Genomic DNA, 57,671 nt, shown 5'->3' on the forward strand with positions numbered 1-57,671 from the left:
GGGTGGCAGAATAATTCAAAATTATATTATATTGAATAGTGATGTATATGATATTAATGTACTACTGTATAAATTTCAGGGATTATATATGAATGGGTTTAAATTAGGAATATATATTTGTGGCATTGCAACTATCATATTTCCCTGTTGAAAGATGTTTGGATTATGATTTGATTTTACTGGATGTGATGATGCCTCATATATATATTATGCTTTTGTCTTGCAACAATTTTACTTTTAGTAGTATATTCATTTTTAGTTGTTGTGATGATTGAAAAGCATTTTATATTACCTGCCAATTATTCAGAGAAGAAGATTGAAGAAAACAGCAGTGCCATTTTGAATGCAGATAAGGTGACTAAAAATTTAATACCTCAGGGCTGTAATTATGGTGTTTATGATGAAAAAGATAGTATGCTTTATGGAAGTTTTACAGTTGAACAAGCTGAGCAAGCATGGAGGGCAATGAAAAATAATCAAAATATTATTTTTGGAGATCGCTATTATAAGGTATTTCATAGAAAAAAAGACATTTGTATTATTCAATATTCTATTAAGGCACAATTTGAATCACCTTTAATTAGAAAATATTTGGCAAATGTAGAGTTGTTAGGAGTAGTTTTATTTTTGATATTATTTATAGGAGAAGTTGTTCTGCTGGCGGTGATATTTGGAAAATACCTATCTAGAGAGATTAAAGTTCTAATTGAAGTTTCAGATAACATAAAGAGAAAGCATCTTGACTTTGAGCCTAAACATTCTGATATTCATGAAATTGAAGAAGTTATTAATTCTTTAGATGATATGAAAAATGCGTTGAAGGAATCTTTGGAAAAACAGTGGAATATGGAAAAATTAAGGAAAGAACAAATTTCTGCATTGGCACATGATATAAATACACCTCTTACCATAATAAAAGGAAATGCAGAATTAATGAAAGAAAATAGTATTGAAGCAGATAATATAAAATATAATGATTATATATTAAAAAGTGCAGATGAAATTGAAAAATACTTAAGAATTCTTATAGATATTACAAAGTCAGGGGATAGGCTGATTTTAAAGCAGGGCAAAATAAGAACTAAAGCATTTTTTGAAAGGATTGTAGATAAGGAAAGTGCATTAGCTTCTGAAAAAAATCTTGAACTTATAAATGAAATGGAAAGTGTACCTGAATTTTTTTATGGGGATGAAGAACTTTTATATAGGGCTATTATGAATGTGGTTTCAAATGCAATTGAGTACTCCCCGGAGTTTGGAAAGCTGATTTTTAAAATTTATGGATGTAAAAATGAACTTGAGTTCTTAATTGAAGACAATGGACATGGATTTTCAAAGGAAGAACTGCAATTTGCAGCAGAGCAGTTTTATAGGGGAGATAAGAGCAGAAGTTCTAAAAATCACTATGGTATGGGATTATTTATTACAAGTTCATTTATAAAGTTAAGTGGTGGAATTATGAAACTGTCAAATTCTGAACAAATTGGCGGCGCAAAAGTAGTTTTGAAGGTACCATTATTACCTAAATCCATCACAACAAATTAAGTAAATAAGTGTCCGCTAGAACTTGACACAAATAAATTATTGTAATTTGTTGTTTATTTTAAATACCTATGGTTTAATTGAATTAGTGGAAAATAATATATTATGCTGGGGGAGATGTGTAGATGACAAAACCCATAATTATGACAGATGCCAGTTGTGATTTGCCAGGCAGTTTTATTATGGAAAACAAAATTCCCTTTTTAGGTCTAATTTGTAACTTTAAAGGCAAAGATTATGAAGATAGTTTTGGAGAGTCTTTAAGCTACAAGGAATTTTATGAAGGATTAAGAAAAGGCGAATTACCCTATACCTGTCAAATAAACGAATATAGATTTACTGAAAAATTCAAGGAACTGCTAAAGGAGAAAAGACCTATAATATACATAGGTCTGTCCTCAGGAATAAGCGGTACTTTCAACAGTGCAAAGCTGGCAAAGGAAGAGGTGTTAAGCCAATTTGAAGATGCTGATATAACTTTAATAGATAGTAAATCCGCATCAATGGGGCTGGGTATTTTAGTATATAATGCTTATTATATGGCAGAGAATGGGTGCACTGGAGATGAAATTGTAAGCTGGATAGAAAGTAATAAACTTAAAATGAACCATTGGTTTATGGTGGAAGATTTAAAATATTTAAAAAGAGGAGGAAGGATACCTCCATTTAAAGCAAATGTAGGCTCTCTCCTAAATGTAAAACCAATTATGTGTATTCAAGAAGACGGTACTTTAAAAAGTGTAGTTAACCTTAGGGGAAGAAAAAAGGCAATTAAATGTATTGCAGAGAAATTTAAAGAAAAGAGTATGTATACGGAAAATCAGATTATAGGTATTTCACATGGAGATTGTTTAGAAGATGCAATGTTCCTTGAAAAAATTATAAAAGAAGATTTTCCAAATAATAAATTTATTATAAATATACTGGGATTTGGCATGGCCGCTCACTGTGGGTGCGGTACCCTTTCTTTGTTTTTTCTGGGAAATGAAAGATAGATTGTTTTAAATTATGGTTTACCAGAGGCACTGGAGACTTAGCTTCCTTAGCATAATAAGGATTTGCTTAGTCTCTTTTTATTTTTATGTGAGTATTTTAAAAGAAATATAAAGTTTACATTGTTTTAATGTACTTTACATTCTTAAATTATATACTATTTTTAATTATTTGATATAAATTGATCTAACTAAAAATATAAGGGAAGAAATCTATGAAAACTATTAAACATAAGATAATATTGGTAATTTCAGTTACATGTGTATTAAGTCTATTGGTGTCTTCGGCAGTCAGTTACTTTATATTTTACAATTCCATAATTGGAGAATCTAAAAATAAGATTTCAGCACAGTCGGATAAATATGCGGAAATTATCAATGGTTGGATTGAAGGGCAGGGAAAGATAGTAAGTGAGATTGGTGATAGTATACAACATATGGGAACTTCAGATGATAAAAAACTTCTGGAGTATTTAAAGAAAAAAACAGATTCAAATTTTTATTCTCTAGCAGTATATGTAGGTTTTAATAATAAAAAATATTTAGATGGTTCCGGATGGGTGCCTGACAATACATTTGTATGTACTAAAAGAATATGGTATAAGAATGCTGTTGAAAAAAGAGCTCTGGCTTATTCCGAGCCATATGTGGATGCAGAAACAAAGAAAATGATAATATCCATATCTAAACCCATAATAGAAAATAATGAAGTGGTTGCAGTTGTAAGTTCTGATATTAGATTGGATACAATCACGAATATTATAGATAAGGCAAAGCCTATAAGTAATAGCTATGCTTTTTTAATTGATAATAAAAATAATTTTATGGTTCATCCTAATAAGGATTTTAAGCCTACAGCAGAGGGAGCTAAAAATATTACAAAAGTAATGGGTGGACATTTTTCAAGCATATTGAATAAAAATATAATTTTGAATCGGGATTATGATGGCAAAGAAAAATATTTTACTACTTCAAAAATTAATTCTTGTGGCTGGACAGTTGGCTTGGCAGTGCCTAAAGCTCAATTGGAAAAACCATTGAGAGAATTAATCTGGTGGTTGACATTGGTAATTGGTGCTTCATTAATATTAGCAGTGTTGATTTCCATGTATTTTGGCAAAAAGATAGGGGATCCTATATTATCCCTGGTGAAAGTAGTAAATAAAGCTTCGAATTTTGATTTGACTTCAGATCATAGTTCTGATTATCTATTAAAAAGAAAAGATGAAATAGGACAACTTGCAAATGCATTCAATATTATGAGGGAAGAATTAACCGGATTAATCAAGGATATATCACATAATTCCCAAAAGATGAGCATAGAAAGTAAAGAGTTTTCTAAAATCGTCAAAGAAATATCCTCAAAAATTCAAGAAACAGGCAGCGCTGTAAAAAGTATAACAGATGTTGTACAGGAGTCAGGTGCAGTATCGGAAGAAATCAGTGCATCTATAGAAGAAGTGGATTCCAGCATAAATGAGCTTTCAAGTAAGGCTGAGGAAGGAAGCAATAATGCAAATGAATTTAGACAAAGATCTGAGCATATAAAGGCTAAATTCAAATCCATTATAGAAAATATTCAAAATTTATATAATGAGAAAGAAGAAAATGTAATAAAGGCAATTGAAGATGGGAAAGTAGTGGAAAATATAGTAATGATGGCAGATACTATTTCCAGTATAGCAGAACAGATAAATTTACTTGCCCTTAATGCATCAATAGAAGCTGCCAGGGCAGGAGAACAGGGAAAAGGATTTGCAGTAGTGGCTGAAGAAGTTGGAAAACTTGCAGAACAGTCTTCACAGGCAGTATCAGGTATCAAGGAGACTATTATAAAAGTCAAAGAAGCATTTGAAAAACTTTCTTATACCACAAATGAGATATTACATTTTATAAATGATGATATATACTCTCAATTTGTTAGTTTTCAGGATATTGGAAATCAATATTACAATGATTCAGATTATACAAGTAAAATGTCTAATGAGATAGCGGCATTTTCCCAGCAGATTACCGCTACAATAAACCAATTAAGTGAGGCAGTTCAATTCATGGCATTAAATATACAAAATTCATTAGGCGATGCAGAAACAATAAGAACAAATATTGATAAAAATACTAAATCAATAGGACAAGTTGCTGTAACAGCCCAGGGACAAACAGAAATGGCAGAGAAACTTAATAAAACAGTGAAGAAATTTAAAATTTAGATTCTGTAAATTAAAGTTACTTATAAATTTTTTATATATTATATTGCTATTTTCAAGATTAACTGATAGAATAGCATTAATAATTTAATTTAGCACTACATTGAATTAAAGCGATAAAACAAGGAAGTGATTTCTATGGCTAATTGGAGAAAATATATACCAGAGGGAACAAAGGATATTTTATTTCAAGAATGTAAAAAGAAAGTACAGGTAGAAAATATATTGAGAGAAATTTATATAAATAGTGGATTTTTAGAGGTTAAATCCCCCACTTTAGAGTTTTATGATGTATTTAATATAGAGAATTCAACTTTGCCTCAGGAAAAAATATATAAATTAATTGATGGCCAAGGAAGAATATTAGCTTTAAGAGCAGACATGACCACCCCCATTGCAAGAATTGTGGGGACTAAGTTAAGGGATGCAGTCTATCCTTTAAGGCTTTGCTATACTTCAAATGTATATAGAGTCAATGAGAGTTTAAATGGCAAAAATAGTGAAATAACTCAATCAGGAGTGGAAGTTATAGGAATAAAGGATATTAATGCAGATGCAGAAGTGATTATAATGGGAATAAAATCTCTTTTAAATTGTGGACTTGAAAATTTTAAAATAGAGATTGGCCATGCAGAGATGTTTAAGGCGTTGGTAGAAGATGCAAATCTTGATTATGAAGAGAAAGAAAAGTTGAGAGAAAGCATAGACACTAAGAATTTTACTGCGTTGAATGAAATTCTTCATGAAAATAAGGGTAAATTTGAAAAAAGTTCCTTAAATGTTTTAAAAGAACTTCCAAAGTTATTTGGAGGTATAGAGATAATCGAAAAGGCATCTTGTCTCACTTGTAATAAAAGGGCCATAAAAGCTTTAGAAGATGTTAGAAAGGTGTATGAAATTGTAGAGAGTATAGGACTTGGGGAATATCTGTCCGTAGATTTAGGAATGGTGTACCATATAGATTATTATACTGGAATAATATTTAGAGGGTATACTCAGGGTTTTGGAGGAAACATACTAAGTGGGGGAAGATATGATAATTTGATAGCACAATTTGGAGAAAATAAACCGGCTACAGGATTTGCCATAGATGTGGATGGAATAATTAAATCCCTTGAGACAAATGGGAATTTTTCTGATAAAAATGATGAAAAGGTGCTTGTCTATTATAACAAACAAAATTTCAAAGAGGCATATGAAAGAGCGCAGAGCCTTAGAGAGAAAGGAATAGTTGCAGAAATTACCCATTTTGATGAAGAAAAAGAGGCCAGAGAATATGCACATAGTAAAAATATGAAGTTCTTAAAAATATAAAGTGTTTAAAAGTAGATAATTAATATGTGGGTTATTGTTTGTTTTTAGATACTTAAAGAAATGGAGAAATTGGTATGGATGGTGAAAGAAAAATCAAAATAGCTCTAACTAAGGGAAGAATAGAAAAAGAAGCTGTAAAGATATTTGAAAGAGCTGGTGTAGATTGCAGTGAAGTTATAAATAAGGGGAGAAAACTTATTTTTCATAATATGGAAAGCAATATAGATTTTGTATTGGTGAAAGCTCCTGATGTACTCACTTATGTAGAGCATGGTGTAGTGGACATAGGAATAGTTGGAAAAGATACTTTGCTTGAGCAGGATAAAAACTTTTATGAAGTATTGGATTTGGGATTTGGGAAATGTAAATTTTCACTGGCTGGTCTTAAAGATTCCAATTTTTATTCAGGATATAACAGAAAAAAAATTGCCACTAAATATCCAAATGTAGCAAGGAGTTATTTTAGAAAGCTAGGGCAGGATGTGGAAATTATAAAAATAGAAGGTTCTGTGGAACTTGCACCTATACTGGGGCTTGCAGATGCCATAGTAGATATAGTGGAAACAGGCAGTACATTAAAAGAAAATGGTCTTGTTATCTACAAGGATATATGCAGTATAAGTGCCAGGATGGTAGTTAATATGGCCAGCATGAAAATGAAAAAAGAAGAGATAGAAAAAATAATAAATAAGGTGCAAGTGCAGATAAATGAAATAGAAAAAGCTGTAAGGTAGGAGGGAGTCCATGAAAGAGGAAATTATAAGTATTATAAAAGCAAATACACAAAAGGGAAAAGAATATTTCAATGACCTTAGAAATAAAGAGGAAGAAGCACATAACAATGTGATTTTAGAAGTAAATGAAATACTTGAGCAAGTTAAGAAAAAAGGAGACACCTCACTTATAAAATATACTAATAGGTTTGACAGCTGTAATGTGACAAAAGAGAATATGCTGGTAACCCAAAGCGAAACAGAAGATGCTTATAGATTAGTAGAAGATGAGTTTATAGAAGCGTTAAAGACAGCTTCTGAAAATATAATGTTTTTTCACCAAAAACAGAAAAGAAATTCATGGATAACTACAAGGGAAGATGGAATAATGCTTGGACAGCAAATAAGACCCTTGGAAAGGGTGGGTATATATGTACCTGGAGGTAGGGCGGCATATCCATCTTCCGTACTTATGAATACTATTCCGGCCAAGGTAGCCGGAGTAGAAGAAATTATTATGGTGACACCTCCTATGAAAGATGGAACTATAAATCCTAATATTTTGGTGGCTGCAGATATAGCAGGAGTAGACAAGATATATAAAGTGGGAGGAGCTCAGGCTGTGGGCGCACTGGCTTTTGGCACTGAGAGTATTAATAAGGTGGATAAAATAGTGGGTCCTGGAAATGTATTTGTAGCCATGGCTAAAAAAAGTGTGTATGGTTATGTGGATATAGATATGATAGCAGGACCTAGTGAAATATTGATAATTGCAGATGAGGGGGCAAAGGCATCCTATCTGGCAGCAGACTTAATGTCACAGGCGGAACACGATTTAATGGCTTCCTCCATACTTATTACCACTTCTAAAGATTTAGCCAAAGAGGTGAAAAAAGAGCTTGAAAAACAGATAGAACACTTAGAAAGAAAAGATATAATAAGAAAATCCTTAAAAGATCATGGAGTTATAATGTTGGTAGAAAGTATAGAACAGGCTTTGGATATATCAAATAAAATAGCTCCGGAACATCTGGAGGTTTGCATAAGGGATCCTTTTATGGTACTTGGGGATATAAAAAATGCAGGTTCCATATTTTTAGGGGATTTTTCACCAGAACCTTTAGGGGATTATATGGCAGGACCTAACCACGTGCTGCCTACCAGCGGTACTGCCAGATTTTTTTCTCCTTTATCTGTAGATGATTTTATAAAAAAATCTAGTTTTACACATTATTCAGAGAGGGCACTTTCAAAAATAGGAGATAAAATTGTAAAATTGGCACAAGGGGAAGGGCTTACTGCACATGCCAACTCCATAATGGTAAGAAATAAAGCTTAAGGAGAGAGAAAATTATGATAGAGAAATTATTCAAACAAAATCTTCAAAAATTTGTACCCTATACTGTACCTAAATTGGATTATGAAATAAAATTGGATGCCAATGAGAGTTTTTTAAAACTAGATGATTATATGATGGGAAAGATATTAAATAAAATAAAAGATGTGGAGTTTAATAGGTATCCTGATGCCGGGGCAGAAAAAGTATGCAGGGCATATTCTAAATATGTGGGCATAAACAGAGAAAATATAATGGCAGGAAATGGGTCAGATGAACTTATACAGATTATTATAGCTGCGCTTGTAGATAAAAATGAAAATATAATGACTGTAGAACCTGATTTTTCTATGTATGGAAATTATTCGGAAATAGGTGGAGGGAAGGCTTTAATTTTTCAGCTGGATGAAGAATTTAATCTAGATGTGGATAAACTTATAGAAAGTGCAAATGTGGAGAAAGTGAAAGTATTATTCCTGTCAAATCCCAATAATCCTACAGGAAAAGTTTTAAAAAGAGAGCAGATATTTAAAATATTAAATGGATGTGATTGTGCAGTAGTTATAGATGAGGCCTATGTTGAATTTCATGAAGAAAGCATAGTAGACAGCATATATGAATATGAAAATCTCATAGTACTTAGAACCTGTTCAAAGGCCATGGCTTCTGCTGCCATAAGATTGGGATTTTTAATTACCAATTCTTTTATGTTAAATGAAATAAAAAAAGCAAAGCCTCCTTTTAATGTAAGTTCTGTAACTCAAGCTATAGGTGAAGCTGTACTTGAGGAAACAGAATATATAAAAAAATCTTTAGAGAATATAAAGAATGAAAGAAGTTTTTTAATAGATAAATTAAGTGCTTTTAAAGAGATTAAATTATATCCTACCTGTGCAAATTTTATACTTATAAAATTTAAAGATGCAGAATTTGTGTATAAATATCTTCTTGAAAATAAAATAGTTGTTAGAAATTACAAACAAGGAAGGCTTAAGGACTTTTTAAGAATAACCGTGGGAAGTAGAGAAGAAAATGAAGCTGTTATAAATAATTTAAGTAAAATACTAAAATAATTTTCAGAAGGAAGGTGTCTTATTGAGAATAGGAGAAATTTCAAGAAAAACCTATGAAACGGATATAGAAGTGAAAATAGATTTAGATGGCAGGGGAAAATATAATATTGATACAGGTATAGGATTTTTTAATCACATGCTTTGTATGATAGCGAAGCATGGAATTATGGATATGGATGTGTATGCAAAGGGGGATTTGGATGTGGATTTTCATCACACCGTAGAGGACGTGGGAATATGTATTGGAAAATCCATAAAAAAGGCACTAGGAAATAAAAAGAGTATAAAAAGATATGGAACTTTTTTTATACCTATGGATGAAAGTTTGTCTATGTGCTCTGTAGATTTAAGTGGAAGGCCATTTTTAGTTTTTCAGGGAGAGTTAAAAAACTCCAAGGTGGGAGAAATGGATACGGAGCTGATAGAGGAGTTTTTTAGAGCACTTGCCTTTAATGCTGAAATGACTCTTCATATAAAAGTCTTTTACGGTAAAAATACTCACCACATTATAGAATCTGTTTTTAAATCTTTTGCCCACGCTTTAAGAGAGGCAGTATCCATAGATGAAAAAATAGAGGGAACCATGTCTACTAAGGGAATGATTTAGTGAGGAGGGATAATTTTGATTTCTATTATAGATTATGGAATGGGAAATTTAAAAAGTGTAAAAAAAGCATTAAAATATATAGGGGAAGAAGCCCAAATAACTTCAGATAAGGATTATATAGAGAATAGTCAGGGAGTGATACTACCGGGAGTAGGTGCTTTTCCTGAAGCTATGAAAAACCTAAGAAGCAAGAAACTGGATGTAGCTATAAAAAATGCTGTGGAAAAGAGGATACCACTGCTTGGTATATGCCTTGGAATGCAGCTTTTATTTGACACTGGAGAAGAAATAAAAAACTGCAAGGGATTAGGTCTTATACCAGGAAATATAGCTAAGCTTTATGGAAATATAAAAATACCTCACATGGGATGGAATAGTTTAAATTTAAAAAAGAAATGCGCCCTGCTGGAGTCCATACCAGAAAATAGTTATGTATATTTTGTACACTCTTTTTATGCAGATATGAAATATGAAGAAAATTTAAATGCCTGCAGTGTTTATGGAATTGAAGTGCCTGCAGTTGTAAGTAATGGAAAAGTATATGGAACACAATTTCATCCCGAAAAAAGTGGGGATGTAGGTATTAAGATATTAGAGAATTTTGCAACACTTTTAAATAAATAAAATTAGCTTATTTTAAGGAGGCGGCTTTATATGATAATACTTCCTGCTATAGATTTAAAAGGAGGAAAATGTGTCAGATTATATAAGGGGGATATGAATTCACAGGAGGTTGTGGCAAGAGACCCTTTCGAAACAGCACTAAAATTTAAAAGTGAAGGTGCCCAGTATTTACATATGGTGGACTTGGATGGAGCACTAAAGGGAAGTGGTGAAAATTTAGATATAATATCTAAAATAGTGAAGAATGTAGATGTACCTATAGAAGTTGGCGGAGGAATAAGGAATATAGAAACCATAGATAAATTTATAAAACTAGGTGTAAGTAGAGTAATACTTGGAACAGCGGCACTAAAGAACAAGGAACTGGTAATAAAAGCTGTAGAAAATTATGATGAAAAAATTGCTGTGGGAATAGATGCAAAAGATGGCGTACCTGCAGCAGATGGCTGGACCACTCTTAGTAAAACAAATTATATAGATTTTGGGAAGGAAATGGAAAAAATAGGAGTACAGACTTTAATATTTACAGATATAAGCAAAGATGGAACTTTAGAGGGAACTAATTTAGAACAACTTTTAAAACTTAAAAATTCAGTTAAATGCAATGTAATAGCTTCAGGTGGCATAAAGGATATAGAAGACATTAAAAGTCTTAAAAAAGAAAATGTATATGGTGCCATAGTTGGAAAAGCTATATATGCTAAAACACTTTCTCTAAAAAAAGCCATAGAGATAGGAGGAAATTAAAAATGCTTACCAAAAGAATAGTTCCATGTTTAGATGTAAATATGGGAAAAGTAGTTAAGGGGATAAACTTTGTAAATTTAAAAGATGTAGGAGATCCTGTGGATATAGCACAGTATTATAATAAACAGGGGGCGGATGAAATAGTATTTTTAGATATTACAGCCACCTATGAGAAGAGAAAAACATTAATTGACGTAGTGGAGAGAACTGGAGAAAAGGTATTTATTCCCCTTACTGTAGGCGGTGGAATATCAGGAATAGATGATTTTAAGATTATACTCAGGGCAGGGGCAGATAAAATATCTGTAAATTCAGCGGCTATAAGAAATCCCAATTTGATATATGAGGCTGCAGATAAATTTGGTTCCCAGTGTGTAGTAGTTGCAATAGATGCAAAAAAGAGAGCAGAGGACCAGGGTTGGGACGTATTTATAGAAGGTGGAAGGAAAAATACAGGAATAGATGCCATAGAATGGGTAAAAAAAGTGGAGAGTTTGGGAGCAGGGGAAATACTTCTTACAAGTATGGATGCAGATGGCACTAAAAATGGATATGATATAGAACTTACTAAGGCAGTGGCCGAATCTGTAAATATTCCTGTAATAGCTTCTGGAGGATGCGGCTCTTTAGAGGATTTTTATGATGTATTTGAAGATACTGGTGCAGATGCAGCCCTTGCAGCTTCTTTATTTCACTATGGAGAATTAGAAATAAAGGATGTAAAAGAATATCTTCATAAAAGAGATATTCCTGTAAGATTATAAGGAATAGTTCTTGTAAAAAATATAATTATGGAATATATTAAAATAGGTGATAATATGGAAAAGGAAATTTTAAAAAATATAGATTTTAAAAAAGGGCTTATTCCTGCTGTAATTCAAGATTTTGAAAATGGAGAAGTGCTTATGGTGGCATACATGAATGAAGAATCTTTAAATAAAACTATTGAAACGGGAAAGACCTGGTTTTGGAGCAGATCCAGAAAAGAGTTATGGAATAAGGGGTCTACTTCCGGTCATTATCAATATGTAAAAAGTATAAGTGTAGATTGTGATTATGACACACTTTTAATAAAAGTGGAACAGATAGGAGCTGCCTGTCATACTGGAAATAGAAGTTGTTTTTATAGAAGTATATAGTTTAAATAATAAAATTTTAAAAGGAGTAGTTATTGGTGGAATTACAAAGTGTGGTAGAAGAATTATATAATGTTATAAAAGATAGAAAAGAAAATCCAATAGATGGTTCTTATACTAATTATCTATTTAAAGAAGGACTGGATAAAATACTAAAAAAAGTTGGAGAAGAGAGTTCAGAAGTTATAATTGCCAGCAAGAATGATAATAAAGAAGATAAGATTTGTGAAATATGTGATCTTATATATCATGTTTTAGTTTTGATGGCAAATGAAAATATAACACTGGAAGAACTAAGAAAAGAACTTGAAAAGAGAAGGCAAAAAATATGTAATAAAAAGCAGGATAGAAAAGCTATAGAGAAAATATAATTTTCATGCTATTATGGGCTGCATATAAGTTAACAAATATTTAAGCATTTAAATAGTAAATATTTAAGAATTAATATCTATAATAAAAATTATAGATAAACTTTATTTAGGAGCTGATGATAGCTTGAAAAATATAAAATTTAATATTATACCTCTAAGTCTCATGCTTGTAATACCTGCAATAAATGTAATTTATAGAAAATTAAACAATCCTCTCAATGGCTGTTATAATTTAGTCACTTTTTTAGATAAACAGGTGCCCTTTATAAAGGAGTTTATAGTTGTGTATTGGGCATGGTATCCTTTTTTGATATTAGTACTGATATATTTTTGCTTTAACTACAGGAATATTTATTATAAAACTATGATCACCATAATTTTAGGAATGCTTCTGTGTTATATGACCTATTTTTTCTTTCAGACAACAGTACCTAGACCTGCCCTTTACGGCAGAGATATTTTTATAGGTATTATTAAGCTTACCTATAGATGGGATAAGCCCTTTAATTGTTTTCCTAGCATACATGTCTTGACAACCTATGCAGCTATAAGGGGATGTATGGAAGGGGTAAAAAATAAGTTCAATAAAATGAGTATAAATTTTACGGGTATATTTATAATATTATCTACTCAATTTGTAAAACAACATGTAATTTTAGACTTGATTTCTGCTATAATATTAGCAGAGATATTATATAGATTTGCTGTAGGATTTATCTTAGAAAAATGTGAAATGATACTTTCAAATAAATATATTAATATAAATAGTGAACAATAAGCAGTTTTGACAATTAAATTACATTCAAATTTTGGAGATAATGAATTATAATATAAGTATGAGTTTTTAGGAGGGGTAAAAATGGATAATTACAAATTGCTGTCTGACTTAGTGGAAGCGTCTACAAAACCTATATTGGATGCTAAAGGCTATTGGCAGACAAGTATAGTAAATGTTTTAAAAGCAAAACGTGAAGAATTTGGGGATCTTAATGCTTATAGCCTGGAATTAAAAGCTGACATTGTATACATAATGACAGTATGGAGAAAACAAAGAAAGGTTATATATGACTGGGTGGAAAAATCAGCACTGCCTTCAGTAATCGAAGTAAGTAGTATGCTCTCAGATATCGACAATACCTCAAAAACAGAGGTGGTAGATGGAGATGTAGTTTTAAAATCAGGGGAACCTTTAGGCAGCGATGCCGCAAATATAGTAAAAAAATATAACTGCATAGAGAATATGAATAAAAGGGTAATGTTCATGGAAAGAGAATATTTTTATTGCCGTATAAGAGATAACATACTTTTAAACGTATACCAATTCATATGGGAAAATGGAGAATTGGGAGCTGAAGTGGTAAGAGATTGTACTAAAGAAACTGTGGATAAAATAGCTGATTTAATTTCACGCTGTGCTGACGAATGTGTAAAGGTAAATGAATTTGTTTAAGTAATAAAAAAATTATAAATTTAATCAAATAAAGAGAGAAGGTTTTAGCATTAATTATATAATAATTTAGTTGATGTTATTTGACAGTTAATGTTTTTGACTTTCTCTTAATTCTTAATTTTAGGGAGGATTATGCAGTGTTTGATACACACATACATACAATTTTTTCTACAGATTCAAATATGCAAATAGAAGATGCAATAAAATGTATGAGAGAAAAGAATATATCAGGTATAGTAACAGAACATATGGATATTAATTTTCCCAAAAAAGATTCATTCTGTTTTAATGTAGAGGATTATTTTAATTTATATTCTAAATATAGGGGTAATGATTTACTTTTGGGAATAGAGCTTGGCATGAAAGAAGATTGTTTTAGAGAGAGTAGTGATTTAATAAAAAATAATTCCTTTGACTATGTACTTGGATCAGTCCATTTGGTAGAAAATCTAGATCTTTATTATGAAGATTATTATAGAGGAAAAAGTAAAAGAGAAGCCTATGCTAAGTATTTTGAAGTTATACTGGGTAATTTGGATAAATTTCAATTTATAGATAGTCTAGGGCATATTGATTATATAGCAAGATATGCTAAGTTTGAAGATAAGGAAATATACTACGGGGAATTTTCTGATATAATAGATGAAATATTAAATAAGGTGATAAAAGAAGGCAAGTGTCTGGAGTTAAATACACGAAGACTTGATAAGAACATATCAGTAAAGAATATGATAAACATCTATAAAAGATATAACCAGCTGGGTGGAAAATATATAACTATAGGTTCCGATGCCCACCAAATTGAAGCTATAGGAAGTAATTTCATGGCGGCAAGAGAAATTTCGCAGTTCTGTAATTTAAAAATAGTGTATTTTAAAAATAGATTGATGGAATATGATAAAGGTTTTTAGTACATAGAGTTTTATCTGCATAAAATAATAAATGTGTGCAATTAAAACATGTAATGAACTCATGGATATATGCATATATATTTTAAGAAACTTTCTTTTTAATGGAATTCATTTTTATAGCTATAATGGATTTTATATCCTCTAGATTTTTATTGCTTAAGATTCTATAGGAATATTGATTTTTCCATGCATCTTTATCTTCTAAAGATAAACTATCCAACTTATTGTATAGCTTATTTAATTGATTTTCACCAATTTGAATAATTACAGTAAACGCACCCTTTTCAAAGAAAACATAACATATATGTTTATTTTTATGGCAATATTTATAACACCATCCATGGTCACTTCCAAAACGAAATTTAAGTCTGATTGATAGTTCATAAGAATCAATCATAAATTGGTGTAGTTTTTCAAGATATAAAATACTTTCCTTTCCAATAGTTTCATATATATCATTTAATGATGGAATTATTTGTTTGTTAAGCATCCGTTCGTACACTTTAGCTTCACTCCTTATTATAAAATTAATCCACGAGTTTTAGATTAAAAGAACTTTAGGAATATTCTTTTAGTTTTACTTAACCTTTAATCAATAAATATGTTTTTTATGTTTTCTTCAATACATATCCATGAACGTTTTGAAAACATAATTAAAGTATGATTTTTTTTAGATTGTTTTTTTATTATCTCAGTCATACTGTGTCCTATAAAATCTGTAAGTACTAATACTACATCCGTATTTTTAGGGATTTCTATTTTCTTATCCCCTTTTTTTCTACCTGTAATGTGATTAACTTTATTAATTCCACATTTGTTCAGCTTATTTTTAATATTATCAAGTCTGTCCCCTCCTACAATTAAAATATTCATAAAAATCTCTCCTTCTTATAATATATAGATTAAAAGTATTTATAAACTTCTTTCCTATTCCAAATAGTTTAAGAAAAATTAAAAATAAAAACTCTTCTTGTAAGATAAGTCACAAGAAGAGTTCCTTCATGCTTCTCATCTTTCAGGTTTTATACCTGCTGGAATTAGCACCGTTGAATGATGAAAAATCATTCAGGTTGCTGGGCATCATAGGGCCAGTCCCTTCGCCACTCTGGATAAGAAGTTCCGTATTCAATTGAAAAAATGATAACAGATATATATACTGTTTGTCAATAGAAAAATAAATATTTTTATATTTTTTTAAATTTAAAGGAGATTAAAATATACCTCTACAAATCCTGCTGTGATACCAGTGTAATAACAACTAATTGGGGGCGATTATTGATTCGGACAGGAAAGAGGCTGTTTCCAAGGCCTCGGCTGACCACCATTTTAGTTTGGTTCTTTTCATATAGGCCCTCAGAATATTTGGGGAAGAAGCCTTGATTTGGTGCAAAAAGTCCCCCGACAAGGGGTAAACGTATCTGTCCCCCATGAGCATGACCACTTAAAACCAAATCAATTCTATTATCTGCATACACGTGAAACAATTCTGGTCTATGTGATAACAAGATTGTGTAGTGGCTGCTCTCATTTTTCATAGTCTTCAATTTTGCATCAATTATGGCTGCATTTCTTCCAGATAAATTGTAGTTTGTTGTAAAGGATGGATCATCTAATCCTAACAACCGAATAGAATCTACACCCCATTTGATTGTAGTACCTTTATTATTTAATGTGATAACTCCGGTTTCTGCCATGTGTTTTTTCAATTTTTCGTATTGGTGGATTCTTGATTCATGATTGCCTGTAACATAATATATCGGGGCTATATCCACAGCACCATTGATAAAATCCAGTGCTTTTTGAAGATCTGTATGTCTGGAATCAATTAAATCCCCAGTGACAGCAATCAAGTTTGGGGATGATTCCTTCATTGCCCTGAGTAATTTGTTTTGATTGTGTCCAAATTCTTCATTATGTAAATCAGATACATGAATAATTCTAAATCCGTTGAAGGAGGCAGGAATCTTTTCACTATTAATATTGATTTCCGTTTTTTGTATGGACACATTACCCCAATATAACCAGACAGAAGAAGTAACAAGAATAATTGATAAATATGGTAATATCGTCTTACACTTTTTACCTTTTATAATTTTCATAGGACTACTCCACCTCCATGATCATCAATTAATATATAAATTTGATTAAATTATTTTTTACCCCAGAGCTTAGTTAATCTATCTTTAATTTTAGATTCAAATCCATTGGATGTTGGCTTATAATACACAGTATTTTTATGAGAATCAGGTAAATACTGCTGTTTTACAAATCCACCGTAAGAGTGTGGATACAGATAACCAGTACCATATCCTGATTTTTCTGCACCCTTATAATGGGCATCTCTTAAATAAGGGGGTATTCCAGAATCCCTGCGGCTTCTAACATCTTTCAGCGCAGAATCAATTGCAATGCAGGAAGCATTTGATTTTGGTGCTGATGCTACGTATATTGCTGCTTGAGACAATGCGTATCTACATTCTGGCATGCCTATCATATGCACCGCATTCATGGCATTTGTGGCTACTATTAAAGCCATGGGGTCAGCATTTCCAACATCTTCTGAGGCCTGAATAACAATTCTTCTTGCGATAAACATGGGGTCTTCACCAGCATCCAGCATTTTTCCAAGATAGTATACTGCTGCATCAGGGGAACTGCCTCGAAGTGATTTTATAAAAGCACTGATAGTATCATAGTGGGATGTACCCCCTTTATCATATAAGGTAATTTTCCTCTGGATGCATTCTTTTGCATCTTTTGTGGTTATAAAAATTTTATCTTCTTTTTTTGATGAAGTTCTAACTGCCATATCCAGAGCATTTAAAGCCTTTCTTATATCACCGCCGCTGTGCAGGGCAAAGTAATCAAATACTTTAGGGTCTACTTCTATTTTAAGATAACTAAACCCTTTTGGACTTTCAATTGCATTTTTTAATGCTTTTTTTACATTATTTTCAGAGAGGTGTTCTAGTCGAAAAATCATAGAACGGGAAAGAAGTGCATTGTTAACCTCAAAGTAGGGATTTTCCGTGGTAACTCCTATCAATATAATTATACCTTTTTCAACTGCATTTAGAACACTATCTTGTTGAGCTTTATTAAATCTATGTATTTCATCAATAAATAATATTGTCTTTTTAGAATAAAATTTCAAGTTGTTTTCTGCTTCTTTTATAATCTTTTTTACATCTGCCGTACCGGAATTTACAGCACTCAATTCGTAAAAATTTGCCTTTGTTGTATTGGCTATAATTCTTGCCAATGTGGTTTTGCCTACACCAGGTGGTCCGTAAAAAATTACAGAAGAAATATTATCTGTAACTATTGCTCTATATAACATTTTATCTTTACCTAAAATATGTTCCTGTCCTATAAATTCTTCTAAAGTCTCCGGTCTCATTCTTTCAGCCAAAGGTTTTAATTCTTTGTGATTTCTTTCATTAGCCATATCAAATAAATCCATAATTTCACTATCCTTTTTAAACTATTTTATATTATTATACTGCAAAACTGATAGTTTTTAATTTAAAAAGCAATATTTGAACATATTCTTGTTTTAATTGCTTCATCTGTTAAACATTATGAATGTCATATTTACCTTATAAGAATCTATAAAATGCAAGAAAGTCATCTAGAAAACAATACGAAATATTATGACAATTAAAATATATATTAATTGTCATAATATTTTCATATACAATCTTTGATAAATTATAAATTATATACTCAATTCAATGATGATTTAATACGAAAATTTATGTATCATTGATAAAAGAGTATTGAAAAAGAAATTGAATGGTGATAATATTTTAGACAATATTAATAAAAAATTTAGCAATATAAAATTAAATGGATAAAGGGGGAACTTTATGGAATTTGGACTTAAAATTAGAAAATTAAGACAGGAAAAAAGTATAAGTATAGAACAATTGGCTGAAAGGGCGAAACTTAGTACAGGACTCATAAGTCAAGTGGAAAGAAACATAACAGGACCTTCTGTAACCACATTGTGGAAAATAGCCAAAGCATTAAATGTATCAATAAATTATTTTTTTGATGAATATGAAGAAAAAGACAATGTAGTAAGAAAAGACAAAAGAAAAACCATAATTCTTCCCGATTCTAAGATAACATATGAACTATTGTCACCTAATCTCAAAGGAAAAATAGAATATCTGTTAGTAGAAATAGAGGCGGGAGAATGCAATACTAAAGATCTTATATGTCATGAGGGAGAAGAATGTGGCTATATAATTAAGGGAACACTAAAAGTTAAGTTAGGCAATAAGGAATATATTTTAGAAGAAGGTGACAGCATATATTTTGACAGCAATGTACCACATAGGTATATAAATGTTGGAAATGAAAAAGTTATATCTATATGGGCAATGACCCCACCTAGTTTTTAAAAATAGCCAGGGTAGTTTTCAGTATTATGAAATACAAAGCAGCTACTTTCCTTTCTACTGAATATCAATAGATAATTGAGATTTTGTTAATACATTAATAAAAAAAAGGAAATAAAATATAAAAATCATTAAAAAATATTGAAATTATTAATAAATAGTGATAATATTTAATGAAATATTATAAATTAAGTAGGATTTTTATGACTTTTTAATTCAATATATTGAAGGTAGGGGAGATGATATTTAATAAATAAAATCTAAGAATAATATATAGAAATTAAAAAAAATAAATTCTTGGGGGGCAAAATGAAAAATATAAAAAATTACAAAAAAAGGTTATGTGCAATTTTAATGGGAATTTGTTTATCTGTGTTTTCAGTAGGATGTGGAAATACAGGTTCATCAAGCAATGCAAATGGTTCTACTTCATCTGACAAAAGTAAATTAACTATTGCTATCAATGGAGATATGGGAACTTTGGATCCAGGTGTTACCATGGATAATATGGCATGGAAAATAACCTATCCTGCCTATGAAAGACTTGTACAATTTAATGGTGAATCTACAGATATAAAACCAGCATTGGCAACTGAATGGGAGACAAGCAGTGATGGACTCACCTGGACTTTTCATTTAGACAAGGGACATAAATTTACAGATGGAACAGAAGTTACATCAAATGCTGTAAAGTTTTCTTTTGAAAGGATACTTGCGCTGAATAAAGGTCCAGCTGATACATTTAAAGTAATAAAGACTATAAATACACCAGATGAGTACACTGTTCAATTTGTTCTGAGTAATGCTTTTCCTCAATTCTTAGCTACACTTGCTACTAACTATGGTAGTATAGTAAATCCTAAAGTTATGAGTCATGAACAAAATGGTGATAAAGCTCAAAATTATTTGGCTAGTCACACAGATGGAAGTGGTGCTTATGAACTTACTGAATGGAAAAAAGGAGCCTATATACATCTTGGTTTGAATCCTAATTATTCTAAAAAACCGGTTTTAAAAGATGTATATTTTAAACTGGTTGCAGATGCTTCATCAGCAAGACTTGAACTTGAAAAAGGTGATGTGGATATTGCAGAAGGAATAGATATTGATCAAATTGACAAACTTAAGAGTAATGAAAATATTTCAATTGTAAAAAAATCTAGTTTGTTAGTTGAGTATGTATATTTAAACTGTACAAAAGGTAATGCTGCACTTCAAAATCCAAAAGTAAGACAAGCTATTAGTTATGCTGTTGATTATGATTCCATAATAAGTAAAGTTATGAATGGATATGCTTCATCAATAGCGAGCCCTGTACCGAAAGGACTATGGGGATATAATGCATCTGCTTTTAAATACACTAAAAATACTGACAAAGCAAAATCATTGTTAAAAGAAGCAGGGGTGAGTAATCTACAACTTACATTACTTTACTCAGATAGATTCCCTAATTGGGAACAAGAAGCATTGATCCTGCAAAGTAATTTAAAAGATATTGGAATAACATTAAATTTAAATAAAGTAGCTTATGCAACTATGAGAGATATGCTTGATTCGGGAAAATTTGATCTTTCACTTGGTGTTTGGAGTCCGGATTATGCAGATCCATTTATGTTTATGAACTACTGGTTTGATTCAAATAACCAGGGACTTGCAGGTAATAGAGCTTTTTATGTTAATTCTACGGTAGATACTCTAGTTAGAGAAGCAGCGTCTATAACTGATAAATCACAACGTGAAAATTTATATAATCAGGCACAAAAGATAGTAATAGAAGAGGCACCTTATGTTTATCTATATCAAAAAGATTTTGTTATACCTATGAATAAAAATGTAAAAGGATTTGTCTACAATCCAATGTTAGAGGGAATATACAACTTGGAAAATATGAGCAAATAGGCAGTATTACTTGTCTCCCATCTTGAAAAGGATGGGAGTATTAGCTAATTACCGCATTGGGATGAATTGCAAATAACCAATTAAAAGTGACTGGCTTATTAAAAAGTGTATTTGAAGATTTGTCACTTTTAATTGACTGATATTTAGGAGGAAACACATGAAAAAGATTATTATAAAAAGACTTCTAATGATGATATTAGTTCTTTTTGGAGTTACAATAATAGTATTTTTCCTATCTCATGTAATTCCTGGAGATCCTGCCAGAATGATGGCTGGGCAGAGAGCCTCACAGGATACACTTATAAGTATTAGGAAGCAGCTTGGATTAGATAAACCTTTAATAGTTCAATATTTTGTTTATATGAAAGGTCTTTTATCTGGAGATTTAGGAATGTCAATAAGAACACAACGACCAGTTATATCAGATTTGGCAACATATTTTCCGGCTACTTTGGAATTAGTTTTATATGCATTTTTAATAGCACTTGTAGTTGGAATTCCATTAGGTGTTTTAACAAGTTTAAAACAAAATACAATAACAGATTATTTAGGAAGAATATTCTGTATAGGAGGGGTTTCTATTCCAGCATTTTGGGGAGGAATTATTTTAATACTTATATTTTATTCCAAGCTAAATTTACTTCCTTCTTCAGGACGATTATCATTAGGTTTAGCTTTTAATACCCAAATAACCGGTCTTATAACAATAGATAGTTTGCTTACTGGAAATTTTGAAGTGTTTAAAGATGCTCTAAGACATCTTATATTGCCAGCAATTGTCTTATCTTATGCTCAGCTTGCAACAATTACAAGACAAGTTAGATCAAGCATGATTGAAGTTTTAAGTGAAGAATACATAAAAACTGCCAGAGCAAATGGTATAAAAGAAAGGTTTTTAATTGTATCTTATGCACTTAGAAATGCATTAGTTCCCACAATAACTGTAGTTGGATTATCACTTGGAGGACTTTTAGGGGGAGCAGTAGTAACAGAAACTGTCTTTAACTGGCCTGGAATGGGTAAATATGTAGTTGATTCAATAGCATTTTTAGATTTTCAATCTATAATGGGATTTACCATCATAGTTGTAATAGGCTATGTTCTCATAAATTTGGCAGTTGATATTTTATATATGATTTTGAATCCGCAGACCAGAGAATAGGAGGAATACTTATGAACTTAGAGCTAGGAACTGGTGATACGTCAAATAAAAAAACTAAAAATAAAAGTATTATTCTTTATAAAATAAAAAAGAATCCAATGACTATACTGGGGTTTTCTATAATAATAATAATGGCGTTATTAGCTATTTTTGCACCTTGTATAACAAATTATGATCCTACGAAAATGAATATGCTAGATAGATTTCAGGGGCCAAGCATGAAACATTTATTCGGAACAGATGAAGTTGGGCGTGATATTTTGACCAGGGTTATTTATGGAACTCGAATATCTCTCACAACTGGAATAAGTGTAGTTGTTACTGCAGGGCTTATAGGTGCCATTATAGGATCTGTATGCGGATATTTTGGTGGATATGTAGATCAAATAATAATGAGATTAATGGATATTGTGCTGGCGTTTCCAACTCTTATACTTGCAATGGTTATAGCTTCAATATTAGGTTCTAGCTTGTTTAATGTTATGCTTGCCATTGCTATAGTGAAAATTCCTGTATATGTGAGATTAGCCAGAGGTGAGGCACTTATTTTAAAGAACAATCTGTATGTAAAGGCAGCTAATACTTTTGGATTATCTAATGTATATATAATATTTAGGCACATTATTCCAAATGCCATAACTCCTATAATTATTCAAGTTACTTTGGATCTAGGAGATACTATTTTGCTTGTAGCAACACTTGGATTTTTGGGACTTGGAGCAAAGCCGCCAACTCCAGAATGGGGAACTATGATAAGTACAGGATTTAAGTACATGCTTGAACAATGGTGGTATCCTACTTTCCCTGGATTTGCAGTTTTCTTGGCTTCAACTGGTTTTAATCTGATAGGAGATGGTTTAAGAGATGTACTTGACCCTAAATCTTCAAGATAGGAGGAAAATGTCTTGTTAAATGTAGAAAACTTATCTATATCCTTTGATACTTTTGAAGGGAGAATTTATGTACTTGATAATGTATCTTTTTCTGTAGATAAAGGTGAGATACTTGCCATAGTAGGAGAATCGGGATCAGGTAAATCTGTTTCAGCCTATTCTATACTAGGACTTTTGGATAGAAATTCAAATATAGAAAATGGACAAGTATTATTTGAAAATACTGATCTTCTAAAATTAAATAGGAAAGAAATACAGGAATATAGAGGTAAAAAAATAGGTATGGTCTTTCAAGAACCTATGACTGCCCTTCATCCTACCATGAAGGTCGGAAAACAAATTTTAAATGTAATAATACAAAATTCGGGAGTTTCAAAGGAAAAAGCAGCAGAAATAATGCTTAAAAATTTAAGAGATGTTCATTTTGATAACCCGGAATATATAGCCAATAAATATCCCTTTGAACTTTCAGGAGGTATGAGACAAAGAATAGTTATTTGTCTTGCCATGTGTAATGAGCCTAAACTTTTGATTGCAGATGAACCTACTACTGCACTGGATGTAACCATACAAGCTGAAATATTAAATTTAATGAAAGAACTTGTAAAGAAAAGAAATACTGCTGTTTTATTAATTACACATGACTTTAGTGTAGTAAGAACCGTAAGTGATAAAGTTTGTGTAATGTATGGGGGAAAAGTACTTGAAAGGGGATATACGAAAGATGTGCTTGAAAAACCAGAGCACCCCTATACAAAAGCACTTCTAAATGCACTTCCAGATAAAGTTCAGCCAGATATAAGACTTCAAGAAATAAAGGGAGAAGTACCTGATCTTAGATATAGACCTAAAGGGTGCATATTTGCTTCTAGGTGTTTTTTAAAAACTGGTAGATGCTTGAGGGAAGTTCCACCACAAAAAAAAGCTTCAGAGGATCATGTTTTTTATTGCTGGGAGGTTGATAAGTGATGGAATCTATTTTAGAGATTAAAGATTTGAAAAAGGTATTTGGGAAATTTTCTGCACTTAAAGGTGTCTCTTTTAAATTAAACAAAGGGGAAACTTTTGGGTTAGTGGGTGAATCTGGCTCTGGTAAATCCACTATTGCTAATATAATAGTGGGAATAAATGCACCTTCATCAGGTAATGTGATCTTTGAAGATAGAGAACTATGGAAAAACAACAAATATAATTGTGGAGAGTACGGAAAGATTCAAATTGTATTCCAGGATCCACGTTCTTCACTTGATCCTAGAATGACTATAAAGAGTATAATTTCAGAACCTCTTCTAGCATTGCCAAAATCCATTAGGAGTAAAAAGGGGACTCGGGAAAATCTTGTAAAGCTTATAAAAAGTGTTGGCCTTCAAGAACAGTATTTAGATAGATATCCCCATGAATTTTCTGGCGGACAAAGGCAGAGGATAGCTATTGCTAGGGCTATAATTACAGAGCCGGAAGTTATGATTTTAGATGAACCTACTTCTGCATTAGATGTATCTGTGCAAGCACAAATTTTAAATCTTTTAAAGGATATACAAAGAGAAAAAAATATAACCTATTTATTTATTTCACATAATATGGCTGTTGTGAAGTATATAAGCAGCAGGGTAGGAGTTTTGTATAAAGGGGAATTCGTTGAAATGGGAAATGCACAAGAAGTATTTGAGTGTCCTAAACATGATTATACAAAGAGATTGATTTCTAGTATATTGAAGTAAAAATTATTATAGATAACATGGAATAGCTAACTTGGAGGTAAATTGCAATGAAAGCTTTTGATGCACATTCTGATATATTTACAGATATTACTGTAAGACGATTAAAAGGCGAGAGGAATATTATAGGAAAGTATCATATAGACCAATTGAAAAAAGGAGATGTAGCGGCTTCAATTTTAGGAATATGGATTGAACCTCTCTATGTTAATGAAGATCCCACATGGAGAACCCTTCAGATAATGGGTGCTGTTTCTGAAGAAATAGAAGATATGAAAGAGCATGCTGGTATTGTATATAAATATAGTGATTTAATTAGATTAAATCAAGAAAATAAATTTGGAATAATAATGGGAATGGAAGGTGTAAGCGGACTCAGAGATGACATAAGTCTTATAAATGTAATGTATAGGTTTGGAGTTAGACATGCTATGCTTACTTGGAATGAGGAAAATAAATTTGCCACAGGGGTTAAAAGCCCAAATAAACGTAGGGGACTTACCCAAATAGGTGTAAAGTTAGTAAAAAGAATGGAGAAATTAGGAATGATAATTGACGTATCTCATGGGAATGAAAGTACTTTTTGGGATATATATATAAATACTACAAAACCATTTATAGCTTCACATTCTAATGTATATAACTTATGTAACAGTGTTAGAAATTTAAAAGATGATCAAATTAAAGCCATAGGAGAAAGAAATGGAGTTATAGGAGTTAATTCTTGGGTGGATTTTGTGGATGCTGAAAATCCATGCGTAGAAAAGTTGGCAGATCATGTGGATTATATAGTAGATAAAATTGGCATAGATCATGTAGGATTTGGACTTGATTTTGCAAATTATTTAGATTTTAAAACTCTTAAATCGCTTCAGGATGAAGAATATATAAAAACCCAAGGTATTGAGGATGCTTCAAAAATACCAAATTTATTAAATGTTCTAAAAAAAAGAGGATATAATAATGATGAACTGGAAAAAATAGCTTATAAAAATATGGAACGTATAGTGAGAGATATACTAGTATAATGATAGGGGCTGTTTATTAGCGATTTTTGAAATAGCTATGAACAGTTTCTTTTTATACCAGTTTCATTTCAGTGCAAAGTATCGTAATTAAATGGCTTTTAAATATACATATTTTATTGTTGACAAGTTTACTCTGATTTGATAATATGATGGGGAAGTATTGTGATTTAAAGGAAGTGATTAATTGAAGCTATCCACAAAGGGAAGATATGGAGTGAAGGCCATGGTAGATTTGGCTATTCATTACGGAGACGAACCTTTATCTATAAAGACTATATCAGAAAGACAGGGCATATCTGAGTATTATTTGGAGCAGTTGTTCTCCAATCTTAGAAAATCTAATTTGATTAGAAGTATAAGAGGATCACAGGGAGGATACATTTTAAATAGAGAACCTAAGAATATAACTGTATGGGATATAATGGGGGTTCTAGAAGGCCCTATAGAGATATCGGATTGTGTAGATGATAATAATGAAAGTTCTTGTGATAATATAGATTGCTGTGCCACTAGACTTTTGTGGAGTAGGATAAAAGATGGAATAGATGAAATTATGAAGTCTACAACTTTACAGGATATGGTGGATGATTACAATAGCATGAAACAAAACAAACTGAAAGGGGACAAATAAATGGATAAAAAAGTGTATATGGATTATGCGGCTACTACGTATACTAAACCAGAAGTTTTAGAAGAGATGATACCTTATTTTACGAAAAGTTTCGGAAATCCATCTTCTCTGTATTCCATGTCAGATACTCCAAGAAAAGCTGTGGATGAAGCTAGAGGGAAAGTGGCTAAGGCCATAAATGCAGAAAAGAATGAAATATTTTTTACTGCGGGAGGATCTGAAAGTGATAACTGGATATTAAAAGGCATAGCCTTTGGAAATAAAAATAAAGGAAATCATATAATAACTACTAGTATAGAACATCATGCTGTAATACATGCCTGTAATTTTCTAGAACAAAATGGTTTTGAAGTTACCTATTTAAATGTAGATGAATATGGATTTATAAGTCTTGAAGAACTTGAAAAATCTATTAAGGATACTACCATATTGGTATCTGTGATGTTTGCCAATAATGAAGTAGGTACAATACAGCCTATAAAGGAAATAGGAGAAATCTGCAAAAAGAAAAAAATATATTTTCACACAGATGCAGTGCAGGCTATAGGTCATGTGGATATTGATGTAAAAGCAATGAACATAGATGCCCTTTCTATGGCAGCACATAAATTTTATGGTCCTAAGGGAATAGGGGCAATGTATTTGAGAAAGGGAATAAAAATTGAAAATTTAATACATGGTGGTGGACAGGAAAGAGGAAAAAGAGCTTCCACGGAGAATGTGCCTGGAATAGTGGGTATAGGAAAAGCAATAGAGTTGGCAGTCAATGATTTAAAGGATGAAGCTAAAAGATTAAGTTATTTAAGAGATAAGCTGATAACTGGGTTAATGGAAAATATACCTCATACCAAGTTAAATGGACCTAAAGGTGATAAAAGACTGCCGGGAAATGTTAATTTAAGTTTTATCGGAATAGAAGGAGAAACTATACTTTTGGATTTAAATGATGCAGGTATATATGCATCTACAGGGAGTGCCTGTGCATCCGGCTCTTTAGATCCTTCTCATGTGCTTTTATCTTTGGGATTACCTCATGAAGTGGCACATGGCTCTCTTAGGCTTACATTAGGCTTTGGAACTACAGAGGAAGATGTAGACTATGCACTAAAGGTTATTCCAGAGATAGTAGCAAGGAGGAGGGCAATGTCACCCCTTTGGGAAGATTTTATAAAATCTAAAAATGAAGGAGAGAAGGTAGAACAATCATGATGTACAGTGAAAAAGTTATGGATCATTTCAGAAACCCAAGAAATGTAGGAGAAATACCTGATGCAAATGGAGTCGGGGAAGTTGGAAATCCAAAATGTGGAGATATAATGAAGATGTACATAAAAGTTGAAGACAATATAATAAAAGATATAAAATTTAAAACTTTTGGATGTGGCTCTGCCATAGCATCTTCTAGTATGGCCACGGAAATTATAAAAGGAAAAACACTAGAAGAAGCATGGAGTCTTACCAATAAAGCAGTGGCAGATGCACTAGATGGACTTCCACCGGTTAAGATGCACTGTTCGGTATTGGCTGAAGAAGCTATTCATAAAGCAATAAATGATTATAGGGAGTCTCAGGGATTGGAGCCCTGGAAGATTCAAACTCATTCAGAAACCATTCATGAACATGTTCATGGACAATAGATATTGATATAAAAAATATAACTCTTTGGAGTTATATTTTTTATTTTTACGCGCAAACTACAAATATATATTTTAAAATTAAGGTGATATTTTGTATAGAACAAGAGATTTTATTTTTAAAGATGTAGTTAATCTTTCCGGTAATTTACTGGGCTTTATAAGTGATATAATATTGAACTTTAGTGATAAGAGAGTTCAGGGGTTTGTTGTTACGCCTAACAGTTTATTTAAAAAAAGTTTGAATATATTTTTAGAAGATGTGGTAAGTTTTGCATCTATAGTAGTTGTTACAGATACAAATAGAAGGAAATTGTTACAGTTCAGTAATATAAAAGGTATGAATGTGGTGAATAAAAAAGGATATTTAATTGGTATAGTAGAGGATATATTATTTCATAAGAGCACTTTCTCAATAAAAGCACTTATATTGTCTGTAGGATTTATAAATAATTTCATAGATGGAAAGAAAATATTACTTATAGATGATTTGATTTTAGGAGAAAAAAATTTATTATATAGAGGAGAAAGTGAAAATCTAAAATTTTCTAATTCGCCTTATAAGTTATTGGATTTAAAAGAAAAGGGAAAAGCTTAAAATCTATAATTGTGGAAGATGATAATATGGCGGTTGAAAAAAAGAGAAAAATTAAATATGCAATACTTGCTGCGATCTTCATAGCTTTAATAATAATTGCTTTCAAAGTTTCTGTACTTAGGGAAATAATATATTTAATACTGATATCGTTTTTAATATCATACACCTTAAAACCTATACAAAAGATCATGGTAAATAAAGGTATTAGTGAAAAGATCAGCGCTTTTATTCTCATAGCCTTAGTAGGATTATTCATTATAAGTATATTTGCAATTTTAATACCTTCTCTTTTTAAGGAAAGTTTAAGTTTAAATAATGCCATATACAGTATTCAAAATTTAGTAGATAATATTTATGGAAAGTTAAAGTTAATTCAAGGAAATAGGACAATACATGTATTAATTAACAATTTTAATAGAAAAATTGACGGGGAAGTAACCGTTATGTTCACTAGAATATTTGATTCTTTAATGAAAATGGGACAGAATATTTTGTATGTAGTAGTTATTCCTGTAATAACATATTATTTCCTATCGGAAGGGGAATGTATAAATGAAAAAGTACTTTCTACATTTCCTATAAAGAGTAGGGGTATAATTAAAAATATAAGTTGCCATGCAGATAAGATATTGGGTAGATATATAATAAGTCAGCTTATGTTAAGTGGATTTATTGGAATAGTCACGTTTTTTATACTTTTAATCTTAAAAGTAGATTTTCCTATAATACTTTCTGTTTTAAATGCATTTTTTAACATAATTCCATATTTTGGTCCTATATTTGGAGCAATTCCAGCCATAGCTATAGCTTTAATAGAATCTCCTGAAAAAGCCATTTGGACAGCAATATGCCTTTATGTGCTTCAGCAAATAGAAGGAAATATATTATCCCCTAAAGTTACTGCAGATAGTATAAGTATGCACCCATTGGTAGTAATACTTCTCCTAATAATCGGCGGAGAAATAGCAGGCTTTATTGGAATGGTACTTGCAGTTCCTCTAGGGGTCATAATTAAAGTAATGTATGAGGATTTGAATTATTATATGTTTTGAATTTTTTATAGTTTGAACAGTATATAAATTTTTAGCATGAAAGTAAAAACTTTCATGCTTTTTGTATTAAAATTTTAGATATATTACAAAATCACAAATGTTTTGTGTTTATGGTATAATCAGTTAAAGCACAAGTTTTGTAAAGGAGGGAATCACCATACAGAAAGATTTAAGTTTATGTTGCTTTCAGAATATACTCCAAAGGCATAAATTGGTAGTGATTTTAATTGCGGCGGTGCTGACTACGACATTTCTGATGCTTTTGGTCAGGCTGCCAGACATGATGAGCAACAAGCTGGAAAGTGTTACCGTAGAGGAACAAAATGGCGTGTATGATCTGAAGGGTATTAAGAATTTTAGCTGCAGGGTGGTTACTTTGCCGCCGGGTTCGGTCTATTACCCTAATTTGCTCCTAACGCCTAAAAACTACAGTACTGCAGTACCGGAGAGCACGGACAGATATGACAAGTTGCGAGCGGATTATTTATCCCAGCGTTTTGTAATTAATCTGCCTGGCAGCGGAGATGTTTATATGTTGACATTTAGGCTTTCAGGCAGACACGCTATGAAGGTTTATGTAAACGGACAATTAGTGGGTCAGAGCGGTCAGACCGGTGTGACGAAGCAGGATACTGAGGTTTGGGAGAACAACTTGACCTGCTATGCCGCACCAAAGGAGGGGAAAATGGAGATTATCCTACAGTCGGCTCAGTTTTACCATTATAAGCGTGGTACTTCCCTGGCAACATTGAGATTGAGTAGGGCATCTCAGGGATTCTATGCGGGCCTTTATGGCAAGATAAAGGGCCTTCTTGTGATGGGAGCACTTTTGTGTGCAGCGGTGCTGCTGCTTTGCATTTATCTGTTGAAATGGCATAGTTAGTGGAAAAAATTTTCCAGATGCTTTAAGTGCTACGGTTTTGGCTAAAAAATATAATGCACCAATACTTTTAACTTATCTTGATTTTTATAGTGAACAGGAAGAACAATTGGATAGGCTTGGAGTAAAGAAGGCTTTTATAATTGGAGGGACAGGTGTCGTATCTAAATCTATAGAGGATACCTTAAGTAAAAAAGGAATAGAATATGAAAGAATATATGGAAATGACAGGTATGAAACCTCTATAGCTGTAGCCAATAAAATAGGTAGTGAGAATGGTATTATAGTAACTACTGGAAGTGATTATTCAGATGCTTTATCCGTATCTTCTATAGCGGGAAAATTGCAGATGCCTATAATATTGTCTCAAAAGGATGGATTAGAGTATGCCCAAAATAAATTTATATCAGAAAATAATATTCCTAAAACCTATGTATTAGGTAGTATGGATGCAATAAGCAATATTACAGCTTATACCTTTCCAAATGCTAAAAGAATAGCCATGGGAAACAGCAGATATGATAGAAATTTAGATATAATAAATACTTTTGCTGGTTACATTGATTTTAGTACAATAATATTAGCTTCTGGTGCAGATTTTCCAGACGCATTAAGTGGAACGGCTTTAGCAGCTTTAAATGGTAATCCAATAATTTTAACAGGAGAATACTCTTATTCTGGATATACAGAAAAGGCAAACGATAATTTTATTGAAACTTTACTTGGAAATGAAGACACAAAAAATATATATGCATTAGGACTGGAAGGAAGTATATCAGAGGATGATTTAAACAGTATAATAAACTCCTCAAAGGCTTTAAATATTGTAAAATCAAACATAACACTTAGTTCTAGCTTAAGATCTGGAAATATGGGTATGTATAGTTATGATGGTAGTAATTATTATCGAATAGCTTTGTATGCTTATAATGAACCTGCTAACGCATGGTTAATAGGTAACTACAAGTATGACTTTTTAGTGGATACTAAAACTTTAGGAATTTATAAAATATATAATGATTCAGATGACATAACACCTTTAGATGGTAATAATATAGAATCAGTAAGTGATGGGGAAGTTCCCTCTGATGTTCCCATGTTTAATGGCATGTTAAATATTCCAGTATTTAATGGCATATTAAATATTGAACAGGCACTAGATCTGATTAAGTCACAAATAGAACTTGAGGCTAACGAGTCTATTCATATACCTTTTGAAGAGTCCAGGTGGATAACTACCTATAATGGTGATAAATGTTATGGTATAGTTAAGGATTATAACGAAACAGGAGATTCAGATGATAGAACTGAACTGTGTGAGTATTTAGTTAATATATCTACGGAACAAGTTACACAATGTATTCAAGGACAATATACTCCAATAAGTTAAACATATAAAAAGAACCCGAGTTTTTTGCATAAAAGTTCAATTTTTTAAAATTGAACTTTTATGATCATAAATTTCCATAGGTTTGCTTTGACAGATTTATTGAGCAATATTGACATAAAAGTGTATTTAAATTATAATTTGTATCATAAATGGATATGTGGCAGTGAATAGAAGAAGTAAATATATTCTTATATGTAAAGAGAGGAAGTAGAGGGTGTAAAGCTTCTCATATGAGGTTTATTGAAGGCTGTCTAGGAGCCTATTATGGTGTTTGAGAGATATGGATTTTATAATTTTAAATCTATATAATTAGGGTGGTACCGCGAAAAACTTTCGTCCCTTTTATGGATGGAAGCTTTTTATTTTTTAAATTATATATGATATCAATAAAAAGGAGAGATAAATATGGAAAAATTAGGATTGAACCAAATTAGAGAGATGTATTTAAGTTTTTTTGAAAAAAAAGCACATCTGAGATTGCCCAGCTTTTCTCTAGTACCTCAGAATGATAAAAGTTTGCTTTTGATAAATGCCGGTATGACTCCACTTAAGCCTTATTTTACAGGTCTTAAGGTTCCACCTAGCAAAAGAGTAGCTACCTGTCAAAAGTGTATAAGAACTGGAGATATTGAAAATGTGGGGAAGACCTCAAGACATGGCACTTTCTTTGAAATGCTAGGAAATTTTTCCTTCGGAGATTATTTCAAGAAAGAAGCAATTCCCTGGGCTTGGGAATTTATTACAGAGGTTTTGAAACTTCCCAAGGATAGATTATATGTTACAATATATTTAGATGATGATGAGGCTTATGATATATGGGTTAAAAGTACAGATGTGGATCCTTCTAAAATTTTCAGATTAGGAAAAGAAGATAATTTTTGGGAGCATGGTGTAGGTCCCTGTGGCCCTTGTTCGGAGATTTATTATGATAGAGCACAGGAAAAAATAAACAGCGTAGAGGAATTTGTAGAAGCAGCTGATAATGATAAAATAGTTGAATTCTGGAATTTAGTTTTTACTCAATTTGACAAAGATGAAAATGGGAATTATAATAGACTTTCCAACCCTAATATAGATACAGGCATGGGACTTGAGAGAATGGCTACTATAATGCAGGGAGAAAATAGCATATTTGAAGTAGATACTATAAATGCTATATTAAAAGAAGTGTGTAATATATCTGGAACAAAATATAATGAACACAAAAATAATGATATATCTATAAGGATAATAACAGATCATATAAGAAGTATTACTTTTATGATAAGTGATGGTATACTTCCATCTAATGAAGGACGGGGATATGTGCTTAGAAGGCTTTTAAGGAGAGCAGCAAAGCATGGTAAGTCCCTGGGAATAGATGATAGATTTTTATATAAACTTTCTAATGTTGTTATAGACAATTCTTGCGAGAGCTATCCTAAATTAAAAGATAGGAAAGAGTACATAAAAAAAGTTATAAGGCTTGAGGAAGAGAGATTTGATGAAACAATAGACAGCGGAATGAAGATCTTAAATGAATTTATAGAGGAATTAGAAAATAGCAATAGTCTGCTCCTTGAAGGGGAAAAGGCCTTTAAATTGTATGATACTTATGGTTTTCCAATAGAACTTACTGAAGAAATATTACAGGAAAAAAATATGGGAGTAGATTTAGAGGGATTCAACAAAAAAATGCAGAATCAAAAAGAAATGGCAAGATCCGCCAGGACAGAAACTAATTATATGGGAGCAGAAGATACTGTATTAAATAAAATTCCCCTGTATATAGACACTGTATTTGAAGGTTATAATAGTTTAGAGTCCACTTCAAAGGTCAAACTCATGATAAAAGAAGGAGAGTTTGTTTCTCTCTTAAGTCAGGGGGAAAAAGGTGTTATATTAGTAGCTAATACACCATTTTATGCAGAAATGGGAGGTCAGGTAGGAGATAAAGGTATCATATATAATGAAAATTTTGAAGGTAAGATAATAGACTGTAAAAATAATGTAGCGGGAAAAATACTTCATTTTGTTGAAGTAATTTCAGGAAGTGTAAGTTTAGAAGACACTGTTTTATTAAAGGTAGATAAAAATAGAAGAGATGATATAAGAAGAAATCATACTTCCACTCATCTTTTGGGAGAGGCATTAAGGAGAGTGCTAGGAGAACATGTACACCAATCCGGTTCTTATGTAGATGAACATAGATTAAGATTTGATTTTAACCATTTTGAATCCCTAAATGATAAGCAATTAAGAGAAGTTGAAGAGCTGGTAAATGAAAATATAAGAAAGGCAAAAACAGTAAACACTAATTTAATGTCTTTAGAAGAAGCAAAAAAGAGTGGAGCGGTAGCAATTTTTGATAGTAAATACTCAGATGAAGTAAGGGTTGTTTCAATAGGAGATTTCAGCAGAGAACTTTGTGGAGGTACTCATGTAGGTAATTCTGGAGAAATAGGACTGTTTAAAATAGTTTCAGAAGCAGGAATAGCAGCGGGCATAAGGAGAATAGAAGCTGTTACTGGAAGAGAGGCAGTTGAATATTTATATTCAAAAAGTGATATGCTAAAGGAGATAGCAAATAAATTTAAATGCTCTGAAAAAGAAATTGTTCATAAATTAGATTTACAATTTAATGAATTAAGGGAGCTTAGAAAAGAATTGGAAGAGTTTAAAATAAAATTAGCAGGTAGTGCTGAGGAGAGTATCTTAAATGGTGTTAAGATTGTTAAAGGAATAAATCTGTTTACAGGGATATTAAAGGATGTAGATGGAAATGCACTCAGAGAACTGGCAGATAAAATCAGAAGCAAATCACAAAATGCAGTAGTTTTATTAGGAAGTAATGCAGAAGGAAAGGTAAACCTGGTAGCTATGGCAACTAAAGATGCAGTGGAAAAGGGAGTTCATTGTGGTAAAATTATAAAAGAAGTGGCAGCTGTTGCTGGAGGAGGTGGAGGCGGAAGACCTGATATGGCTCAAGCTGGTGGAAAGTTTCCGGATAAATTAGAAGAAGCAATAGGAAAATGTAGTGCGATTATGGAAAAAATAGTTAAGTAGTATACATTTTATAAAATATGCTTTATAATATATTTAATTAGAATTGTTAGCGGGGTGAATATATATGAGCAAGGATAATACCATTCAGTTTGATATTTCTGAAAGTAAGAAGGCTTTGACTAGAGAAATATTAACTGAAGTTTATGATTCGCTAATTAAAAAGGGATATAATCCTGTAAATCAATTGGTAGGGTATTTGATTTCAGGTGATCCGACTTATATAACAAATTATAATGGAGCAAGGTCATTGGTTAGAAAGCTTGAGAGAGATGAAATACTTGAAGAAGTCTTAAAAGCATATTTAGGTATAAAATAAGAATGTCCTTTTTGGACATTTTTATTTTAAATATGACAATAATAAAAATAGGAGAGTAATAATTTGAGAATACTTGGATTGGATATAGGAAATAAAACTATAGGAGTGGCTTTAAGTGATCCATTAGGAATAACTGCACAGGGAATTACTACCATAAAGAGAAAAGGGGAAGACAGGGATATTGAGGAGCTGAAAGCCATATGTGATAAATATAAGGTGGAAGTAATTGTTTGTGGGCTGCCTAAAAATATGAATGGAACTTTAGGACCTCAAAGTGAAAAGGTATTAAAATTTTGTAATATTATAGAGGAAGTCATAAATTTGCCTATAAAAATGTGGGATGAGAGACTTACTACAGTGGCGGCTAACAAAGCCATGCTGGAAGCGGATTTGTCTAGGGCAAAGAGAAAAAAAATAGTGGATAAAATGGCGGCTACATACATATTGCAGGGGTATTTAGATAGAATTTCAAAATAGAATTATTTTTAACATTAATCTTATAAGAGAGGTAATTTTAATATGGAAAATGATGTTAGCAGTTTAATGCTGGAGGATGAAAAGGGAGATAAGGTTAAATTTCAGGTGGTGACTAAATTTGATATAGAGGATAGAGAGTATATAATTGTAGTGCCTGAGGAAAATGAAGATTCTAAGGAGGCAATAGTACTAAAAATAGTTGAAGGGGAAGATGGAAGGGAAGCATTTATAACAGTGGAAGATGATGAGGAATTCAATCAGGTTTCAGAAGTTTATGAAGCTCTGTTTAATGATTAAAATAATTTGTTAATGTTAAAACTAAAGGCTATAAGGAAGTCTATAGCTTTTAGTTTTAATATTAACTGATTTTCAATTGACAGCTATATTATGCTATATTAGACTTATACTGTGATAGTTTGTTTTAGGAATATTTTAAATTTAAAGGTGAAACGGGGTATAGTAATGTCGAAGCTTTCTACTTCAGAAATAGAGAGGTTAAAAAATAGTTTGAAAGAAAAGGGATATAAACTTACACCACAAAGACGGGCTGTAGTAGATATTATAATAAAAAATGAAGGAAAACATCTCACTACAGAGCAGATATATGATCAGGTTAAAATTGATTGTCCTGAAATTGGCTTGGCTACAGTTTATAGGACTGTACAGCTTTTAGAGGATATAGGAGTTATATGTAAATTGGATTTAAATGATGGATGTAATAGATACGAAATAGTCCATAGGGAAGAAAACCATCATCACCATCATCTAATATGTACTAAATGTTCTAAAATAATTGAAGTAACTGATGATCTTTTGGAGTCTTTGGAGAGAAAAATAGAAGGAAAATATAATTTTAAAATCCTAAATCATAGTTTGAAATTTTATGGTATATGCAGTGAATGTACAAAAAAATCAAAATAAATATAAATAAATATAAAGAGAAGGAGGGAAGATTTTTTTGCGTAAAGAAAAAGAAAAAGTAAAAATTATTCCATTAGGTGGATTGGGTGAAATCGGGAAAAATCTTACGGTAATAGAATTTAAAAATGATATAATAGTAATTGATTGTGGCTTGAAGTTTCCTGATGAAGAAATGTTGGGTATAGACGTGGTTATCCCCGATATTACTTACCTGAAAAAAAATATTGACAGGGTAAGAGGAATATTTTTGACCCATGGACATGAAGATCATATAGGAGCATTACCTTATGTTCTTAAAGAGATCAATGTGCCAGTGTACGGCAGTAAATTAACTCTTGGCATTGTTCAAACTAAACTGAAAGAACACAATTTAATTAATTCAGTAGATCTTAAACATGTAAAGGCTAAGGATGTAATTAAGTTAGATAGTATGTTGGTAGAATTTATAAGAACTAGCCACAGCATAGCAGATTCCATGGCTATTGCTATACACACTTCAGCGGGTATTATACTCCATACGGGAGATTTCAAAGTTGATTATACACCTATTGATGGAAGTGTAATTGATTTAGCCAGATTTGCAGAGCTTAGTAAAAAAGGTGTAACTGTTATGTTGTGTGATAGTACCAACGTGGAAAGACCAGGTTATACCATGTCTGAAAGAACTGTGGGAGAGGCCTTTGAAAAATTTTTTGCTTCTGCAAAAAGTAGGATAATAGTAGCAACTTTTGCTTCAAATATTCACAGAATACAGCAGGTTATTACTGCGGCAGAGAAGTATGACAGAAAGGTAGCAGTTTCTGGAAGAAGTATGGAAAATATAGTAGAAGTAGCTACAGAACTAGGATATTTAGATATTAAAAAAAATACAATTATAAGCATAGATAATATAAATAAATATAATGGCAATAAAATAGCTATAATAACTACGGGAAGTCAGGGGGAGCCCATGTCAGCTCTTTCGAGAATGGCAGCTTCCGAACACAAGAAAGTGAATATTATTCCGGGAGATACTATAATAATTTCAGCTAATTCCATACCTGGAAATGAGAAATTAATTTCCAGAGTTATAAATCAATTGTTTAAAAAGGGAGCAGATGTAATATATGAAGCCTTGGCGGATGTACATGTATCTGGCCATGCTTGTCAGGAGGAACTAAAATTAATACACACTATTGTAAAACCTAAGTTTTTTATACCGGTACATGGGGAATATAGGCATTTAAAACAGCATGCAGATTTAGCTGTAAGCCTTGGACTTTCTCCAAATAATGTAGTTATAGCAGATAATGGTGATATTATAGAAGTTTCTAAAGATTCTATAAGAAAAAGTGGTACAGTAGTATCTGGACAGGTATTTGTAGATGGCCTTGGGGTAGGAGATGTAGGAAATATAGTTTTAAGGGATAGAAGGCATCTGTCTCAGGATGGAATACTTACAGTAGTAATTACTATGGAGAAGGAAAGTGGAAGTGTTATTGCAGGACCTGATATAATATCTAGAGGTTTTGTTTATGTTAGAGAGTCTGAAGATTTAATGGAAGAAGCAAAAGAATTAGTGAGAAATGCTTTGAATGAATGTGAGAAAAAGCATATTACAGAATGGGCAAATATAAAGTCTAATGTGAAAGAGGTACTCAGGCTGTTTCTGTATGAAAGGACAAAGAGAAAGCCTATGATATTACCTATAATTATGGAAGTATAATGCTTCTTTATCAAGAATATTTGTAAAGTTGACATTTTAATACTATAATATTAAAATGAGTATATTATAATTTTGATTGGATACAAGAAAGTATCCAATTTTTTCAGTATATGTATATATTTTGACATATATACATACTTAATTTCAAATTGGAGGAATAATAATGGATTTATTTACAAGAAATGACATAAGAAATGTGGCAATAATTGCCCATGTTGATCATGGCAAAACCACATTGGTAGATGCACTTTTAAAACAAAGTAATATATTTAGAGAAAATGAAAAGGTAGAAGAAAGGGTTATGGATTCTAATGCCCTTGAAAGAGAAAGAGGAATTACCATACTTTCAAAAAATACTTCTGTAGTACATAAAGGAGTTAAAATAAATATTGTAGATACTCCAGGACATGCTGATTTTGGAGGGGAAGTTGAGCGTGTGCTTGAAATGGTAGATAGTGTTTTATTAGTAGTGGATGCCTATGAAGGACCTATGCCCCAGACAAAATTTGTTTTAAAGAAGGCACTGGAGTTAAAGCTTGAACCTATAGTTGTGATAAATAAAATAGATAGACCAGATGCAAGGGCTTCTGAAGTTTTAGATGAAATATTTGATTTATTTGTAGAACTGGGTGCCAGTGATTCCCAGCTTGACTTTCAGGTGGTATACTGTTCTGCTAAGGCAGGTTTTGCAAAGTATGAAATAGAAGATGATTCAGCTACTATGGAACCTTTGTTTGATACTATAATAAAAAATGTTCCTGCACCAAAAGGGTATATTGATATGCCCCTGCAAATGCTGGTAACCACAATAGATCATAATGAATATGTAGGCAGGATAGGTGTGGGGAAGATAACTAGAGGAAGTATAAAGAAAAATCAGCAGGTTGCATTAATAAGAAGGGAAAATAAAATAGAAAATGTAAAGGTATCTAATCTGTATATATATAATGGACTTAAAAAGGAAGAAGTAAATGAGGCTAAACTCGGGGATATAGTTGCAGTTTCAGGCATACAGGATATAAATATAGGAGAAACTATTGCAGATATATTAAAACCTGAAGCTATTGCTTTTGTTGATATAGATGAGCCTACGCTGAGTATGAATTTTATGGTAAATGATTCCCCTTTTGCTGGAAAAGAAGGGAATTTTGTTACTTCCAGGCATTTGAGGGATAGACTTATGAAGGAGCTGGAGACTAATGTATCTCTTAGGGTAGAAGAGACTGATTCACCTGATTGTTTTAAGGTAAGTGGAAGAGGAGAACTTCATCTTTCAATATTAATAGAAACTATGAGGAGAGAAGGTTATGAGTTTCAGGTTTCAAAACCTACAGTTATATTTAAAGAAAAAGGTGGAAAGAGGTTAGAGCCTATTGAACACCTCATTATAGACGTGCCGGAAGAATTTATGGGAGTAGTCATGGAGAAATTAGGGCCTAGAAAGGCTAATATGGTAAATATGACCTCTGCAGTAAATGGATATGTCAGATTGGAATTTAAAATACCTGCAAGAGGACTTATTGGATTTAGAAATGAATTTATGACGGATACTAAAGGAAATGGCATAATGAACCATCTGCTTGATGATTATGAAGAATATAAAGGGGACATACCTGAAAGAACAAGGGGATCACTTGTGGTGTTTGAAACGGGAACATCCATAACCTATGGGCTCTATAATGCGCAGGAAAGGGGAACGTTGTTTATAGGACCAGGAGTGGAAGTATATGAAGGAATGATAGCTGGAGAGTGTTCTAGAGCGGAGGATATAGAGGTAAATGTATGCAAAAAAAAGCATTTGTCAAATACCAGATCTTCTGGAGCTGACGAAGCTTTAAAATTAGTACCTTTGAATGAAATGACTCTGGAAAAATCACTGGAGTTTATAGCATCAGATGAACTGGTGGAAGTAACTCCTAAAAGTATAAGAATGAGAAAGAAGATATTAAATTCGGAACAGAGAAGGAAAGCCATGAGAAAAAAATAGGAAGGATTGTTAATAGTGAAAAAAAACTTAAAAAGTATTTTTTTACTCTGTAGTTTGGCTTTAATCATAATAGTGGGTGTTTTATATTTTGTGGTGACAAACATAAAATACCCTCTTAGGTATAATGAAGGTAAAGTAAATATCAGTATAAATAATGAAAAAAATTTATCTCAGGTGGTAGATAAACTAGAAAAAGAAAAATTAATAAAAAATGCATTTATATTAAAATGGTATATAAACAGACATTTTGGAGATATTGGAGTAAAAAAGGGAATATATTCCTTTTCCAATAATATAACTTTAGATAATTTTGAAACTTACCTAAAGAAGGGAATCAAAGATGATGAGCCTGTAAAAGTTTTAATACCTGAAGGATATGATATAGAACATATAGGAAGTATTTTGGAGAAAAAGGGTATAATATCAAGTGCAAATTTTTTGGAAAGCTGTAAAAATTATAAATTACCTGATTTTATAAAAGCAGATTCTAAAAGAAGATATAATTTAGAGGGATATCTATTTCCGGATACGTATGAGTTTTTAAAGGGAAGTAGTGGAAAAGCTATAATTGATATCATGCTGGATAGGTTTACTTCAGTTATAGAAGAAGTAGAGCAGAATACCGGTGTACAGTTAAAAGGTAGTAATCTTGATGATATGATAACTATGGCTTCCATAGTGGAAAAGGAGGTAGAAATTCCAGAAGAAAGAGGAAAAGCAGCTTCTGTGTTTTATAACAGATTACAAAAAGGAATGAAACTTCAATCTTGTGCTACGGTATTGTATGCGCTGGGAGTACACAAGGATAAATTATATTATAAAGATTTGGAAGTTGATTCTGTGTATAATACTTATAAAGTGAGTGGGCTTCCAGAGGGGCCTATATGCAATCCCGGAAAAGGATGTATTCTTGCAGCTATAAAGCCTTCTAATACAAACTATATTTATTTTGTTTCCAATAATGATGGCACACATTTTTTTACGGATGATAACGAAAAGTTTCTACAGGTAAAAAAGGCTACCCAGGGAGATTGATTTTTGGAGGGAAAAATGAGTAATGTTGCATATGATTATATAGAGTGTTATATAAGATCACTGATAGAAGAACATAAGGATGTATTAAAAGAACTAGAGGACTATGCAAAAGAAAATTCCGTACCTATAGTTCAAAAAGAAGTAGCAAAATTTTTAGAACTTATGATAAGTATAAAAAAACCTTTAAAAATTTTGGAACTTGGAACAGCCATTGGTTATTCTGCAATTTTAATGAGTATAAGTTCTGGAAAAAAAAGTTTAATAACCACTGTGGAGAGAGATAATAATATGGTGGAAATTGCCAAAGATAATATAGAAAAGTATAAATTTATGGATTGTATTCAGGTTGTTGAAGGGGACTGTCTGGAGGTACTTAAAAATACAAAAGAACAATATGATTTTATATTTATGGATGCAGGTAAAGGACACTACAATCAATTTCTACCTTATTGCCTTAAATTATTAGATAAGGATGGAATAATAGTGGCAGATAATGTGCTTTTTAGAGGAATGGTGGCATGGGATAAATTGGTAGTAAAAAGGAAAATAACTATAGTTAAAAGAATGAGAGAATATTTAAGTAATATATCTGACAATAATAAATTTGTTACATCAATTATACCTATGGGAGATGGTATAGCTGTTACGGTGAGGAGGAATTGATATGAAGAAACCAGAGCTTTTAGCCCCAGCTGGAAACTTGGAGAAACTAAAGACAGCCATAAATTTTGGAGCTGATGCAGTTTATCTTGGAGGAAGCAGACTGAATTTAAGGGCCTTTGCAGATAACTTTACAGATGAGGAGCTAAGAGAAGGGATAGAGTATGCACATAGTAGAGGCAAGAAGGTATTTATAACTGTAAATGTATTTCCTCACAATGAAGATTTAAAAGGATTGGAAGATTATTTAAAAAAATTATATGAATTAAAAGCAGATGCAATACTTGTGTCAGATCCAGGAATAATAATAACCGCAAAGGAAGTTGTTCCTGATTTGGAATTGCATTTAAGTACCCAGGCCAATAATGTAAATTGGAAGTCTGCTAATTTTTGGTATAGTCAGGGTATGAAAAGGATAGTACTTGCAAGAGAGTTATCCCTCCAGGAAATAAGAGAGATAAGGGAACATCTACCAGAAGACTGTGAAATAGAGGCATTTGTTCACGGTTCTATGTGTATATCCTATTCGGGCAGGTGTGTGCTCTCAAATTATATGACGGGAAGAGATTCCAACAGGGGTCAGTGTGCTCAACCCTGTAGATATAAATATTATTTAATGGAGGAAAAAAGGCCAGGAGAATATTTTCCTGTATTTGAAGATGATAGGGGAGCTTATATATTAAACTCAAAGGATCTCTGCATGATAGAACATATCCCTAAATTGGTAGAATGTGGTATAAATTCATTTAAAATAGAGGGAAGAATGAAAAGTTCTTATTATGTAGCTACTGTAGTAAAAGCTTATAGAAGAGCTATTGATGCCTATTTTAAAGATCCAAAGAATTATGTGTTTCAAAGTAAATGGATGGAAGATTTGATTAAAGCAAGTCATAGAGTTTATTTTACAGGATTTTATTTTGGGGATACTTCTAGTCAGATCCATGATACCTCCTCTTATATAAGAGATTATGATATAATAGGTATAGTGAAAAGTTATGATGGTCGCAGGGACATAGCAGTTATAGAACAGAGAAATAAAGTTTTTGATGGAGATAACGTAGAGGTATTGAGACCAGAAGGAGAGGGTTTCTGTATAAATCTAGATGATATGAAAGATGAAGAAGGTAAAGAAATAGAAGCTGCACCGGTGGCTCAAATGATATTTACAGCTAAGGTAGATAAGGAGCTTCAAGAGGGAGATATGCTTATAAAATTAAAAAAATTGTAAATATAGTTCAATAATTATTTATTAATGAATAAAATACCTTATTTTGGACAAAAATTTAGTCTAGATGAGGTGTTTTTATGTTGAAAATAAATAGAAATTTAATAAAAAATAGGCAGTGCATTTTATTTTTAATTTTTAATATTATATTTTTAATGCTGTATTTTAAAATAATAAGTCTTCAATATTTAAAAGAAGATGAGCTTAGTGTAATGGCTAATTCTCAGTATTCCTATAAAGAATCTTTAACAGATGCCAATTACGTACTATATGATTGTAATGGACAACAGCTTATGAATTATAATAAAGAGTATTATGTTGTAATATCTCCAGATATATTTTTAAAAGATAATCCAGATGCAAATTCAGAAAGTATGTTGACATTAATATATACTCTTAGGAACTATAACGAGAATTATGATCTGGCTAAGGTTGGGATATTGAATACCAGTGAAAAATTATACTATCAGATTGATTTAAGTACTTATAATAAACTAAAAAATATACATGATGTAAATGGATTTTATATATATGAATATTCGCCTTTAAATAGAACTGGGGTATGGAGCATAGAAAATTTACTGTTAAATTCCAAGAGAACTGCAGACAATACAATAAAATCTAAAGATTCTCTGGAGATGAAGATATATGAAAAGATTAAGGATAATGAAAAGCCCCAAATTGTATTTGAAAGGGATGCAAATGGTAAAATAATAAATGAAAAAACTACTTTGCCTGAGAATAATGTAAATGTAAGGTTAACTTTAGATAAAAGTATACAAAATGGCATAAAGCAAATATTAAATACCAGTGAAAACAAAAATTTTGGCCAAATTGGAGTTGTGCTAATGGAAGCTGGTACTGGCAAAATAAAAGCTCTAGTACAAAAAGACGATACAAAACCTAATGTGAATTTAGGTATTGCTACTAATCATGGTTTTTTTCCGGGCTCTACATTTAAAGTTATTGTAGAAGAAGCTGGACTTGATAAAGGTATAATAAAAACAAATGATAAATTTACCAGTAAAGGGTTATATGGAGAAGAGAGTGAAAAGTATAATGTTTTAACACCGGAGGAAGCTCTGACACTATCTTCTAATGATGTATTTGCACAAATAGGGAATAAAGTTGGATTTAATAATTTTTATGATAATGCAAAATCTCAGGGATTATTTGATAAAGTTTTGAATTTAGACGGGGAAAAAGAAGGAATATTTGAAGTTAAAAATCCTAATGTTAGTGATGGCAGTGTGGGACTTGCAGCTATAGGGCAAAATATAAGAATAACGCCAATAGAAGCTATAAGTATACCAAATACGGTTGTAAATGATGGAGCTTATGTTAAACCTTATTTGTTAGATGCTTATGTAGATAACCAAAATAATACTATAGAATCTTTAAATACAACAAGTAACTCCGTAATAAAAAAATCTACTGCAGAAGAGATTAAAGATCAAATGATAAATGTAGTAAAAAATGGTACCGGTAGATCCGCATATATAGATGGCATGGAAATAGGAGGAAAGACTGGAAGCACTCAAAGGATAGAATTGACAGGGCAAAATAAAAATGCAGAAGAACACTCTGATGGATGGTTCGTAGGATTTTTTAAGGTTTCTGGGAAATATTATTCTATGGTCGTATTTGTTCAAGATATAGACAAAGATAGTGAAAGTGGAGGAAATACGGCAGCTCCAATTTTTAAAAATATAGTTTTAAAGATAGTACCTTATTTAAAATAAAATATAAAAAATTAAATAAATTTTTTTATATATGCACTTTTTAAAAAGGCTGTTCATAGTATATTAATAAGCACTATTAGGAGGAGCAGCCAGTGTTTTTAACAAATTGCTTATTAGACATTCTAGGAAATGTAGTGTTTATGACAGCTTATGTTACTAATAATAGTTCATTTCCTCAACCTTTAAATGATGAAGAAGAAAGATATTATTTAAGGAAATTAAAAGAAGGAGATTTGCTTGCTAAAAGTATTTTAGTGGAGAGAAATTTAAGACTGGTAGCACATATTGTAAAAAAATATTCATATCCTGGTAAAGATGTGGATGATTTGATTTCTATTGGAACTGTGGGGTTAATTAAAGCAATAGATTCCTTTGATTCATGTAAGGGTACCAGGCTTGCAACATATGCGGCAAAATGCATAGAGAATGAAATATTAATGCTTATAAGGAATAACAAAAAAATTAAAAATGAAGTATATCTTCAGGATCCAATAGGTGTAGATAAGGAAGGCAATGAAATATCTCTTATGGATGTACTAAGTAGTGATGAAGATTCTATAATTGAAATAGTAGAACAAAAAATACAAGTAAAAAAATTATATTCTAAAATAAATACCTGTCTATCTCAAAGGGAAAAAAGTGTAGTGGAAATGAGGTATGGGCTTTTAGAAGGTAAGCCAAAAACTCAGAGGGAAATAGCTAAAATTCTAGGAATATCCAGATCTTATGTATCCAGAATTGAAAAAAAAGCTTTAAAAAAGTTATATAAAGAACTAAATTATGGTGCAAAGTAATATTAGGAGCAATAATGAAAGTAGAATTAATGTTTTTAATAAATTCCATTGTATATGTTAGGTTATATATCAAAAATTATAATAAAACATATACGTGGAATTTATAATAGTATTCATGTATTCTTTAGATTCTATAAAAAATAACTTTATCTAAATTTAAAATATATATAAAAATTTAGAAATAAAAGACGATTATAGATAAGGAGTAGTTTACCTAATAGTTAGTAAATTTATCTTTAATCAATTTCATAGTGTAGAAGTAGCTGTTATGAGTCTTATTTTTATACATTAATGGTGTAAATAGCAAATGTGTGTGAAAGGGGAACCTAAAGTGGTATCACTAAAAAATTTATTGGAAAAAACTATAGAAGAAAATGCATCAGATTTACATCTCACAGTGGGGGCGCCTCCTGCTATGAGAATAAATGGAAAACTTAAAAAATTGGGAAAGGAAAAATTACAACCATCAGATACAGATAAATTTAGTAGAGAAATATTAGAGGAAGATTATGAAAAGTATATGAGAATTGGTGAAATTGATATATCTTTTTCTGTAGCAGGACTTGGAAGATTCAGAGTAAATGTATTTAAACAAAGAGGGAGTAGTGCTATTGCAGTAAGAGTTGTAGGATTGAAGGTACCTACTTTAAATGAACTTAATTTTCCTCCAGTGATAAAAGAATTATTAAGCCATAAGAGAGGATTAAATTTAGTAACAGGTCCTACCGGCTGTGGAAAAAGTACAACCCTAGCAGCTATGATAAATGAAATAAATTCTAATAGAGCAGCTCATATAATAACCCTTGAAGATCCTATAGAATATTTACATAAGCATAATAAGTCTTTAATAAGTCAAAGGGAAATAGGTAAGGATTCTTTAAGTTATGCTAATGCTTTAAAAGCGGTATTAAGAGAAGATCCTGATGTGATTTTAGTTGGAGAAATGAGAGATTTAGAGACAATATCTATTGCACTTACTGCTGCTGAAACTGGCCATCTGGTACTTTCTACTTTACATACTGTAGGTGCAGCTCAAACTATAGATAGAATTATAGATGTATTTCCACCTCATCAACAACAGCAAATAAAAATACAGTTATCTGCGGTAATAAAAGGAATAGTATCTCAGCAGCTTTTATCAAAGTCAAATGGAGATGGAAGAATAGCTGCACTTGAAATTATGATTGCCACAGAGGCTATTAAAAACATGATAAGGGAAGGCAAGACTCACCAAATAGAATCTTCTATGCAAACGGGTATAAAATATGGAATGAAAACAATGGATATGTCTTTAGCAGAACTTTATAGAAAGGGATATATAACTTATGAATCTGCTCTTGCCTATTCTATCGATCGCAATATACTTACTCGAATGATGTCTTTATAAAAAGGGTATAATAAAAAATAAAACTGAAAAGTTTTATTTTTATATAAAGCTGTTTTGCAATTCTCTTAATCATGTAAAATATTTTACATGATTAAGAGAATTGCTATAGTAATTAATTCTTATTTATGCTAAAATAACCTTGAATTAGGGGGGATTAAATTGAGCATATTTAAAGAAATAATTCTTAATGCCTCTCGTGTTTTGACTTACATGGTCTATATAATATCAATATATTATCTGTGTATATCGTTTTTTGGAATATGGAAGAGAAGGGATGAACAAGAGGTAGAGCCTAAGAATAGTTTTGCATTAATTGTAGCTGCTCATAATGAAGAAATTGTAATTAAGGATATTTTAGAAAGCCTAAATGGACTTGAATATCCTAAAGAATTATATGATGTTTTTGTCATTGCAGATAACTGTACGGATAAGACTGCAATAAAAGCTAGAGAAAAAGGTGCTATAGTGTATGAAAGAGTTGATGGCAGTAAAAGAGGTAAAGGATATGCACTGGAATGGATGTTTCGAAAAATTTTTAACATGAAAAGAAAATATGATGCAATTGCTATATTTGATGCGGATAATCTTGTACATAAAAATTTTTTAAAGGAGATGAATAAACAGCTTTCTAGGGGATATAAAGTTGTCCAAGGATATTTAGATAGTAAAAATCCTTATGATACATGGATAACAGGAAGCTATTCCATAGCATTTTGGACCTGTAATAGAATGTTTCAACTAGCTAGAAGTAATTTGGGATTATCAACCCAGTTAGGTGGAACTGGTTTTTGTATAAATACAGATATTTTACAGAAATTAGGATGGGGTGCAACTTGTCTTACGGAAGATTTAGAATTTACCTGTAAGTTGGTTTTATATGGATATAAAATAGGATGGGCTCATAATGCTATAATATACGATGAAAAGCCTCTTACACTTTTTCAATCATGGAAACAGCGTAAAAGATGGATGCAAGGATTTGCAGATGTATCAAGCAGATATTTTTTTAAACTTATAAAAAAATCAATAAAAACTTTTGATTTTGTTCTCTTTGACTGTGCTCTATACAGTATTCAACCTATAATAACTGTACTCATAGGATTATCTGTTGTAAGTGGAGGAGTTCAATATCTCATGAGAACATACCACCTAATATCCAATTTTAATACAGTGGTATATTCAGTGAATTTTAATCTGCTTACAATATCAGCGGTGTTACTTTCAATATTACAATTTATATATACTCCATTTATGTTGGTTTTAGAAAAAAAATTAGATTTAAAAATATTTTTTTACTACATAATTTATCCTATTTATGCAATTACGTGGTTTCCAATTTCGGTGCAGGGTATTATAAATAAAAATGATAAAGAATGGAGTCACACTACCCACAGCCGAAGTATAAAAATAAAAGAATTAGAGAAAGTTAATTAAGGCTATAAATATAATTTTGATTTAAGGGAAAAAACTGTAGGTTTTTTCCCTTAAATATATATTAGGGTTAATTTGGGATATATCATAATATAATTAGTTTGATATTATAAATATATTCCAATAAAATAACATTACTATGAATAAATTTAATATTTTATATGAAATTACTATGAAATTATATTTAAAAAAATTAATGAAGTGTAAATGAAGTAGAGTTTGAAGAGGAAAATAGACTATGTTTTGGATGAATATGAATTTAATTCCAATCTGTATTATTTAACTGTATTTGAGATTTTATTAAAATGTGATAAAATATAAGAGGAAATTTAGCTTTTTTGTTGAATATATATTTTTGACGGTTTCCTTTATTCTATAGTTGATAATTTAATACTTTAGTTAATTCAATTATAGGTAATAATATATAACTTTATTATTAGGAGTGAAGTAAACTAAGTTGCTAGTAATAATTTATATGGAGATTAAATTGTCCTAAGATTTGAATTAAGTAGTGTTTTTGATATATCAAATAATTTTAATATTCATATGGAATTTGCTATGATAAATAGTTTTCTCCGCATGAATTTTAGAAAAACTTATCTGGAAACACAGTAGTGATTATTCTTCATTTTAAATAATCTGGAGGTATTAGTAATGGATGGATGTTTCTGGATAAATTAATGATAAGTGGTAAAAATCCACTTAAATCCGAAAAGTCTGTTTATGAAAAAAAGGGGGACATACTTTATGAGTGGATATATAATTGGAATAGATATAGGTTCATCCAATATTTGTGCTGCAGCAGGAAAAGTGGAAAGAAACGGAAGGATGCAAATATTAGGGATAACTTCTTCAGGCTGTAATGGTGTGAAGAAAGGAATAGTTGTGGATATAGATAAAACCTCTGAATCTATAAAAAATTGTATAAGTTCATTAGAGAGAATGATAGATATTAAAATAAATGAAGCATATATATCTTTGCCTGGAGGAATAAGTGAACTTATCTGGAATAAAGGGGTAATTGCTGTATCGTCAGAAGATCGTGAAATAAGGTATAATGATGTTAAAAGAGTTTTAAAAGCAGCTAAAATTATTACTATTCCAAACGACAAAGAAGTTATAGGGGTAATACCTGAGCAGTACATAATTGACGGCTATGATAATATAAAAGACCCTATTGGTATGAATGGACTTAGACTGGAAGTGGATGCCCAGATAATACTGGCTCGTTCAACTATAATAAATAATATTTTTAAAAGTGTAAATAAGGCAGGAATAAAGGTGCTTGGAATAGTATTTCAACCTATAGCTATATCCCAAGTAGTATTAAAAGAAGAGGAGATTCAAAGGGGAGTAGCTCTTGTAGACGTGGGTTCAGAGTCTATAAATATTTATATATATGAAGGAGGAATTTTAAGAAGTATAAGTACTATAGCTTTAGGTGGAAGCATTATAACAAATGATATTGCAGTATGTCTTAAGCTTCCTTTTTCAGAGGCAGAAAAACTTAAAATAAAATATGGAAGTGTAAGTGCGGATCCAGGGAAGAAAAGCTTAAAAATAGAGGTTAATGCGGATTATAATAAGGTTAAAGTTGATTATGATATTTTAGTTCAGATTATGGAAGCTAGGGTTGAAGAATTATTCTCTATAATAGACAAGGAAATAAGAGTTTCTGAATATTATGATAAGCTTTCAGGTATAGTTTTAGTAGGAGGAGGTATAGCTACAATAAAGGGCATAGAAGATTTTGGCAAAAATCTGTTAGAAAAATTTATGAGGATTGGAACTACGAAATATATAGGGGCCTCAAGTCCGCTGTATGTTACAGCAGTTGGTATAGTAAAGGATGTTTCTAATTCAATAAAATATAAAAATATAGATACTACAACAAATAAAAATGAAGATGTAACTAGTTATGAGGAAATAGCTGTGGGATTAGGAAAGAAGAATGATAAGGATAAACATATGGGGTTTGTAACAAAAATAAAAGAATTTTTTACGGACTTTTTTTAATAAGGGAGGTTTAGGTATTGTGTTAGATTTTGATGTAGATGTTCAGCAATTTGCACAGATAAAAGTAATAGGATGTGGCGGCGGGGGAAATAATGCAGTAAATAGAATGATAAAAGAAGGATTAAAAAATGTTGAGTTTATAGCTATAAATACAGATAAACAGGCATTAATGCTTTCACAGGCGTCACAAAAAATACAAATAGGAGATAAGCTTACTAAAGGACTTGGAGCAGGAGCAAATCCTGAAATAGGACAAAAAGCTGCAGAGGAAAATAAGGATGAGATAACACAAGCTATAAAAGGGGCAGACATGGTATTTATTACAGCAGGAATGGGAGGCGGAACTGGAACTGGGGCGGCACCTATAATTGCAGAAATTGCTAAATCCATGGGAATACTCACAGTAGGAGTAGTTACAAAGCCTTTCCCTTTCGAGGGCAGGAAAAGGATGCTGCATGCAGAAATGGGCATAAAAAATTTAAAGGATAAGGTAGATACCTTAGTTACAATTCCAAATGAAAGACTTCTTTCTGTAGTAGATAAAAAGACAACTTTAATGGAATCTTTTAGATTCGCAGATGATATATTAAGGCAAGGTGTACAAGGTATATCAGATTTAATAACCATACCTGGTCTTGTAAATTTAGATTTTGCAGATGTAAGGACAATTATGATAGATAAAGGTCTTGCTCACATGGGGGTAGGGAAAGGAAATGGAGATAATAGAGCACAAGATGCTGCCAAACAGGCTATATCCAGTCCTCTGCTTGAAACTTCTATAGTAGGAGCTACAGGAGTTCTTCTTAATATAACTGGTGGACAAGATCTTGGGCTGCTGGAAATAAATGAAGCAGCAGAAATAGTTCAAGAGGCTGCAGATCCTGATGCCAATATAATATTTGGAGCTGTTATAGATGAAAATATAAAGGATGAAATAAGAATTACAGTTATAGCTACAGGTTTTGAAGCTGAAAAAGATCAAATTAAAGAAGATTTAACTGTAAAAAAGGATATTAAAAAATCTCAATCCAATAATATAATCAATAGTAAAAATGAAGCTGCTGCTTCTGTGGAATATGAAAAGTTTAATGAAAATGATTTAGAAATACCTGCTTTTTTAAGAAGGCAGAAAAAATAAAAAATCCACATATGGCAATTAGATGCCATATGTGGATTTTTTATTTTTTCTGCATGCTTCACCATTTCCACAAATTCTTCTTATATTAAAAATCAACAATAATCCATAATCACTAAAAAGTTATTAAAGGGAAAGAAATTGTTAAGAATAAAAGGAAAATTATTGGCATAATATAGAAAATAAAAATATTATATACAATTCCAAAATGACAAAATTTTCAAATTCATAAGTATATAATATAAATAGATATTAATAAGTTATGGCTGGAGGTGAACAATAATTGGTTGTATTTTTAGATTTATTAATTTTAATAAATTTAATAGTGAATTTTTTTCTGTTATATATTACGGGAAGGACTTTGAAATTAGTAATAAATTTTAAGCGCATTTTTTTAGGAGCCTTTATAGGAAGTATATATACAATTACATTAATTTATCCTTGTTTGAGTATTTTTTCCACAGTTTATTTTAAATTAGTAGTGGCAGTGGTATTGGTCTATATTTCTTTCGGTAATAAAGGTATTATAACTGACTTTAAAATTTTATGTGTATTTATACTATACTCTATGCTTTTAGCAGGGATATGTATGTTTATTCAATATAATAGATATTCATATGTAAATAGTGCTATGATAACTAATTTTCCATATCAATGGCTCTTTATTTCACTTATGATATGTTATATAACTATCGATAGATTAGTAATTTATATTAAGGATAGAAAAGACCTGTTTACCCTAGTTTACGAAGTAGATATTATATTTAAAGATAAAGAAAAAAAAGTAAAAGCTTTCTTAGATACGGGAAATGAATTAAGAGAGCCTGCTACCAACCTACCTGTAGTGATAGTTGAAAAATCTGTGTTTGATAGTGTGAACTTAGAAGAGTTTGGGAAATTTTATATACCCTATAGGGTTATAAATGGTTCCAGTGGGAAACTTCTGGGATTTAAACCGGATATAATAAAAATAAATTTTGGAAAAGAGGTAAAATATAGGGAGGTTATAATTGCTCTTTGTCAGGATAAGTTAAGTCAGCTTGATGATTATCATGCTCTTTTATCTAGAGGAGTAATATAAGTAAAAACAATTGATAGTGGAGGGTAATTATGCTTAAGTTAAAAATATTATTAAACAGAATACTAACAAAATTTAAATTTGCCATAAGGAATATATACTATATAGGGGGAAATGATGTACTACCTCCTCCCCTTAGCAAAAAGGAGGAAGAGGATTTAGTATCTAGATTAGTTTCAGGAAATGAAAAAGTAAGAGCAACCCTTATAGAAAGAAATTTAAGATTAGTAGTTTATATAGCTAGGAAATTTGAAAACACAGGAGTAAATGTAGAAGATTTAGTATCTGTAGGAACCATAGGACTTATAAAGGCAGTAAATACCTTCAATCCTGAAAAAAAGATAAAATTAGCTACATACGCTTCAAGATGTATAGAAAATGAAATACTTATGTATTTAAGAAGAAATAGTAAGGTAAAGGCAGAAATTTCTTTTTATGAACCTTTAAATGTAGACTGGGATGGAAATGAATTATTGTTGTCTGATATTTTAGGAACAGATAATGATGTGGTGTATAGCTTTATAGAAGATGAAGTGGATAAGCAGCTTTTGGTAATTGCCATGAAAAAATTAAGTGACAGAGAAAAAGAAATAGTTAATTTAAGATTTGGGTTAAATGGTAAAAAAGAAAAAACTCAGAAGGAAGTTGCGGACTTGCTTGGTATATCCCAATCCTATATTTCTAGGCTTGAGAAGAGAATAATAAGAAGACTAAGAAAAGAAATAAATAAAATGTTATAAGTTTGTCTTTAGTATAAAATTCAGCGTCTTAGTAAATACTTAAAATGCTATATATTCTAAAGGGGCTGATTACATGATAATTAATAAGGTTGAAATTTGTGGCGTAAATACATCAAAATTGCCAGTTCTAAAAGAAAAAGAAATGAAGGAACTCTTAATAAAAATGCAGCAGGGAGATAATGATGCTAGAGAAAAATTTATAAAAGGCAATTTAAGATTGGTGTTAAGTGTAATACAGAGATTTAATAACAGAGGAGAAAACGTAGATGATCTATTTCAAGTAGGATGTATAGGGCTTATAAAGGCTATTGACAATTTTGATTTAAGTCAGAATGTTAAATTTTCCACTTATGCAGTACCTATGATTATAGGAGAGATAAGAAGATATTTAAGAGATAACAATTCAATAAGAGTGAGTCGTTCTCTTAGAGATATTGCATATAAAGCACTGCAGGTTAGGGATAAATTAATAAGGGAAAATAATAAAGAACCTACTATATCACAAATAGCTAAAGAACTGGAATTGCCAAGGGAAGAAGTAGTATTTGCACTGGATGCAATTCAGGATCCTGTATCTTTATTTGAACCTATATATCACGATGGTGGGGATGCAATTTATGTAATGGATCAAATAAGTGATACAAAAAATGTTGATGAGAATTGGCTTGAAAATATATCTATAAAAGAGGCAATGAAAAAATTAAACGATAGAGAAAAATTAATACTTAACTTAAGATTTTTCGATGGAAGAACTCAAATGGAAGTAGCACATGAAATAGGAATATCACAGGCGCAAGTTTCAAGATTAGAAAAAACTGCATTAAGGCACATGAGAAAGTATGTATAAAATTTTGAATTTATTGTTTGGTTTATATTAATAAAAAGATGGAGGGATTACATATATGGAATTACAAAAAGATTTATTTTCTTTAACTAATTTAAGAGATATGGAAGTTATAGATATAAATACGGGAATAAAGTTGGGATTTATAAAAGATTTAAAAGTAAATTGCAAGGAACATAGGATAATATCTATTATTCTACCTTCCCAAACAGGTAAAGTATCTTTTTTTAACAAAAATGAAGATTTGGAGGTACCCTGGGATAATGTGAGAAAAATAGGGGTGGATGTAATTTTGGTAGATGGAGAAAATATATCGGATAAAAAGTAATAATTAGTAGAATTTTCGTTCTAAAGGTGTATAATTATTTATATACTATATTAAAAAGGACGTGAATAAAATTGAAATGCCCTTATTGTGGATATGGAGAAAGTAAGGTGGTGGATTCCAGAGCTACAGATGACAAAATGGCTATAAGAAGAAGAAGAGAGTGTTTAAAATGTAATAAAAGGTATACAACCTATGAAAAAATTGAAAATGTTCCCCTGCTTGTCATAAAGAAAAATATGAGTAGGGAGTATTTCGATAGGACAAAAATATTAAATGGACTTATGAAAGCCTGTCAGAAGAGACCTGTTTCAAGAAAACAGATTGAAGAAATAGCAGATGAGGTGGAGAAGAAAATAAGTAACAGTGTACTCACAGAAATAAATTCCTCTGATATAGGGGAAATGATTATGGAAAGTTTAAAAAAAGTAGATGAAGTATCTTATGTGAGGTTTGCATCTGTATATAGGCAATTTAAAGATATAAATACTTTTATGGAAGAGATAAAAAATTTAATTTCTAATAGATAAAGTGGTCAATAGATATTCACCACTTATTTTTTTTTACCCCCGATTTGTTAAATCAAAGTTAAAAAAATATATATACTGCTATTGTTTGATAAAGAATGTTAAAATATATTTAAATAAAGTTCATTATAAAGCTAAAAATATGGAGGATAATATGGAGAGAATTTTAATTGAAGGGTATGAGTTTATAAAGATAAATTTTCCAGGGGCATCAGCGGTATTTTCAACGGCTAAAAATAACTTGAATTTTAACAAGCTAGAAGACATGGGGAGAAAAAATATTAATAATTTGAAAGGTTGGTTCAATCTAAAAAATATAGGATATTTAAATCAAGTTCATGGATGCGACAGTATAATTTATAAGGGCAATCTAGAAGATGCAGATGGAATAATTACAAATGTACCCTATGAGGCTGTAGGAGTATTTAATGCAGATTGTGCTCCTGTGCTTTTATACGATAGAAAAGAAAAAGTTATAGCGGCAGTTCATAGTGGGTGGAGAGGCACTTTATCCTGTATTGTTTTAAAGACCATAGAAAAACTTCAAAAGGATTTTAAAAGTAATCCTTTCAATATATCAGCATGTATAGGACCACATATATGCAGCTCTTGTTATGAGGTGGGGGAAGAGGTAATAAATGAGTTTAAAAATTCAACTTTTTATAAAGATAAATATATATTTGAAGGACGGAATCTGAGTTTAAAAGAATGCATTTTATACCAGTTAAAAGATAGTGGAGTACGGGATGAGAATATAAATTCCCTGGATATTTGTACTTCTTGTAACACAGAATATGATCTGTATTCTTACAGAAAAAATAAATATCAGGGAAGACTTTTTTCTTTTATTTATCTCAATTCTCCTGTAAATTGTGAATCGTGAATTGTGAACTATGAATTGTCAACTGTGAATTGTGAATTGTATAAAAGGGGTGCGATTTATGTCAAAAGAAAAAATATTAATAGTAGATGATGAAGAGCATATATGTGAACTTATTAAATTCAATCTTGAAAATAATGGATATAAAACTATCATAGCTTCAGAAGGAATGGAAGCACTAAAAATAGCAAAGGAGGAAAGACCAAAACTTATTTTGCTTGATGTCATGCTTCCGGGAATGGACGGGTATGATGTATGCAAAGAAATAAGAAAAGACGAGTCGATAGCCTCTACTCCTATAATGATGATAACTGCCAGAGGAGAAGAATTTGACAAGGTTCTGGGATTGGAACTTGGGGCGGATGACTATATTACAAAACCTTTTTCTGTAAGAGAATTATTGGCTAGGGTGAAAGCTATACTAAGAAGAACTGCTATAAAAACTTTAGATAAGTACTATGTGTTTGGAGACATAAGTATAGATTTTGACAGACATGAAGTGCTTAAAAATGGAGAAAAAGTAGAATTGACACTTAAGGAATTTGAACTTCTCCAGATGCTTATAAAAAATAAAGGCAGAGTTATGACCAGAGATTTTCTGCTTGATAAGATATGGGGATATGAATATGTAGGGGAAACTAGAACTGTAGATGTTCATATAAGGCACATAAGACAGAAGATAGAAAGCTGCGATAAAAAACCTAAATATATTGAAACCATACGTGGAATTGGCTATAGATTTAACTGGAAAGAGTAACGGGATAAAATGAAAAAAAAATTAATGTTATCTATGGTATCTACCCTTATATTTAGTATGATAATAGCTACGTTGCTATTTATACTGATTGAAAATCGCGAATATATAAAAAATATGAAAGATACTTTAAAATTAAACAATGAAATCATAATGAATATAATAAACAATGAAAAAATAGAGGATAAAAGCAGTTTTCTTAAAAAAATCTTTTCAAATGAAATTATGAGGGTAACTCTTATAGATAAGAATGGAAAAGTTCTTGGAGACTCCATGGCAGAGGAGTACACCATGAGTAATCATAATTGGAGAAAAGAAGTACAAGAAGCTAGG

Annotated in this window: 59 protein-coding genes, 1 riboswitch and 1 other annotated feature (2 of these 61 only partly in view); of the genes, 55 read left to right on the forward strand and 4 right to left on the reverse strand. The window is 31.2% G+C overall.

Annotated elements, in window-relative coordinates; translation table 11 throughout:
- The 17 genes from CKL_RS06345 to CKL_RS06425 all read left to right on the forward strand — a co-directional run.
- Positions 1 to 151: the end of a lantibiotic immunity ABC transporter MutG family permease subunit gene (locus CKL_RS06345; protein ID WP_012101676.1), read on the forward strand. 590 nt of this gene lie to the left of the window's left edge; the window shows 151 of its 741 coding nt (coding positions 591-741); the start codon falls outside the window, past its left edge; its stop codon occupies positions 149 to 151.
- Between the two features lie 116 nt (positions 152 to 267).
- Positions 268 to 1,545: a sensor histidine kinase gene (locus CKL_RS06350; RefSeq protein WP_012101677.1), complete on the forward strand. Its 1,278-nt coding sequence runs from the start codon at positions 268 to 270 to the stop codon at positions 1,543 to 1,545.
- A 122-nt stretch (positions 1,546 to 1,667) separates the two neighbouring features.
- Positions 1,668 to 2,537 carry a DegV family protein gene (locus CKL_RS06355; protein ID WP_012101678.1) on the forward strand — a complete coding sequence of 290 codons (870 nt, stop codon included), beginning with the start codon at positions 1,668 to 1,670 and terminating at the stop codon, positions 2,535 to 2,537.
- Positions 2,538 to 2,749: 212 nt separating this feature from the next.
- Positions 2,750 to 4,744 (forward strand): methyl-accepting chemotaxis protein, encoded by a 1,995-nt coding sequence (locus CKL_RS06360; protein WP_012101679.1) that lies wholly within the window; start codon positions 2,750 to 2,752, stop codon positions 4,742 to 4,744.
- 135 nt (positions 4,745 to 4,879) lie between these two features.
- The gene (locus CKL_RS06365; protein ID WP_012101680.1) at positions 4,880 to 6,055 is read left to right on the forward strand and encodes an ATP phosphoribosyltransferase regulatory subunit; all 1,176 of its coding nucleotides are present in this window, start codon (positions 4,880 to 4,882) and stop codon (positions 6,053 to 6,055) included.
- Between the two features lie 74 nt (positions 6,056 to 6,129).
- On the forward strand, positions 6,130 to 6,789 hold the full coding sequence (gene hisG / locus CKL_RS06370) for an ATP phosphoribosyltransferase (RefSeq protein WP_012101681.1): 660 nt from the start codon (positions 6,130 to 6,132) through the stop codon (positions 6,787 to 6,789).
- Positions 6,790 to 6,799: 10 nt separating this feature from the next.
- A complete protein-coding gene (gene hisD, locus CKL_RS06375) occupies positions 6,800 to 8,107 on the forward strand; it encodes a histidinol dehydrogenase (RefSeq protein ID WP_012101682.1) in 1,308 nt (435 codons plus the stop codon).
- A 14-nt stretch (positions 8,108 to 8,121) separates the two neighbouring features.
- Positions 8,122 to 9,177: a histidinol-phosphate transaminase gene (hisC, locus tag CKL_RS06380; RefSeq protein WP_012101683.1), complete on the forward strand. Its 1,056-nt coding sequence runs from the start codon at positions 8,122 to 8,124 to the stop codon at positions 9,175 to 9,177.
- A 22-nt stretch (positions 9,178 to 9,199) separates the two neighbouring features.
- Positions 9,200 to 9,784 carry an imidazoleglycerol-phosphate dehydratase HisB gene (gene hisB / locus CKL_RS06385; protein WP_012101684.1) on the forward strand — a complete coding sequence of 195 codons (585 nt, stop codon included), beginning with the start codon at positions 9,200 to 9,202 and terminating at the stop codon, positions 9,782 to 9,784.
- Positions 9,785 to 9,799: 15 nt separating this feature from the next.
- Positions 9,800 to 10,408, forward strand: coding sequence for an imidazole glycerol phosphate synthase subunit HisH (gene hisH / locus CKL_RS06390; RefSeq protein ID WP_012101685.1), 609 nt, complete (start codon positions 9,800 to 9,802; stop codon positions 10,406 to 10,408).
- A 30-nt stretch (positions 10,409 to 10,438) separates the two neighbouring features.
- On the forward strand, positions 10,439 to 11,155 hold the full coding sequence (hisA, locus tag CKL_RS06395) for a 1-(5-phosphoribosyl)-5-[(5-phosphoribosylamino)methylideneamino]imidazole-4-carboxamide isomerase (protein WP_012101686.1): 717 nt from the start codon (positions 10,439 to 10,441) through the stop codon (positions 11,153 to 11,155).
- Positions 11,156 to 11,157: 2 nt separating this feature from the next.
- Positions 11,158 to 11,919 carry an imidazole glycerol phosphate synthase subunit HisF gene (gene hisF / locus CKL_RS06400; protein WP_012101687.1) on the forward strand — a complete coding sequence of 254 codons (762 nt, stop codon included), beginning with the start codon at positions 11,158 to 11,160 and terminating at the stop codon, positions 11,917 to 11,919.
- A gap of 54 nt (positions 11,920 to 11,973) precedes the next feature.
- Positions 11,974 to 12,294, forward strand: coding sequence for a phosphoribosyl-AMP cyclohydrolase (gene hisI, locus CKL_RS06405; RefSeq protein ID WP_012101688.1), 321 nt, complete (start codon positions 11,974 to 11,976; stop codon positions 12,292 to 12,294).
- Between the two features lie 35 nt (positions 12,295 to 12,329).
- A complete protein-coding gene (gene hisE / locus CKL_RS06410) occupies positions 12,330 to 12,662 on the forward strand; it encodes a phosphoribosyl-ATP diphosphatase (protein ID WP_041700783.1) in 333 nt (110 codons plus the stop codon).
- A gap of 124 nt (positions 12,663 to 12,786) precedes the next feature.
- Positions 12,787 to 13,440 carry a phosphatase PAP2 family protein gene (locus CKL_RS06415; RefSeq protein WP_012101690.1) on the forward strand — a complete coding sequence of 218 codons (654 nt, stop codon included), beginning with the start codon at positions 12,787 to 12,789 and terminating at the stop codon, positions 13,438 to 13,440.
- 81 nt (positions 13,441 to 13,521) lie between these two features.
- The gene (locus CKL_RS06420) at positions 13,522 to 14,112 is read left to right on the forward strand and encodes a hypothetical protein (protein ID WP_012101691.1); all 591 of its coding nucleotides are present in this window, start codon (positions 13,522 to 13,524) and stop codon (positions 14,110 to 14,112) included.
- 137 nt (positions 14,113 to 14,249) lie between these two features.
- Complete coding sequence (locus tag CKL_RS06425; protein WP_012101692.1) at positions 14,250 to 15,023, forward strand: histidinol phosphate phosphatase; 774 nt, start codon at positions 14,250 to 14,252, stop codon at positions 15,021 to 15,023.
- A gap of 82 nt (positions 15,024 to 15,105) precedes the next feature.
- Here CKL_RS06425 and CKL_RS06430 read toward each other — a convergent pair whose 3' ends face one another.
- From CKL_RS06430 to CKL_RS06445, 4 genes are all read right to left on the reverse strand, one after another.
- Positions 15,106 to 15,513, reverse strand: a complete 408-nt coding sequence (locus CKL_RS06430) for a DUF3788 domain-containing protein (RefSeq protein ID WP_242652541.1) — start codon at positions 15,511 to 15,513, stop codon at positions 15,106 to 15,108.
- Between the two features lie 98 nt (positions 15,514 to 15,611).
- On the reverse strand, positions 15,612 to 15,896 hold the full coding sequence (locus CKL_RS06435; protein ID WP_012101694.1) for a DUF2325 domain-containing protein: 285 nt from the start codon (positions 15,894 to 15,896) through the stop codon (positions 15,612 to 15,614).
- Positions 15,897 to 16,028: 132 nt separating this feature from the next.
- A riboswitch (SAM riboswitch) is annotated at positions 16,029 to 16,139 on the reverse strand.
- Between the two features lie 107 nt (positions 16,140 to 16,246).
- The gene (locus CKL_RS06440; RefSeq protein ID WP_012101695.1) at positions 16,247 to 17,122 is read right to left on the reverse strand and encodes a metallophosphoesterase; all 876 of its coding nucleotides are present in this window, start codon (positions 17,120 to 17,122) and stop codon (positions 16,247 to 16,249) included.
- 50 nt (positions 17,123 to 17,172) lie between these two features.
- A complete protein-coding gene (locus CKL_RS06445) occupies positions 17,173 to 18,486 on the reverse strand; it encodes a replication-associated recombination protein A (protein WP_012101696.1) in 1,314 nt (437 codons plus the stop codon).
- 406 nt (positions 18,487 to 18,892) lie between these two features.
- Between CKL_RS06445 and CKL_RS06450 the strand changes: the two genes are divergently transcribed.
- The 38 genes from CKL_RS06450 to pnpS form a co-directional block, all read left to right on the forward strand.
- Complete coding sequence (locus CKL_RS06450; RefSeq protein WP_012101697.1) at positions 18,893 to 19,432, forward strand: helix-turn-helix domain-containing protein; 540 nt, start codon at positions 18,893 to 18,895, stop codon at positions 19,430 to 19,432.
- Positions 19,433 to 19,738: 306 nt separating this feature from the next.
- A complete protein-coding gene (locus CKL_RS06455; protein ID WP_012101698.1) occupies positions 19,739 to 21,328 on the forward strand; it encodes an ABC transporter substrate-binding protein in 1,590 nt (529 codons plus the stop codon).
- A gap of 157 nt (positions 21,329 to 21,485) precedes the next feature.
- Positions 21,486 to 22,490, forward strand: coding sequence for an ABC transporter permease (locus CKL_RS06460; RefSeq protein WP_012101699.1), 1,005 nt, complete (start codon positions 21,486 to 21,488; stop codon positions 22,488 to 22,490).
- 11 nt (positions 22,491 to 22,501) lie between these two features.
- On the forward strand, positions 22,502 to 23,383 hold the full coding sequence (locus tag CKL_RS06465) for an ABC transporter permease (RefSeq protein WP_012101700.1): 882 nt from the start codon (positions 22,502 to 22,504) through the stop codon (positions 23,381 to 23,383).
- A 12-nt stretch (positions 23,384 to 23,395) separates the two neighbouring features.
- Positions 23,396 to 24,352, forward strand: coding sequence for an ABC transporter ATP-binding protein (locus CKL_RS06470; protein ID WP_012101701.1), 957 nt, complete (start codon positions 23,396 to 23,398; stop codon positions 24,350 to 24,352).
- On the forward strand, positions 24,352 to 25,104 hold the full coding sequence (locus CKL_RS06475) for an ABC transporter ATP-binding protein (RefSeq protein ID WP_012101702.1): 753 nt from the start codon (positions 24,352 to 24,354) through the stop codon (positions 25,102 to 25,104). The genes CKL_RS06470 and CKL_RS06475 overlap by 1 nt, the downstream gene beginning before the upstream one ends.
- A 47-nt stretch (positions 25,105 to 25,151) precedes the next feature.
- On the forward strand, positions 25,152 to 26,129 hold the full coding sequence (locus tag CKL_RS06480) for a dipeptidase (protein ID WP_012101703.1): 978 nt from the start codon (positions 25,152 to 25,154) through the stop codon (positions 26,127 to 26,129).
- Positions 26,130 to 26,313: 184 nt separating this feature from the next.
- Positions 26,314 to 26,760: an RrF2 family transcriptional regulator gene (locus CKL_RS06485; RefSeq protein WP_012101704.1), complete on the forward strand. Its 447-nt coding sequence runs from the start codon at positions 26,314 to 26,316 to the stop codon at positions 26,758 to 26,760.
- Positions 26,761 to 27,969, forward strand: coding sequence for a cysteine desulfurase NifS (gene nifS / locus CKL_RS06490; protein WP_012101705.1), 1,209 nt, complete (start codon positions 26,761 to 26,763; stop codon positions 27,967 to 27,969).
- A complete protein-coding gene (gene nifU / locus CKL_RS06495; RefSeq protein WP_148204873.1) occupies positions 27,969 to 28,397 on the forward strand; it encodes a Fe-S cluster assembly scaffold protein NifU in 429 nt (142 codons plus the stop codon). Before nifS ends, nifU begins: the two co-directional genes overlap by 1 nt.
- A 91-nt stretch (positions 28,398 to 28,488) precedes the next feature.
- The gene (locus CKL_RS06500) at positions 28,489 to 28,992 is read left to right on the forward strand and encodes a PRC-barrel domain-containing protein (protein ID WP_012101707.1); all 504 of its coding nucleotides are present in this window, start codon (positions 28,489 to 28,491) and stop codon (positions 28,990 to 28,992) included.
- An 11-nt stretch (positions 28,993 to 29,003) separates the two neighbouring features.
- Positions 29,004 to 30,044 carry an AI-2E family transporter gene (locus CKL_RS06505; protein ID WP_012620386.1) on the forward strand — a complete coding sequence of 347 codons (1,041 nt, stop codon included), beginning with the start codon at positions 29,004 to 29,006 and terminating at the stop codon, positions 30,042 to 30,044.
- Between the two features lie 406 nt (positions 30,045 to 30,450).
- The gene (locus tag CKL_RS06510; RefSeq protein WP_242652543.1) at positions 30,451 to 30,927 is read left to right on the forward strand and encodes a hypothetical protein; all 477 of its coding nucleotides are present in this window, start codon (positions 30,451 to 30,453) and stop codon (positions 30,925 to 30,927) included.
- Positions 30,928 to 30,964: 37 nt separating this feature from the next.
- The gene (locus CKL_RS06515) at positions 30,965 to 32,314 is read left to right on the forward strand and encodes a cell wall-binding repeat-containing protein (RefSeq protein WP_012101710.1); all 1,350 of its coding nucleotides are present in this window, start codon (positions 30,965 to 30,967) and stop codon (positions 32,312 to 32,314) included.
- 154 nt (positions 32,315 to 32,468) lie between these two features.
- Positions 32,469 to 32,658, forward strand: a binding site (T-box leader).
- A gap of 61 nt (positions 32,659 to 32,719) precedes the next feature.
- On the forward strand, positions 32,720 to 35,359 hold the full coding sequence (gene alaS / locus CKL_RS06520) for an alanine--tRNA ligase (protein WP_012101711.1): 2,640 nt from the start codon (positions 32,720 to 32,722) through the stop codon (positions 35,357 to 35,359).
- A 64-nt stretch (positions 35,360 to 35,423) separates the two neighbouring features.
- Complete coding sequence (locus tag CKL_RS06525) at positions 35,424 to 35,675, forward strand: IreB family regulatory phosphoprotein (protein WP_012101712.1); 252 nt, start codon at positions 35,424 to 35,426, stop codon at positions 35,673 to 35,675.
- Between the two features lie 63 nt (positions 35,676 to 35,738).
- Positions 35,739 to 36,152, forward strand: coding sequence for a Holliday junction resolvase RuvX (gene ruvX / locus CKL_RS06530; protein WP_012101713.1), 414 nt, complete (start codon positions 35,739 to 35,741; stop codon positions 36,150 to 36,152).
- 42 nt (positions 36,153 to 36,194) lie between these two features.
- A complete protein-coding gene (locus CKL_RS06535) occupies positions 36,195 to 36,449 on the forward strand; it encodes a DUF1292 domain-containing protein (RefSeq protein WP_012101714.1) in 255 nt (84 codons plus the stop codon).
- A gap of 165 nt (positions 36,450 to 36,614) precedes the next feature.
- On the forward strand, positions 36,615 to 37,073 hold the full coding sequence (locus CKL_RS06540) for a Fur family transcriptional regulator (RefSeq protein WP_012101715.1): 459 nt from the start codon (positions 36,615 to 36,617) through the stop codon (positions 37,071 to 37,073).
- Positions 37,074 to 37,110: 37 nt separating this feature from the next.
- Positions 37,111 to 38,778 carry a ribonuclease J gene (locus CKL_RS06545; protein WP_012101716.1) on the forward strand — a complete coding sequence of 556 codons (1,668 nt, stop codon included), beginning with the start codon at positions 37,111 to 37,113 and terminating at the stop codon, positions 38,776 to 38,778.
- A 163-nt stretch (positions 38,779 to 38,941) separates the two neighbouring features.
- Complete coding sequence (typA, locus tag CKL_RS06550; protein WP_012101717.1) at positions 38,942 to 40,765, forward strand: translational GTPase TypA; 1,824 nt, start codon at positions 38,942 to 38,944, stop codon at positions 40,763 to 40,765.
- A gap of 15 nt (positions 40,766 to 40,780) precedes the next feature.
- A complete protein-coding gene (gene mltG, locus CKL_RS06555) occupies positions 40,781 to 41,800 on the forward strand; it encodes an endolytic transglycosylase MltG (protein WP_012101718.1) in 1,020 nt (339 codons plus the stop codon).
- A 15-nt stretch (positions 41,801 to 41,815) separates the two neighbouring features.
- Positions 41,816 to 42,463 carry an O-methyltransferase gene (locus CKL_RS06560; RefSeq protein ID WP_012101719.1) on the forward strand — a complete coding sequence of 216 codons (648 nt, stop codon included), beginning with the start codon at positions 41,816 to 41,818 and terminating at the stop codon, positions 42,461 to 42,463.
- 1 nt (position 42,464) lies between these two features.
- A complete protein-coding gene (locus CKL_RS06565; protein WP_012101720.1) occupies positions 42,465 to 43,688 on the forward strand; it encodes a peptidase U32 family protein in 1,224 nt (407 codons plus the stop codon).
- A gap of 77 nt (positions 43,689 to 43,765) precedes the next feature.
- A complete protein-coding gene (locus tag CKL_RS06570) occupies positions 43,766 to 45,427 on the forward strand; it encodes a penicillin-binding transpeptidase domain-containing protein (RefSeq protein ID WP_012101722.1) in 1,662 nt (553 codons plus the stop codon).
- Between the two features lie 92 nt (positions 45,428 to 45,519).
- Positions 45,520 to 46,221 carry an RNA polymerase sporulation sigma factor SigK gene (sigK, locus tag CKL_RS06575; RefSeq protein WP_012101724.1) on the forward strand — a complete coding sequence of 234 codons (702 nt, stop codon included), beginning with the start codon at positions 45,520 to 45,522 and terminating at the stop codon, positions 46,219 to 46,221.
- A 331-nt stretch (positions 46,222 to 46,552) separates the two neighbouring features.
- Positions 46,553 to 47,608, forward strand: a complete 1,056-nt coding sequence (locus CKL_RS06580) for a type IV pilus twitching motility protein PilT (protein ID WP_012101725.1) — start codon at positions 46,553 to 46,555, stop codon at positions 47,606 to 47,608.
- 159 nt (positions 47,609 to 47,767) lie between these two features.
- Positions 47,768 to 49,042 (forward strand): glycosyltransferase family 2 protein, encoded by a 1,275-nt coding sequence (locus tag CKL_RS06585; protein WP_012101726.1) that lies wholly within the window; start codon positions 47,768 to 47,770, stop codon positions 49,040 to 49,042.
- Positions 49,043 to 49,786: 744 nt separating this feature from the next.
- Complete coding sequence (gene ftsA / locus CKL_RS06590; RefSeq protein WP_012101727.1) at positions 49,787 to 51,055, forward strand: cell division protein FtsA; 1,269 nt, start codon at positions 49,787 to 49,789, stop codon at positions 51,053 to 51,055.
- 19 nt (positions 51,056 to 51,074) lie between these two features.
- Positions 51,075 to 52,193 (forward strand): cell division protein FtsZ, encoded by a 1,119-nt coding sequence (ftsZ, locus tag CKL_RS06595; RefSeq protein ID WP_012101728.1) that lies wholly within the window; start codon positions 51,075 to 51,077, stop codon positions 52,191 to 52,193.
- A gap of 280 nt (positions 52,194 to 52,473) precedes the next feature.
- Positions 52,474 to 53,271: a sigma-E processing peptidase SpoIIGA gene (gene spoIIGA, locus CKL_RS06600; RefSeq protein ID WP_012101729.1), complete on the forward strand. Its 798-nt coding sequence runs from the start codon at positions 52,474 to 52,476 to the stop codon at positions 53,269 to 53,271.
- Between the two features lie 29 nt (positions 53,272 to 53,300).
- Positions 53,301 to 54,008: an RNA polymerase sporulation sigma factor SigE gene (gene sigE, locus CKL_RS06605; protein ID WP_012101730.1), complete on the forward strand. Its 708-nt coding sequence runs from the start codon at positions 53,301 to 53,303 to the stop codon at positions 54,006 to 54,008.
- Positions 54,009 to 54,081: 73 nt separating this feature from the next.
- A complete protein-coding gene (gene sigG, locus CKL_RS06610; protein ID WP_012101731.1) occupies positions 54,082 to 54,855 on the forward strand; it encodes an RNA polymerase sporulation sigma factor SigG in 774 nt (257 codons plus the stop codon).
- A gap of 55 nt (positions 54,856 to 54,910) precedes the next feature.
- Positions 54,911 to 55,180: a YlmC/YmxH family sporulation protein gene (locus CKL_RS06615; RefSeq protein ID WP_012101732.1), complete on the forward strand. Its 270-nt coding sequence runs from the start codon at positions 54,911 to 54,913 to the stop codon at positions 55,178 to 55,180.
- Between the two features lie 71 nt (positions 55,181 to 55,251).
- Positions 55,252 to 55,707, forward strand: coding sequence for a transcriptional regulator NrdR (nrdR, locus tag CKL_RS06620; protein ID WP_012101733.1), 456 nt, complete (start codon positions 55,252 to 55,254; stop codon positions 55,705 to 55,707).
- A 151-nt stretch (positions 55,708 to 55,858) separates the two neighbouring features.
- A complete protein-coding gene (gene pgeF / locus CKL_RS06625; protein ID WP_012101734.1) occupies positions 55,859 to 56,587 on the forward strand; it encodes a peptidoglycan editing factor PgeF in 729 nt (242 codons plus the stop codon).
- Between the two features lie 58 nt (positions 56,588 to 56,645).
- Positions 56,646 to 57,341 carry a response regulator transcription factor gene (locus tag CKL_RS06630; protein WP_012101735.1) on the forward strand — a complete coding sequence of 232 codons (696 nt, stop codon included), beginning with the start codon at positions 56,646 to 56,648 and terminating at the stop codon, positions 57,339 to 57,341.
- 9 nt (positions 57,342 to 57,350) lie between these two features.
- A protein-coding gene (pnpS, locus tag CKL_RS06635) for a two-component system histidine kinase PnpS (protein WP_012101736.1) crosses the window boundary here: on the forward strand, positions 57,351 to 57,671 show its 5' end (the start). The gene runs 1,407 nt beyond the window's last position; 321 of the gene's 1,728 nt are visible here — the first part of the coding sequence; its start codon is at positions 57,351 to 57,353; its stop codon lies beyond the right edge, outside the window.

This window comes from Clostridium kluyveri DSM 555, from assembly GCF_000016505.1.
GTDB lineage: Bacteria > Bacillota > Clostridia > Clostridiales > Clostridiaceae > Clostridium_B > Clostridium_B kluyveri.

Excerpts from the sequence above, each read along its gene's own strand:
- CKL_RS06350 (WP_012101677.1), top strand. The coding sequence starts at position 268 with ATGATTGAAAAGCATTTTATATTACCTGCCAATTATTCAGAGAAGAAG.
- CKL_RS06355 (WP_012101678.1), top strand. The coding sequence starts at position 1,668 with ATGACAAAACCCATAATTATGACAGATGCCAGTTGTGATTTGCCAGGC.
- CKL_RS06360 (WP_012101679.1), top strand. The coding sequence starts at position 2,750 with ATGAAAACTATTAAACATAAGATAATATTGGTAATTTCAGTTACATGT.
- CKL_RS06365 (WP_012101680.1), top strand. The coding sequence starts at position 4,880 with ATGGCTAATTGGAGAAAATATATACCAGAGGGAACAAAGGATATTTTA.
- hisG (WP_012101681.1), top strand. The coding sequence starts at position 6,130 with ATGGATGGTGAAAGAAAAATCAAAATAGCTCTAACTAAGGGAAGAATA.
- hisD (WP_012101682.1), top strand. The coding sequence starts at position 6,800 with ATGAAAGAGGAAATTATAAGTATTATAAAAGCAAATACACAAAAGGGA.
- hisC (WP_012101683.1), top strand. The coding sequence starts at position 8,122 with ATGATAGAGAAATTATTCAAACAAAATCTTCAAAAATTTGTACCCTAT.
- hisA (WP_012101686.1), top strand. The coding sequence starts at position 10,439 with ATGATAATACTTCCTGCTATAGATTTAAAAGGAGGAAAATGTGTCAGA.
- hisF (WP_012101687.1), top strand. The coding sequence starts at position 11,158 with ATGCTTACCAAAAGAATAGTTCCATGTTTAGATGTAAATATGGGAAAA.
- hisI (WP_012101688.1), top strand. The coding sequence starts at position 11,974 with ATGGAAAAGGAAATTTTAAAAAATATAGATTTTAAAAAAGGGCTTATT.
- CKL_RS06420 (WP_012101691.1), top strand. The coding sequence starts at position 13,522 with ATGGATAATTACAAATTGCTGTCTGACTTAGTGGAAGCGTCTACAAAA.
- CKL_RS06430 (WP_242652541.1), bottom strand. The coding sequence starts at position 15,513 with ATGCTTAACAAACAAATAATTCCATCATTAAATGATATATATGAAACT.
- CKL_RS06435 (WP_012101694.1), bottom strand. The coding sequence starts at position 15,896 with ATGAATATTTTAATTGTAGGAGGGGACAGACTTGATAATATTAAAAAT.
- CKL_RS06440 (WP_012101695.1), bottom strand. The coding sequence starts at position 17,122 with ATGAAAATTATAAAAGGTAAAAAGTGTAAGACGATATTACCATATTTA.
- CKL_RS06445 (WP_012101696.1), bottom strand. The coding sequence starts at position 18,486 with ATGGATTTATTTGATATGGCTAATGAAAGAAATCACAAAGAATTAAAA.
- CKL_RS06450 (WP_012101697.1), top strand. The coding sequence starts at position 18,893 with ATGGAATTTGGACTTAAAATTAGAAAATTAAGACAGGAAAAAAGTATA.
- CKL_RS06455 (WP_012101698.1), top strand. The coding sequence starts at position 19,739 with ATGAAAAATATAAAAAATTACAAAAAAAGGTTATGTGCAATTTTAATG.
- CKL_RS06460 (WP_012101699.1), top strand. The coding sequence starts at position 21,486 with ATGAAAAAGATTATTATAAAAAGACTTCTAATGATGATATTAGTTCTT.
- CKL_RS06465 (WP_012101700.1), top strand. The coding sequence starts at position 22,502 with ATGAACTTAGAGCTAGGAACTGGTGATACGTCAAATAAAAAAACTAAA.
- CKL_RS06475 (WP_012101702.1), top strand. The coding sequence starts at position 24,352 with ATGGAATCTATTTTAGAGATTAAAGATTTGAAAAAGGTATTTGGGAAA.
- CKL_RS06480 (WP_012101703.1), top strand. The coding sequence starts at position 25,152 with ATGAAAGCTTTTGATGCACATTCTGATATATTTACAGATATTACTGTA.
- nifS (WP_012101705.1), top strand. The coding sequence starts at position 26,761 with ATGGATAAAAAAGTGTATATGGATTATGCGGCTACTACGTATACTAAA.
- nifU (WP_148204873.1), top strand. The coding sequence starts at position 27,969 with ATGTACAGTGAAAAAGTTATGGATCATTTCAGAAACCCAAGAAATGTA.
- alaS (WP_012101711.1), top strand. The coding sequence starts at position 32,720 with ATGGAAAAATTAGGATTGAACCAAATTAGAGAGATGTATTTAAGTTTT.
- CKL_RS06525 (WP_012101712.1), top strand. The coding sequence starts at position 35,424 with ATGAGCAAGGATAATACCATTCAGTTTGATATTTCTGAAAGTAAGAAG.
- CKL_RS06535 (WP_012101714.1), top strand. The coding sequence starts at position 36,195 with ATGGAAAATGATGTTAGCAGTTTAATGCTGGAGGATGAAAAGGGAGAT.
- CKL_RS06540 (WP_012101715.1), top strand. The coding sequence starts at position 36,615 with ATGTCGAAGCTTTCTACTTCAGAAATAGAGAGGTTAAAAAATAGTTTG.
- typA (WP_012101717.1), top strand. The coding sequence starts at position 38,942 with ATGGATTTATTTACAAGAAATGACATAAGAAATGTGGCAATAATTGCC.
- CKL_RS06560 (WP_012101719.1), top strand. The coding sequence starts at position 41,816 with ATGAGTAATGTTGCATATGATTATATAGAGTGTTATATAAGATCACTG.
- CKL_RS06565 (WP_012101720.1), top strand. The coding sequence starts at position 42,465 with ATGAAGAAACCAGAGCTTTTAGCCCCAGCTGGAAACTTGGAGAAACTA.
- CKL_RS06570 (WP_012101722.1), top strand. The coding sequence starts at position 43,766 with ATGTTGAAAATAAATAGAAATTTAATAAAAAATAGGCAGTGCATTTTA.
- ftsA (WP_012101727.1), top strand. The coding sequence starts at position 49,787 with ATGAGTGGATATATAATTGGAATAGATATAGGTTCATCCAATATTTGT.
- sigE (WP_012101730.1), top strand. The coding sequence starts at position 53,301 with ATGCTTAAGTTAAAAATATTATTAAACAGAATACTAACAAAATTTAAA.
- sigG (WP_012101731.1), top strand. The coding sequence starts at position 54,082 with ATGATAATTAATAAGGTTGAAATTTGTGGCGTAAATACATCAAAATTG.
- CKL_RS06615 (WP_012101732.1), top strand. The coding sequence starts at position 54,911 with ATGGAATTACAAAAAGATTTATTTTCTTTAACTAATTTAAGAGATATG.
- pgeF (WP_012101734.1), top strand. The coding sequence starts at position 55,859 with ATGGAGAGAATTTTAATTGAAGGGTATGAGTTTATAAAGATAAATTTT.
- CKL_RS06630 (WP_012101735.1), top strand. The coding sequence starts at position 56,646 with ATGTCAAAAGAAAAAATATTAATAGTAGATGATGAAGAGCATATATGT.